This is a genomic window from uncultured Adlercreutzia sp. (genome assembly GCA_910585575.1).
Lineage (GTDB): Bacteria > Actinomycetota > Coriobacteriia > Coriobacteriales > Eggerthellaceae > Adlercreutzia.
This window is the reverse complement of the sequence record CAJUFS010000008.1, coordinates 1-57,671: the sequence shown is the minus strand read 5'-3', so window position 1 is coordinate 57,671 and position 57,671 is coordinate 1. Positions and strand designations below refer to the sequence as shown.

Genomic DNA, 57,671 nt, shown 5'->3' with positions numbered 1-57,671 from the left:
GGCGCCGATGACGGCGTGGCTGCCCTCCACCTCATGGTCGACGGCTTTGCCCAGGTCGTGCAGAAGGCCGGCGCGCTTCACGGGAATGGGGTCGAGCCCCAGCTCGGCAGCCATAACCCCCGCAAGGTAGGCAACCTCGAGGGAGTGGTTGAGCACGTTCTGGCCGAACGAGGTGCGGTAGCGCAGACGGCCCAGGGTGCGCACGAGCTCGGGATGCAGATCGTGGATGCCCGTGTCGAACGAGGCTTGCTCACCCGCTTCCTGGACGCGCTGGTTGACCAGCGCCACGGCCTTCTCGTAAATCTCCTCGATGCGTGCCGGGTGAATACGGCCATCGGCAATGAGGTTCTCCATGGTGACACGGCCGATTTCGCGGCGCACCGGATCGAAGCAGGAGATGGTGACGCACTCGGGGGTGTCGTCGATGATGAGGTTGGTGCCCGTCATCTGCTCGAACGAGCGAATGTTGCGGCCCTCGCGACCGATGATACGGCCTTTAAGATCGTCGGAGGGAATATGAATGGTAGAGACCGTGCTCTCAGCCGAATGGTCAGCGGCCACGCGCTGAATGGCGAGGCTGAGAATCTCGCGAGCCTTTTTATCGGCCTCGGCCTTCGTGCGCGTTTCGGCGTCGCGAATGATGATGGCGGACTCGCGGGTCACTTCGTCGTGAATGGTCTCGAGGAGCTCTTCTTTGGCCTCCTGGGGGCTCATGCCGGCGGCACGCTCGAGTGCCTGGTTGATTTCGATCTGGGCCTCTTCGCGGTGCCGGGCAATAGCGTTCTCGGCCTCGTCAACCTCGCGCTCGCGACGCTCAACCTGACCTTGGAGCGAGGAAAGCTGGTGTTCGCGAGCATCGAGAGACTCGACGCGGCGATCAAGGGACTCTTCGCGTTGGGACAAGGTTTCCTCGCGTTGAGCCACGCGGCTCTCGGCCGAGCGCACTTCGCGCATGCGCTCTTTATTCTCTTCTTCCATTTCCTGCTTGTAGCGCAGGGCCTGGTCTTTCGCCTCTACGGCAGCCTCACGGCGCAGCGTCTCTGCTTGCTTCTTCGCATCCTCGACAAGAGCCTCGGCCTCACGGCTGGCGTTCTTGCCCGATGCGTTGGAGATAACACGAGAGACGATGAAACCGAGGACCACGCCGACGACGACGCCGATAACGACAATCAGCACGGGATCCATCGCGGATTCCTCCTTTCATCGGGGGTTTCATGCCCCAGTTGAAGTCATAAAAAAAGCCCGAGCAAACGGGCGTGAGCATATACCTCTAAGGATGATGAAATATATGTTTATCTATAGTCAATACCCTCAGGGTATAAAGCTCATAAAGCCACGGTTCAAAGTATAGCGCAACTCAACGACCTGAGGTGCGGCAACTCCTGGAAGAGGGCGTGAAAGACGCTTGAAGACCATAGAACCATGGAAGGGAGGGTCTAGCCTTGCTCCTCAGCCCACTGACGCGCGACGGATCCGGCCACATCGGTGGAGTATCCTTGACCCACGAGTTTGCGGAAGGCGGCATCGCGGGCGTTTTTCGCGCGCGGAGGACGACGACGCAGGAGGGCCAGGGCGCGCTCCCGCTCGACTTCGGGGCCTTGGGCGGCATGTTCCTGCCAAGCATCGAGGGTGGTGGGATCGATGCCAAGTTCCTCTATTTCCTGTTCGGCATCGCGCAGGCCCTTGCCTGCCGCGAGGCGCATGCGGATAAGGGCGTCGCCGTAGCGGCGATCATCAACTAGGTAAAGGCGCTGGGCTTTTTCGAGGGCCTCCTCGATGGCCTGGGAGGGATACTCCTCTTTTCGAAGGCGCTCGCGCAGATAAACGCTCGAGCGTTCCCGCACGCTGATGATACGGAGGATTTTCTGGTAGGCCTCTTGGGCGGTAGGGGCTTCTTCCTCAGGATGCTCGGCTTCATCAAGGGACGATGCAGCGGTGGTGCGGCTTTTAGTGCTGCTTGATGGGCGCACCGTGCTGTGGCGCGGGGCGCCGTGCATGCCGGGTTCTGCATCAGGGTGTCGGCGAGCTGGAACTTCTGCCGAGGGGGACGGGGCAGTGGAAGAGAGGCCATCGCCGCGTTCGATGGCAGCGACGGCCTCTCTCAGTTGATTGAGTATGTCGGCCTGGGAGCCCACGGCTACTTCTTCTTACCCGACTTAGGGGCCGGCGAGAAGGAGTCCTCCCCTTCCCCGCGCTCGATGACGGGGATGTCGAAGGCCTCGCGGACTTTCAGCTCGATTTCCTCACGGAGATCGGGGTTCTCCTTGAGGGTTTGCTTGGCTGCTTCGCGCCCCTGGCCCAGGCGCTCTTCCCCGTAGGTGTACCAGGCACCGGACTTCTTTGCGACGCCGGCCTCGACGGCCATGTCGACAATGCAGCCCTCGCGAGAGATTCCCTCACCGTACATGAGGTCGAACTCGGCTTGGCGGAAGGGCGGCGCTACCTTGTTCTTGACCACTTTGGCGCGCACGCGATTGCCGACAACATCGCCGTTTTGCTTGATGGAGTCGATGCGGCGAATGTCGATGCGAACGCTGGAGAAGAACTTGAGGGCGCGGCCGCCGGTGGTGGTTTCGGGATTGCCGAACATAACGCCGATTTTCTCGCGCAGCTGGTTGATGAAGATGCAGGTGGTGTTCGACTTCGACAGCGAGCCGGCCAGCTTGCGGAGGGCCTGGGACATGAGGCGGGCCTGAAGGCCCACGGTAGTGTCTCCCATTTCGCCCTCGATTTCGGCGCGGGGCACCAGGGCGGCCACCGAGTCGACGATGACGCAGTCGATGGCGCCCGAGCGCACGAGCATATCGCAGATTTCCAGAGCCTGCTCGCCGGTGTCGGGTTGGGAAATGAGCACCTCGTCGATGTCGACGCCGATACGCGCGGCATAGACCGGGTCGAGAGCGTGCTCGGCGTCGATGAAGGCGACGATGCCGCCGAGCGCCTGGGCCTCGGCGAGAATTTGCAGCGCCAAGGTGGTTTTACCGCTGGACTCGGGGCCGTAGATCTCGATGATGCGGCCGCGGGGAACCCCCCCAATGCCCAGAGCGGCATCGAGGGGCAGCGCGCCCGTGGGGATGACGCCGATGTTCAGATCGGCACCGCCTTCGCCCAAGGTCATGATGGAGCCCTTGCCGAACTTGCTTTCAATTTGATCGGTGGTGAGCTTGAGCATTTTCTCTTTATCTTCGTTCATGACCTCTCCTTGTCTGGCCCCAATACGAACAAATGGCCTGGTTTCCTATTATACGAACAAACGTATGTGCGTCAAGAAGTTTTTACGTAGGGCCGTCGTCGCTTTCAACGCGGGCGCATCGTGAAGATACGAGGACGTGATAGGTTCGTCTTTATACCGCTGTTGATTCGCGCCAGAGTCGCATCCCGTTCGTATGCTTAGGATGTGGACAACGTGAGGACGCTGCGCAGCCCAGTTTTACGAGCGGGCCTCGAGGGTGTTAAGAGCGGTTTCCATGGTGTCGAGGGCGGCAAGTACGGTTTGCAAGCGCACCGCCTGGCGTCCTCCCTCGAAATGATAGACCCGCGCCTCGGTGCCTGTCTGGGTAGCGCAGCCAAGCCACACGGTGCCTACGGGTTTGCCCGGCTCAGCTCCCGTCGGGCCGGCGATGCCCGTAACAGAAACAGCGAGATTCGTATGAAGCTCGCGCAGCGACCCGCGGGCCATTTGCAGGGCCACGGTCTCGTCCACCGCACCTTGGCGCGAGAGCACCTCGTCGGAAACGCCCAGGAGCTCCTCTTTTACCTCGTTCACGTAGCTGACAATGCCGCCGCGGACTACGGCGGAGCTGCCGGCTACCGAGGTGAGCATGGCGGCAATGAGGCCGCCGGTGAGGCTTTCGGCGGTGGAGATGGTGACGTTGCGGGCTATGGCCAGCTTGATGACGGCGTCGGCGCGCTCGTCGATGGCCATCTGGAGCGCAGCGATCTCGGTGGGCGAATCGGCGGGGTCGTGGGGCTCGGAGGACGCTTGCGCCGCTTCCGAAGAGCCGCGCAGCAGATGGCGGGCTTTCACGAGGTAATCGAGCATCGACATGATGGTGAGCACCAAGGCGATGATCATAACGAACCAAGCCAGAACGAACATGGGGTTCGTGAAGGCGGCGCCGGCGGTGTTGAAGGTGAGCGAGTCTTTCACTAGGAACAGAATGATGGCGAGAATCTGGAAGACCGTCTTCGCCTTCCCGTACCAGCTTGCCGCGATGACCTCGCCCTTGCTGGCCGCGATCATGCGAATGCCCGACACGATAAACTCGCGGGCCAAGATGATGAGCACGGGCCACCCGGGCAGTACCGCAAGTTCAACCAGGGCAATAAGGGCCGCGGCGACCAGGATCTTGTCGGCCAGCGGGTCCATGAACTTGCCGAAATCGGTTACCTCTCCGCGGCTGCGGGCCAGATACCCGTCGATCCAGTCGGTGCAGGAGATGAGGATGAAGATGGCCGCGGCGATAAGCTGCTTCGCCTCGAGCGTAATGCCGGGCAGTCCGACCCATTCGGGCCACGGGCTGACAATGGCCAAAACGAAGACAGGCACCAGGCAGATGCGTATGAGAGTGACGATATTGGCCGGGGTCCAGAGCTTTTCGGGCGCCGTGGGCTCGATAACGGTCATGGTTGTTTACTCGCCTTCCATCTCGTAGAGAAGCGTGTCGACGATGGTTACCGAAACGCGCTCGCCCACCTCTCCCCTTTCGATAAAAGTAACACCGTCAACTTCCGGTGCCTGGCACTGAGCGCGTCCGTAGCGCTGGCCGTCCTCTTCGACGCCTTCCACAAGGACTTCGTAGGTGCGTCCCACGCGTTCCGCGATGCGCGTTGCACAGGCGGCGTCGGCAGTGTCGCGCAGTATCTGCGCTCGTTCAAGCTTTTCGTTCTCGTCGATTTGATCGGGCAAATCGTAAGCTGCCGTGCCCTCTTCGCGCGAATAGGGAAACACGCCGACGTAATCGAAGGGGGCCTCGGCGACGAAGTCGCACAATTCCTCGAACTGCTCTTCGGTCTCGCCGGGGAAACCGGCGATGAGGGTGGTACGCAGGGTGATGCCGGGAACGGCTTTCTGCACGCGCTCGATAAGCTGCTCGAAGGAGGCTCGCGACCCCGTGCGATTCATGGCGCGCAGAATCGGGGTGCTGACGTGCTGGAGAGGAATATCCAGGTAAGAGCAGATATTGGGTCGAGCGGCCATAACGGCGAGAAGCTCGTCGGTTATGCCCTCCGGTTGCAAGTACATGATGCGGAACCAGGTGTCGGGAAACTGTGCGGCCAAGGTGTCGGCGAGCCACGCCAGACTGCGCTTCTCGGGAAAGTCTTGGCCCCACCGCCCCGTATCTTGGGCGATGAGCACCACTTCCCGGACGCCCTCCTCCTCGACGACGCGACGCGCGTCCTGCTCGATGCGCTCAAAGGGAAAGCTGTGGTAGCGTCCACGAATAAAGGGGATCGTGCAATACGAGCAGTACCGGTCGCATCCGTCGGAGATCTTCACGTAGGCGAAGGGGGCGCCGACCAGTTCGCTGGGTCGGGCGGCGGTAGCGGCCGTCGGCTCTGCAGCGGCTTGGGGGCGAACGAAGGCGGCACGGTCAAGGCCGAGAATACCGTCAGCGACAGCGACGATGTCGTCCTCCTTGCTGCAGGGAACGAAAGCCCGTGCTTCTTCCAGCTCGTCGGCCAGGTCATCGCCGTAGCGCGCCGGCATACAGCCAGCGACGACAATAGCGGCGTCGCCGCAGCTCACGCGCGGCAGCGAAGCGGCCTCGAAGATAGCCTCGAGGCTTTCTTCGGTGGCCGACTGAATAAAGGAGCAGGTGTTGATGATGACGATATCGGCCTCGTCGGGAGCGGCGCTGACGCGATAGCCTGCCGCTTCGAGGGCTCGGGCCATGGCGGCGGAGTCAACCTCGTTCTTGGCGCAGCCAAGAGTGACAAAGCTGACCGTGCCGCAGGCGGTGTCGTCGGTGCACAGTGGAGCTGCGTGCCCCTGAGGGGCTGCCGATGCCATAGAGCGCCGAAACCTAGCGGTAGTTGACGTACTGGAGGGGCTGGCCGTAGTCCTGGCCCTTAAGGAAGGCGATGACCTCCTGCAAGGTGTCGCGGGAGGCGGAGCTCACTCGCAGCTTGTCGCCCTCGATGGTGACCTTGCACTTGAGCTTCTGGGCCTTGATGTCCTTGTTGATCTTGCCGGCCGTCTCTTTGTCGATGCCGTCGACAATGGTGGCCACGCGGCGCACCGAGCCGCCGGTGGCGGCAATGGGGTCGCCCCAGGACACGGCGGTCAGATCGATGCCGCGCTTGATGAGCTTCGAGCCGATGACGTCGATGACCTGGCCGGCGACAAAATCGGCCGGCGCGCTGACCGTCATGGTGCGGCCGTTCTTGTCGAGGGTGATCTCGGCGCCGGAGTCCTTCAGGTCGTAGCGCTGGGCCAGCTCCTTGCGAGCCTGCTGGAAAGCGTTGTCTACTTCTTGCATGTCGACGGTGGATACGACGTCAAAGCTGGATTCTTTTGCCATGGATATACCTTTCTTGCAAATAGGGAGCTGATGCGAAATGCGAGGTTATGCGTTGTCGGAGGCAGCGCTGTCCGTGCCGTCGCTATCGGAAGCATCGCCGCTGTCCGAAGAGCTGGTGTCGGTGCTGTCGCCGGAGCCTGCCGTGGAGCTGTCGTCGCCCTCGTCGGACTGCCCGGCCGCATCGCCGCTGGAGTCATCGTCGGCAGCATCGGAGTCTTTGGTCGTGTCGTCCTTCGCGCTGCTGACGCCGTTGTCCTTGCGCCACTGCTCGAGAACGTCTTCGAAGTTGACCGTGTAGGAGTAAACGCCGTTCTCGTTGGGGCTGGTAAGCTTCACCTCTTCGCCGTCGACCGAGATTTTGACGTTGTCGGGGCTCGTCGTCACGAAGCGCAGGGTGTCGGTGACGTCTTCGTCCCCGGTGTCGGGACCCGTGACGGTTTCAGCCATGATGGTCTTGTCGTCCTTGTAGATCTCGATGTAGGCCTCTTTGCCGTCGAGCACTTCCCAGGTGAACTTTGCGCTGGTGGGAGCTACGGGCTCCACCGAGGGGGTGGCGGTGTTGGAAGCATCGCCGCTGCCTGAAGTGGTGCTGGCGGAATTGGCCATGCCGGAAATGGGAATGGTCGGGGTATCCTCGGCCTCGCCCCCGCGGTTGCCGAACGCAAGCACGATGACGAGCACGAGCAGGCCCACGATAATGGCGCCGACAATGATGAGCGGCAGCATGGAGCCGAAGTTGGCCGCAATGCCCGGAGCCTGACGCCCCTGGACCAAGTTGGTGTACTGAGGCTGGGGAGCTGCGCCGCGGGAAGAGCGACCGCCGGTGCTGTCGTAGCTCCGTGAACGGTTGGAGCGGTTGCTCGGCATTTCAAGAGTTTCAGTGCGGCGCCCGGAACGGGAGGAGCCGCTGCGGCTGCCGGAGCGATCATAGCTGCGCTCGGAGCTATGGCTGCGGTCGGGACGGTCGTAGGGGCGGCGTCCCGTCTCGAACTGGTAGGCCTCGTCGCGATAGGCGCGGGTAACCTCGGACGGGTTCAGCCCCACCAGACGGGCGTAGGCACCCACCATGTTGGAGGTGTAGCCGCGCGGGGGCATGCGCGCGAAGTCGCCATCTTCAATGGCTCGCAGAATATCGGGGCGAATGCGCAGTTTGCGCGCTGCGGTAGAGAGGTCAAGCCCTTTGCGCTCGCGAGCGTTTCTGAGCATGTCTCCAAAGGAAGTCTGTCTCGCCACAGTGTGTCTCCTCTATTCGGTCGCAGCTGGTAGGCTGCGAGTTAAAAGTCTTCCATCTCGTCGTGGGTCTCGAAGGCCTTGAGCGTCTCGAGCTCCATCTCATCGACGAGGACTTCGCGGGGGCGGCTGCCGTTGGCCGGGCCCACAATGCCCTTTTCTTCCAATTGATCCATTATACGTCCTGCGCGGGCATATCCGACCTTCAAGCGGCGCTGAAGATTGGATGTCGAGCCCAAACCGCTTGAAACCACCACATCGGCAGCCTCCCAGATGAGCGGATCGTCATCCTCGGAGCCGCCGTCGCCGGCCGGCGAGCTGTCGCCGAGGGTGACCACATTGGTCTTCAGGATCTCATCGTGATACTCGGGCTCGCCCTGGGACTTGAGGTGCGCCACCACAGCGGCAATTTCCTCATCGGAGACGAAAGGACCCTGAACGCGCACGGGCTTGGGGTACTCGGGCATGCCGATGAGCAGATCGCCGTGGCCGATGAGGTTCTCGGCGCCAACGGAGTCGAGGATGACGCGCGAGTCGATGCCCGAGGCAACGGTAAGGCCGATGCGGCAGGTGATATTAGCCTTGATGAGGCCCGTCACCACATTGGTGGAGGGGCGCTGGGTGGCGATGATGAGGTGGATGCCGGCAGCACGGGCCAGCTGGGCGATACGGCTGATGGAGAACTCCACCTCTTTGCCCACGTTCATCATGAGGTCGGCCAGCTCGTCGATGACGATGACAATGTAGGGAATGGGCTCGCCGTAGGGATTCTCTGGCGGCTCCTCCCCTGCCTTCTCGGCGGCCGCGTCGGCCTCTTGGGCCGCCCGGGCCTTCTCGTTGAACGAGATGATGTTGCGCACGCCGCATTTGGAGAACATCTTAAGGCGCCGCTCCATTTCGGCAACGGCCCACGACAGCGCGCTGGAGGCCTCGCGGCATTCGGTGACCACGGGCACGTACAAATGAGGAATGCCCTCGTAAGGGGCGAACTCCACGCGCTTCGGGTCGACCATGATGAAGCGCACCTCGGCGGGGGTGGCGCGCTTGAGAATGGACATGATCATGCCGTTGACCTCGACGGACTTACCAGAGCCCGTGGTGCCGGCAATGAGCACATGGGGCATCTTCGCCAGGTCGTGGACGATGGAATGCCCCTCGACGTCCTCGCCAATGGCCACTTGCAGGGGCCCTTCGCCGGCCGAGGCCAGCACGTCCGACAAGTAGACCATCTGCCGCTTGCGGTTGGGCACCTCGATGCCCACGTAGTTGGTGCCGGGAATGGGAGCGAAGATGCGCACGCCCGGGGCCGCCAGAGCCAGGGCGATATCGTCGGTGAGGTTGGTGACCTTGCTGACGCGCACACCGGAGGGCAAATCGACCTTGAACAGGGTGACCGTAGGGCCTTCGACCCAGCCCACTACCGTGGCCATAACGCCGAAGTCCTCGAGGGTGCCCTGCAGCTCGAGAGCTACCTCGCGCAGCTCTTCTTCAGTAGAACCGCGACGGGCTCCCCCGCCCGTGGAAAGAAGCGACATGGGCGGCAACTCGAAGCCGTCTTTCGAGCGCGGCTTCTCCGGCTCGGACTTAGCGGCCTTCTTTCGCGGGGCGCGCTTCGGGGCAGCCGCGGGTTTCTCCTCAGGCTTCGGCTGATTGCGCTTGCCCAGTTTGCGCGTAAGCGGTGCGGCGGGCTCGGTGGCTGAAATGTCCTCGATCTTCGCCGTAGCATGCGGGTCGGGGGGGACGATGGGCACGAATTGCGCGGGTTCCTCGGCCCCGAGCTTCTGGGTGAGAGCGCCCTCGGAAGCATTGATGCGTCCCGTGCGGGGGCGGCGCGGCTCTTCGAAGGGCAGCCGCGACGTAAGAGCGGCGGGATTGACGGTCGTGGGATCGGTGTTGCCGGCCATGATGCGCGCCGGTGCCGGCGTCTCTTCCGAGGCGCGGCTGCCGCGATGCGCGCGGCCCAGAAGAGCGTCGGCCATGCCGGGCATACCGCCCTCGGGGATGCCCGGGTGATGCGTCGCGCGGAACTTCTCAATGAAGGCAGAAACGGAAAAACCGATGATGATGACGCCGAACAAGGCTAGTCCCAGCATGATGACGCAGGAGATAATCTGGCCGAAGAGCGTAAGGCCCACCCAAGCGAGCGCCGCGCCGACATAGCCGCCGTGGGACACCAGGGCGTTGTGGTCGAACAGGAAGGCCGGTCCCTGGGCGCCTACGGGGGTGAACAGGGCGATGATGGCCAGCAGGGCGATGAGAATGAGCGCCAGGCCAATGGCGATGCGCAGGGACATGCGCTGATGGTCGAGGCGATAGAGGATAGAGGCACCGATGGCCACGAGGAAGAAGGGCAGCAGATAGCAGCCGATGCCGAACACCAGGTGCAGCGCGTCGGAGAGGAACGAGGTGACAATGGCGCCCGAGGGAGCCACGGCGGCAATGAACAGCACGATGCCGAGAATGACAAAGCCCACGCCGATGATGTCGCGGCGCGTGCGATCGTCGAAGACACGGGGCTCTTCCGCCGCCGCGGCCCGACTCCGGGCAGCGGAGCGGCGCGTACCGCTTTTGGGAGTGCCGCCGCTTGCCGCTGCCCGCGTTTTCGTTGCCTTCTGGCTTTGCTGAGAGTGTCGCGCCACGCTTGCCTAGACCTCCAGGATGTTCACGACAACCATGGGGCGCTGCTTGGTGCGCTCCCACAGCAGGGACAGCAGAGCGTCGCGCGCTACCTTGCGCAGCTCCTTGATGCCGCCGCCCTTGGACAGGCAGCGCTTGAGCGCATTGGTGACGGTGGTAGCGGCCTCTTGGGTGAGGTAGTGGTCGTCGCCGCCAGTGATACCGTGCATAGACACCTGCACGTCGGCCTCCAGGGCGCGCTTCTTCATGTCGATGGCCACGGCCACACTGGCAAAGCCCTGGTTGCCGAGGGTGTTACGCTCGTCGAGCACGTCCTGGGACGTGTCGCCCACCGACAGTCCGTCCACGTAGACAATGCCCGAAGGCACGCCCTCACCGCGGGCGACGCCGCGGGCGGACAGCTCCAGGGAGTCGCCGTTCTCCATCACGTAGATGTTGTCGGGATCGACGCCGGTGGCCTCGGCCAGCTTGGCATGGGCGCGCAGGTGGGTGGCCTCGCCATGAACCGGCATGAAGTTCTTCGGCTTCACGATGGACAGCATGATCTTCAGCTCTTCGGCCCCAGCGTGGCCCGACACATGCACGCGGGCGCGGCTCTTGTCGTACACGTCGGCGCCGATTTTCGCCAGCTGGTTGATGACGCGGGTGACGGCCTTCTCGTTGCCGGGAACCGGTGTGGCCGAGATGATGACGGTGTCGCCCTCTTCGATCTCGATGGTCTTGTGCTCGCCGTTGGCGATGCGGGCCAGGGCCGACAGCGGCTCGCCCTGGGAACCGGTGCACATGATGACCACCTGCTCAGGCGGAATGCCCTTGAGGTCGTAGGCGTCGATGAGGTTATCGTCGGAGATGTTGAGGTAGCCCAGGCGACGGGCAATGTCGGTGTTCTGGATCATGGAGCGACCCGTCACCACCACCTTGCGGCCGTTCTTCACCGCGGCGTCGCAGATTTGCTGCATGCGGTGAATGTGGCTGGCGAAGGAGGCGATGATGACGCGGCCCTTGGCCTGGGAGATGATCTGCTCCAGGGTCTTCCCTACCTCGGCCTCCGACGGCGTGAAGTTGGGGTTGGTGGCGTTGGTGGAGTCGCTCATCATAAGATCGACGCCCTGGTCGGAGAAGCGCGCCAAGGCACCGAAATCGGTGGTGACGCCGTCGATGGGCGTCTGGTCGAGCTTGAAGTCGCCGGTGTGCAGCACGTTGCCGGCGGGGCTTTGGATGAACAGGCCCACGGCACCGGGGATGGAGTGGTTCACGGCGAAGAAGTCCACCTTGAAGCAGCCTAGTTTGATGTCGTCGCCGGGCTTGATCTCGATGAGCTTCGCGTTCTTGATGCGGTGCTCGGCGAACTTGCCCTCGATGAGGCCCAGGGTGAGCTTCGTGGCGTAGATGTTCACCGTGCGGTCGAGGTCTTTCAGCAGGTACGGCAAGGTGCCGGTGTGGTCCTCGTGGCCGTGGGTGATGATGATGCCGCGCAGCTTGTCGGCGTTCTCCAGCACGTAGGTGTAGTCGGGCAGGATAAGGTCGATGCCCGGATGGTCGTCGTCGGGGAACATGAGGCCGGCGTCGTCGAGGATCATGTCGCCGTTGCACTCGAAGGCGGTCATGTTCTTGCCGATGGCATCCAAGCCGCCCAGGGGGATGATCTTCAGCTTGGCGTTCGGATCCTTCTGGGCCTTGGAGCCACGGCGCGACTTTTGGCCGGAGGGGCGCTGCCCGTCCTTCGCCTCTGCGGCTTCACCGCGAGAGAGCTGGGGGCGCTTGCGCTCGAGGTTCACGCGCTTGAAAGACGTGTTGTTCTTGCGCTTGTCGGAGCGACGGCCGTTGTTGGTGCGGCCGTTGGCGTTCTTGCCGTTGCTCTGGTTCTGATCGTTGGAGCGATCAGGCTGTTCGTTCTTTTGGTTGGTCATGTAGTACCTTTTCTTTCTAACGTATCTGAAAAACGCCGGCCCGAAGGGGTCGGACCGGCGTTCACGGTGCAAAAGATGCCGGCGCTAGTCCAGCACGCCCACCTCGCGCATGATGCCAGCGAGGCGACGAGACTGCTCGGGGGTGGCGTCGACCAAGGGCAGGCGCACACCGCCCACGGGGAAGCCGATGAGGCTGAGCGCCTCCTTCACCAGGATGGGGTTCGAAGTTTCGAACAGGCCCTTCATAAGCGGCATAAGAGCCTCGTTGGCCGCTTCCGCCTCGTCCCACTCCTCGCGGGCGCACAGGGTGACGATTTCCTTCATGCGCTCGGGAGCCACGTTGCCGATGGTGGAGATGACGCCCGCACCGCCGAGCTTCATGATGTCGAGGGTGGCGGAGTCGTCGCCGGAGTAGACATCGAAGTTGTCGGGCGCGTTGTCGATGATGAACTTCACCTGGTCGAGATCGCCCGAGGCCTCCTTGATGGCCACGATATTGTCGAAATTGTGGGCCAGGCGCAGGGTGGTTTCCGCTTCCATGTTGATGGAGCAGCGTCCGGGAATGTTGTACAGGATGATGGGCAGCTCCACATTGGAGGCGATGGTCTTGAAGTGCTGGTACAGGCCCTCTTGCGGAGGCTTGTTGTAGTAGGGCACCACACACATGAAACCGTCGACGCCGAGCTTCTGGGCATCCTGGGCGAAGTACACCGTGTCGGCGGTGCAGTTGTCGCCCACGTTGGCGATGACGGGCACGCGCCCGTTGACCGCCTTCACCACGGCGCGGAACAGCTCGAGCTTCTGCGGATAGAACACCGTGGGGCTCTCGCCCGTGGTGCCGTTGATGATGAGCGCATCGGAGCCGCCGCGCACGAGACGATCGGCCAGCTGCTGGGCGCGGTCAAGGTCGAGTTCCAGATCCTGGTTGAACGGGGTGACCATGGCCGGAATCATGCGGCCGAAGCGGGGATCGCGTTTGAACTGCATAGATGCCTCTCCTCATCGGATTGACGCAGGGCTGCTGCGTGGGATTGTGCCTAACTAACTTAGGTATTATGCCACTGATGTTCGCAGGAGGAAACATCAGCGGCGCGAGTACGTCAAACCCACAAGCTAACGGCACCGATCTGCAACTCTGCCGCCTCCCCCCCCCTGTTCGGCTGAAGCCGGCTTCGAGTGTCCTTTGCTGATCGATTCGCCTCATCTGTCCGCGGACGGCTCCCGACATTCTTCTCTGATAAGTTTAATCCCGCCTGTCCGCCGACGGGACGCGCAACCCCCTCCGGGCACGCGCCGCTCCGCTGCTCGGCCTGCGGCCTCGTGCGCTGCGCTCCCTCATGCATTTATGGGCGATCTGCGATCGCGTTAAATATGGTGTTCAGACGGTGCCCTGCGGGGGTTCCGCGCCCCGTCGGCTTCTCAAAGGGTTTTGAAACCTGTCTCAGTAGCGGGCGGCTCCCGGCATCCCCGCAGGGCACCGTCTGAACACTAACTTGAAACGCGGCCGAAGGCCGCAATGTGAATGCATGAGGGAGCGGAGCGCCCGAGCGAAGCGAGCCAGCGGAGCGGCGCGTGCCCGGAGGGGATGCCGGGAGCCGCCCGCGGACGAGTGGATATGTCCGAAGTGGCGTGATGGAAAGCGCGCCAAAAGCAAAAGGGCCGCTTATCGCGGCCCCAGAGTGTTAGTCCATGAAGGTTTCGAGGCCGATGATGAGGCCTTCTCGCTCCCCTACGCTGCGAATGCCCAGCAGAACGCCGGGCATGTAGGACGTGCGGTCCCAGGAGTCGTGGCGGATGGTGAGGGTTTGCCCCAGTGAGCCGAAGATGACTTCCTGGCTGGCCACGAAGCCCATGGAGCGCACGGAATGCACGGGCACGCCGTCCACCAGGGCGCCACGAGCACCATCCGCTCCCTCAATTTCGGTCTCGCGGCCGGGCGCTTCGGAGACACGAGGGGCGCGAGCTTCGGCGATCATTTGCGCGGTGCGCACGGCGGTGCCGGAAGGGGCGTCCTTCTTGTTGCAGTGGTGGTACTCGATGACCTCGGCCTCGGGGAAGTACGGGGCGGCGGCCTTCGCAAACTCCATCATAAGCACGGCGCCCGTGGTGAAGTTGGGGGCGAAGAACAGGCAAGCGCCGTTAGTGGCCGTGGCGGCCAGCTCCTCGAGCTTCTCGGTGGCCAGGCCGGTGGTGCCTACGACGCAGTTCACGCCGCGCGGCAGGGCCACGGCCAGGTTGTTAGCCACCACGGAGGGCTGGGTGAAGTCCACCAACACGTCAGGTGTGACGGTGTCCAGGGCCTCTTCCACGGTGGCGAACACTGGGAAGGGGGCCTCCTTGGCATGGGGATCGATGCCGCAGACCACCTGCATGTCATCAGCAGCGGTGACGGCGTCGACGACGGCCGAGCCCATGCGGCCGGCATAGCCAGCGACAGCTACGTTGATCATAGGAGTCTCCTCTCAAAGAAGAGAGGGCGGCTTGGCGGCCGCCCTCGAAGTTCTAGCTGCGAAGAAAGCTAGTTGTTGCTGCTCTCGTGGCGGCGCCGCGGGGTGCGGCCGGAGCGGCCGGGACGGTTGTCCTCGCCGCCTTCGCGACGCTCGCGGGGCTTGCGCTCGCTGCGCTCACCGCGGTCCTCGCGACGGGCCGGAGCGGAACCGGCCGGCGCATCGGGTTTGTCGAGACGATCCAGCGAGATCTTGCCGGTCTTCGGGTCCACCTCGAGCACGACGACCTTGATGACGTCGCCGAGGTTCAGCACATCCTCAACCTTGCCCACACGACCGTTGGCCACGCGGCTGATGTGCAGCAGGCCGTCCTTGCCGGGGGTGAGCTTCACGAAGGCACCGAAGTCCTTGATGCCGACGACTTCGCCCTCGAACTCCTCGCCCACCTCGGGCTCCTTCACGATGCCGAGGATCATGTCCTTGGCAGCCTGCATGGCGGTGCCGGACACGGCGCCCACGTGGATGGTGCCGTCCTCCTGGATGTCGATGGAAGCGCCGGTCTCCTCCTGGATACCGCGGACCACCTTGCCGCCGGAACCGATGACGTCGCGGATCTTGTCCACGGGGATCTTGATGGTCTCGATGCGAGGAGCGGTCTCCTTCATCTCGGCACGCGGTCCGTCGATGGTTTCCAGCATGGCGTCCAGAATGAACTTGCGTCCCTCGTGGGCCTGCTTCAGGGCACGGGCCAGAATGTCGACGGACAGGCCCTTGGCCTTGTTGTCCATCTGCAGGGCCGTGATGCCGTTGGGGGTGCCGCAGACCTTGAAGTCCATATCGCCGAGGAAGTCCTCAATGCCCTGGATGTCGGAGAGGATGACCACGTCGTCGCCCTCTTTGATGAGACCCATGGCCACACCAGAGACCGGGGCGGAAATCGGCACGCCGGCATCCATGAGGGCCAGGCAGCTGCCACAGGTGGAAGCCATGGAGGACGAACCGTTGGACTCGAGCACCTCGGAAACCACGCGGATGGCGTAGGGGAAGGTGTCGGTGTCGGGCAGCACGGGCAGGATGGCGCGCTCGGCCAGAGCACCGTGACCGATCTCGCGGCGCTTCGGGGCGCCCATGCGGCCGGTCTCGCCGGTGCAGTAGGGCGGGAAGTTGTACTGGTGCATGTAGCGCTTGCCCTCTTCGGGCCAGATGGTGTCAAGGCGCTGCCACTCGTTCAGCATCCCTAGGGTGCACACCGAGAGCACCTGGGTCTGGCCGCGCTGGAACAGGCCCGAGCCGTGAACGCGGGGCAGGTAGCCCGGCACGATGTAGAGCGGACGAATCTCCTCGGGGGTGCGGCCGTCGGCGCGCTCGCCCGTCTCGATGATCATCTGGCGCATGGCGCGCTTCTCCAGGGCCTTCAAGGCGGCCTTGATGTCGGAGCCCCAGGCGGCACGCTCTTCCTCGGTGAACTGCGTCTCGATGATGCGGTTCTTCAGGTCCTCGACCTTGCCCATGCGGCTGGCCTTGTCGGCATCGCGCAGGGCGGCGGACATGTCAGCCAGGAAGGGGTCGACCTTCTCGGCAATGGAGGGATCGGCGGCATGGATGGTGTACTCCATGGGCGTGGGGTTCGCCTGGGCGATGAAGGCTGCCTGCTTCTCGCAGAAGGCAGCGATGGCCTCCTGGCCGAAGGTCATGGCGGCCAGCATGTCCTCCTCGGTGATCTCGGCGGCGCCGGCCTCGACCATGGAGATATAGTCGGCGGTGCCGGCGATGGTGAGTTCCAGGTCGGAGGCTTCCATCTCGTCCACCGTGGGGTTCACGATGAACTCGCCGGTCTCGACGTTGCGGCCGATGCGCACACAGGCAGCCGGGCCGTCAAAGGGAGCGCCGCCCACCAGCAGGGCCGCCGACGCGCCGGCCACACAGATGGTGTCGGGCAGGTTCTCGCCGTCGTTCACCAACGGCGTGCACACGATGTGCACTTCGTTCTTGTAGCCGTCGGGGAAGCCCGGGCGCACGGGGCGGTCCACCATGCGGGCCACGAGCGTGCCGTGGTCGGAGGCCTTGCCCTCGCGCTTCAAGTATCCGCCGGGGATGCGGCCCACGGCGTACATCTTCTCAATGTAGTCGACCGTGAGCGGGAAGAAGTCGTAGTCCTTCTCCTGGTTGGAGACGACGGCCGTCACCAGCACGCTGGTGGCGCCGCAGGTAACGAGCACTGCGCCCGTGGCCTGCTTGGCCAGCTCGCCCGTTTCCAGGCGGTACTGCTTGCCGTAGAGCTCGAATTCTTCAACGATTTTAGTCATAGTGCAAAAACTTTCTCTTCACCTTCCTGGCCTCATTGCCCGGAAGCTTCTTCAGTGACGGGCTACTTACCTTTCCCCCGCCCCTGCGAGCGCAGAACGCCCTTGCGCCTGCGACCGCCCTATCAGAAAACGAGGCCCCGAAGGGCCCCGTAGCTGAACGAACTAGATGTTGTCGCGGATGCCGAGCTTCTTGATAAGCTCGCGGTACTCGTCGATGTTGCGGTTCTTGATGTACTTCAGCATACCGCGGCGCTTACCGATGAGCATCATGAGGCCGCGACGAGTGTGGTTGTCCTTCTTGTGCGTCTTCAGGTGCTCGGTGAGGTTGCGGATGCGCTCCGAGAGGATGGCCACCTGAACCTCGGCAGAGCCGGAGTCCTGGTCGTTCTTGCCGAACTCCTTGATGAGTTCCGCAGTGCGCTCCTTGGAGATGCTGTCCTTGTTCGCCATGGTTTCCACCTTTCCTGCAGCGGGGCCGCTGCCTTTGATGCCGCGGCTTGGTGCCGACGGCGCTTACGTTGTTGCGTCCGTTCTGAGTAGGCAAGGAAGTGGTCCATGCGAACTAAAAGCGGACGGGGCTGCAATGCAGCTTGCCTAGTATAGGTCACCTTGCGCCTGCCGTTGTTGACGAATTGGTGAACGCCACGGTTTCTTCAAGGGCTTCCCCCCTTGCCCGCTGCAGTGCCCTGCTTGCCCAGGGTCAACCTGCCTCAGGTTCCAGGATCAGGCGGTTTGGTTCCTTCTTCGCTACAGAAGAGAAAATTTGACCTGGGATTTTGCTCACAATGGATACCAAACTGGCCGATTTTGACAGTCTGCGGGGAACCAAACCAGCCGTTCTTGGAACCTATCATCTGCTTATGGACTAACCTTTTACGGGCTGATTGAGCATCAACTGGGCTACTTAGCTAAAACAAGCCGCTGGTGAACAGGAACTCGAGGCTTTTCAGGGGGCTGCCTATGTGGGCTCGGATGAGGGCCTGTTCCAAATGGAGGACGGCGAAGGTGGCGCTGAGGTTTTCGGGGCCTTCAGCGATGGCGTCGAAAGTGCTGGTGAGGAAGTACTGCGCCCAGCAGAGGGTGGCCGCATCCTCTCTAACGGTTTCGAAGGACGACCGGCAGGTCTCGCAGACGACGCCGCCCTCGATGGCCGAGAACGGGACGGTCATGCCTTCGGAGAAGGCAAGCTCGGTGCCGCAGCCCACGCATACTTCGAGGCTGGGGCGCAGGCCGGAGAAGGCGAGCACCTTCAGAAGCGCCGCCGCGGCCAGGGCGACGCGATGGGGGTTATCGACGCCGTCCATGACGTCGAGGGCCTTTGTGCTGGCGGCGAACAGGCGCGGATTCTCCAGGTCGTGCTGGCTCACGCGGGCCAGCAGCTCCAGGAGGGGCGCCGCAGCCGATGAGGCTTCGATATCCTGGCGAAGCGTGCTGTGGGGCGCCACGATGCGCGCCTCCTTGAGGATGTCGAGATTGCGGCCCCGGGCGCACAGGGCATCGATGACGCAGGAGGGCTCGGTGCGGGCCGCGAAGGAGCTTTTGGGCTTGCGGGCGCCCTTCGCCACCACCCGCTTTTGCGAGCCGTCTTCGGCCAGCAAGGTGAGAATGAGGTCGCTCTCCCCCAGCTTCGTGCGCTTGAGCACCAGGGCGCGAACGGTGTAGGTAGGTTGGGCCACCCTGGGCGCCGCCTAGTAGCGAATGGCGGGGCTGGCGTAGGAGACCTCGTTGTTGTCGTCCCACACGATGCCGCCCTCGATGGTCTGCACCTTGTCGTCGTAGTACGTTTTCTCGCCCAGGCCGAAGGGCAGGGTGACCACCTCGTACTTCTTGGCCGTCACGGTGTAGTTCACTTCCCCGTCGCCGCGGTAGCTGGTGCTCTTCACATCCTGCACCTGGTAGGTGACATTGTCGACGGTGAGTGTGGCGCCGGGCAGAATGGAAGCGGTCAACTCACGCAGCTCGGTGCCGCGGGAATGGGCGATGTAGAGCGTGACATCGGAACCCGAGTCGAGTTTGGTACCTGCCTCGGGATCGGTGGAGACGGCCGTGCCCTCCTCGATGTCCTCGGTGACATACCAGTCCGTGGAAACCTTGTAACCCTCATCCTCCAACAGCTTCGTGGCCTCGTCCTGGCTCTTGCCCTCGACGTTCGGAACGGTGAAGGGCACGGCAACCGTCAGCGTGATGGGGGTATCGGCCTTGGCCTCCTCGCCTGCCTTGGGGCTCACGGAAAGTACGACGCCCTCGTCTTTGTTGGACTTCTTTTCCTTGTACTCGATGGCCGTAAAGCCCTCTGCAGCCAGAGCGTCGACGGCTTCCTGCTGCGCGAGCCCCTTGACTTCGGGGACGATGCGCGGCGTTGCGACGGTGAGCACGACGGTGCTTCCCTCTTCAACGCGGCTGCCACCTGCCGGTTCGCAGCTGATGACTGTACCCGCCGGCTCGTCCGAGGGGACGGTAGTAGCCTCGACGGCGAATACTTTTTGCTCCAGCTCGGCGATGGCCTCGTTTTGGCCCAGGCCGACGACGTCGGGCACGGTGCGACCGCCCCACAGCTCGGCGTAATAGGTGCCTCCGGCGACCGCCACGGCTATGACAACCACCAAGGCACAGATAGCAATGACCAGCGGCTTTTTCGAGCGACTGATGCGCCCGTGGGAAGGCTGAGCGGTGCTGTGCGAAGCGTTGGAAGTGGAAGTGGTCGAACGGCTCTTCGCGGGTGCCGGCGCGTCCGTGGCATCTTCGGTGGCTGTGTCCTGGGCATTTTCCAGCGAAAGGGTGCCCGATGCGGCGGGGGCCGCAGCAGCAACACCGGCGATGTCATCAGCGCTTGTCGTCGAAGCGCCGGCGGGAGCCAGTGTCTGAAGCTCTTCTGTACGACTGCGAGGAGCGAGGGTGAGTGACGCCTCTTCTGCTTCCTGGACCGTGACACCGGGTTCGGCGAGAGCGACCGTGCCGGCCGCAGCCATGAGGGCTGCGGGCTCCTCGGCGACGTGCTGGGCGTTCTCGGCATCCGACGCCTCGTCCTCAGCGGCAAACGCCGTCGCTGCCGGCTCGACGCCTGCTTCTTCGACAGATTCTTCGAAAACTGGTGCAACGGCTAGTTCGTTCTGTGTCGCCTCGGCAGCGGCCAGCGCGGCAGCTTCCTCAGCAGCTTTCTGCGCCGCGCGCTTCTCTGCTTCGGCGGCCTCGCGGGCTTGGCGCTCTTCCTCTTCCGCGGCTTTGCGAGCGGCACGCTCTTCGGCTTCGGCCGCCTTGCGGGCTTGGCGCTCCTCGGCCTCAGCAGCCTTGCGCGCCTGACGCTCCTCGGCTTCGGCCGCCTTCTGCGCAGCCTTTTCGGCTTTCTCGGCCTCTTTGGCGGCGCGGACCTCTTCTTTTTGCTGCTGCTTGACGAACTTCTTCTCCAAGCGCTTCTGCTCGCGGTCGCGCTTGCGCTGCTCTTTGGGATCGAGTCCCAAGGTATAGCTGCGGGCGCGGGGGACGTACTCCTCCTCGATGCGCGGCAGCTCGGCGGTGTCACCAGCGGAGTTGTGCGGAACGGGCGGCACATAGGTGGAATCCACCAGTCGCTCAAAGCCCGACAGGTCGGGCACGGCCACCGGGTCGGGCAGCGGTGCGGCGCCCTCTTCCGGGGTGGCGCGCTTCACTTCGGGGCGTGGAATTTCCGGCACCTTAACAATGGGCGGCACATCGGAGAGCACCTCGCCGCGCCGCTTGGCGTCGGTTGAGGGAGTTTTGATTTCAGGGATATTCATGCGCACGGGGAACACTTCGCCGCAGTTCTCGCAGAACGGGGCGGCGGAGCGGTTCTCAAATGAGCAGTGGGGGCATTTCATCTACGTTCTCCTCATATATGGGCATGTCGAGGGGAATTGTACCTTATAAGCTGCGCTGATTGGTCATTCATAGAGGCCGTATCGACAACAAAACAGGAACAATTGCTCGTTGGCGCACCAACGAAAAGGACCGCGCGCTGATTTCAACGGGCGGTCCGGGCGCTTTCTGCAAATGGGAGCCCCCTAGGCACCCTCGCCATAGCCGAAGCGGCGAATCTGGTTGGCATCGCGGCGCCAGTTTTTCTTCACCTTGACCGACAGATCGAGGAACACCTTCGAGCCCAGGAGAAGCTCCAAATCCTTGCGGGCCTCCGAGCCGATGCGCTTGATGGCTGCTCCGCGCTTGCCGATGATGATGCCCTTCTGGCTGTCACGCTCCACGTAGATGACGGCGAAGATGCGGTAGAGATTCGGCGGCTCGAACTCCATCTCCTCGATGCCCACGCCGATGGCATGGGGCACCTCGTCGAAGAAGTTGCGCAGGACCTTCTCGCGGATGAACTCGGCGACGGTTACTTCCAGCGGCTGGTCGGTTTCCATGTCGCGAGGGAACCACGCGGGGCCCTCGGGCAGCAGGAACTGCACCTCTTCCACGAAGGCGTCGACGTTGCGCCCCGTTTCCGAGGAGAGCGCCACCATAGCGTCCCAAGAGCACAGCTGCTCGGCTGCCGCGCGCTGGGCGCTGATCTGGGCATCGGTGGCCAGATCGGTTTTGGTGAGCACACAGATCTTCGCCGACCCCTTGGCGGCGCGCACCTGCTCGGCCACCCATTCGTCGCCCTTGCCAATGGGCTTGGACGCGTCGATGAGCATGGCCACCACGTCCACATCCTCCAGGGCTTTGATGGCGCTGGTGTTCAGCTCCTCGCCCAAGGCGTCCTTGGGCTTGTGCAGGCCCGGGGTGTCCACCAGGATCATCTGCATCTCGTCAGTGGTGTACACGGCGCGGAAACGATGGCGGGTGGTTTGGGCGGTGTTCGAGGTGATGGCGATCTTCTTGCCCATGATGGCGTTGAGCAGCGTGGACTTGCCGGCATTCGGGCGTCCCACCAAGGTGACGAATCCGCTTTTGAAGTCAGGATTCGTGGGAAATGAGCCCCCCATGGGGTTCTCGGCGAAGTAGGCATCCAAGTCCATGATGATCCTTTCAGGAAAGGGAAACGAGATGGGGAAGGAACACGATGAGGCCGATGATGACCGAGCCTGCGGAGGCCACGAGCACGGCCCCCGCGCCGGCGTCTTTAGCGGCGCGGGCCAAGGGGTGCCAATGGCTGGTGGCAAGGTCGACCACGGACTCGATAGCGGTGTTGATGATTTCTGCCGTAGCCACCACCATGATGCACAGCACCAAGGCAAGCCATTCTGCCTGGTTCAACCTCAGGATGAGCCCGAGCGCCACGGCGGCAAGCCCCAAAGCGCCCTGGATCTTCAAGTTGCGCTGGGACGTGAAGGCGTAGCGAACGCCCTGGGCGGCGCAGCGAAAGGCGCAGGCCAACGGGAAGCGTCCCTCCCCGCAGGAGCGGCTCTGGGCGGCAGTGCGCACGGGGTGGTCGGCGCGAGCGTCATCGGCACGCGCGGCGGCAGAGCTTGCGGGTTCGGCCGGCTCCTCCGGTGTAGTAGTCTCGCGGTGCGCAGAAGACGTCATGAATGCTCGCTAGCGGCGCTCGTCGATGGGGGGCAGATTGCGCTCGGACCACTCGCGCAAAAGCTCGGCCTCGCGAGCCTCCATGATTTCTGCCTCGTCGTCTTCGATGTGGTCGTAGCCGCACAGATGCAGAAGGCCGTGAACCAGCAGCAGGCTGACCTCCTGCTCGAGGGAATTGCCGTATTCCTGGCTTTGGGCCTCGGCCACGTCGGGGGCGATGATGACGTCTCCCAGCTCGTAGAGCGGACAGGCCGGCCCGTCGGCGGCCGTGATGTCGTCGGCGATGTTGTCGCATTCGAAGGAGAGCACGTCGGTGGGCCCTTCGATATTGCGGAAGCGCTCATTGAGCTCGGCGATGGTGGCGTTGTCGACGAAGCTGACCGACACCTCGGTGTTCAGGGGCTTCCCTTCGCGCTCGAGCACGAACTGCGCCAGATCGTGCAGCGGCATTTCGGTGAGGTCCTCTTCGCGGTAGGGGTAGGTGATGAGAATTTCCATGGGCTACTTCGCCTTTCCCGCCGCGCGCTCGTAGGCGGCCACGATGGTGGCGACCAGGGAGTGGCGCACGACGTCTTTACCGTTTAAATCGCAGAACGCGATATCGTCGATGCCCTCGAGGATGCTGCGCACCTGAACCAGGCCGCTGGTGCCGCGGGGCAAGTCAATTTGGGAGATGTCGCCCGTGACGACGATTTTCGAGCCGAAGCCCAGACGCGTGAGGGCCATCTTCATTTGCTCGGGCGTGGTGTTCTGCGCCTCATCCAGGATGATGAACGCGTCGTTGAGCGTACGGCCACGCATGAAGGCTAAGGGCGCGATTTCGATGGTGCCGTTCTCAATGAGGGCGTTGGCGCGCTCCTGGTCGAACATAGAATACAGCGCGTCGTAGAGCGGACGGATGTAGGGATCCACCTTCTCGAAAAGGGTGCCGGGCAGAAATCCGAGGTTTTCCCCCGCCTCCACAATGGGGCGTGACAGGATGATGCGGCCCACTTCCTTGCGCTTGAGAGCCGCCACCGCCATGGCCATGGCCAGGTAAGTTTTACCGGTGCCGGCAGGGCCGATGGCGAAGGTGACGGTGTTTTCGCGGATGGCGTCGACGTAGTGCTTTTGGCCAGCGGTCTTCGGGCGGATAGCCCGGCCGCGATAGGACAGCAGCACGTCCTCGCGCAGAGCCGTGGGCGAGAATTCCGCACGGCGCAAAAGCTCGATGGCTCGCTGCACGTAGGGCACATCGGGGGCACTCCCCTCCTGCACCAGCTTGAACACGTCGGTGAACAGGGCGGTAAGCTGCTGCACTTCGATGTCGTCGCCCTCGAGGATTACCACGTCGCCGCGCACCGTGATGCGTGCGGCGAAGGCGCGCTCGAGCTCCTGCAGGATCTCGTCGGCGGTGCCCACCACCAGCGCCATATCCACCCCGGAAGGAGCGGTGAGCGTGACGCGAGCGTGTTCAGACGCCGACGGCCGCTCAGATGTGTGTTGTTGTTCAGTCATGGGCGCTATTGTACCCCATGTTGTGCGTCCGCTCCAAAACCATACGAAGATGTAAGAGAGGAAAGAGGGAAAACGCTGCGGACAATGGGTGCGCGGGCGAGAACCCCCTACTCCCCCAGCCTCTCCTCGGCCCTCTCGCGGTCAACCAGGTTGATGAGCGCTTGCTGCGAATGCACTTCGCACTTGCGGTAGATGCTCTTGATGTGGCTCTTCACCGTTTCGTCCCCTATCACCAGCTCATCGCGGATGTAGGCGCGGTTGCGGCCCCGGGCCAACAGGAGAAACACGTCGTTTTCGCGGGTGGTCAGGCGATAGCGATGGGCTATCACCTCGCAGGCCTCGTCGAATGAGCGAGCGGAGTCCTCCGCCTGCTCCTGCTCCATGGGCTTGATGAACCCCCAGCCCGTGTTCGCCGATCGGTTGCCGAAGACGAACAGGCTGACCAACAAAATGACGAAGATAACGAAGGCCGACAGCATGGCCTTTCCCAGATCGCCATGGATGAACACGAGGCACAGGTCGGCGCCGATGGAGCCCAAGAGCTGTCCTCCCTGGATGGCCAGCAGTCCCCACCCGGCAATCCAGGCCGCGGGCACATGCTCGCGCGCCACGAGGGCAGCCCAAAGCGCCCACAGCACAATATAAAAGTATTGGTAGCCCATTTGGTGCACCGCCGTGCCCACCACCGACCACGGTTCGTGCATAGGCAGGAACAAAAAGCCGGCGGCCATGAGCGGCAGCGCCACCTGGTAGGTAAGGTGATCGAAGTCCATTTTGAACACTGCCGAGGTAACATAGATGGCCACCGTGCCTAAGGCGATAGCGACGATATTGAGCGCGTCACGGAGGTTGATCCACCCGTCCCCAGCCGGCGCGATGAGCGCTTTCATGGCGCCGAAGGACAGGCCAAAGAAAAACGCCACCACAATCATAAGGACAGGAAGGCGCGCCTCAATGCGCACGTTGCGGTATTTGCGCGGTACCGAGGGCAGTTGACGGCGCTGGTGTAGATAGAACCCCATGCCTACCAGCGGCAAGGCGGTTGCGAGTGCCTGGGCCACGAAACTTGGAACGATCATGCAAAAGCAATAAACCAGTATGGCGACAAGGGTGGCGCTGACGAAGAAGTGGACTACCCGCCACGAGGGCAATTCGGCAAACCGCTCGGCCCACAACATAACGATACCGCCGCTTCCCAGGCCGGTCAGCACCGAACCGGCAAGATAGAACGCCGGCACGGTCTCGGCGGAGGCAATATGGGAGAAGTGCGAAATGCAGAAGGTTCCCACGGCGGTGAGAAAAGCGCACACATAGGGCAGCCACCGCACCTCCGAGAGCGGATTGCGATGACGGGCCAGGAAGAGCAGTGCGCCGATACTCACCACGTTCATAAAGAGCGACACCACCCAAAGAGGCTCGAGATGAGTGCTGGGCGCCAGTGCCAAATCGGGCAGCTTCCAGCTTTCTCCGTAGAACAGCGCGCTCCAGAAGACGCACCAAATCCAGGCCCAGTGGGCTGCAAAGCCGAATACGTCGGGCGAAATCCAAAGCTCCCGTCGCAGTAACTTGTTCATAGAAATCCCTCCCGGGGAGATTATAGCCATCACGGAATTTGACTACCTTGATCAGGGGCGAAATCGTCTCCCCCTGACAGGGGGATATTGCGGTGACGGGAGGGACTTCCCCCTGTGAACGGGTCGAAAAGCTTTGGATGCTCTGCTTGAATGCAAGTCATCCGCCAGGGCGCCGCATGCAAAGTGGCTGCGTTGACGGCAGTCGGACTTAGGGAGTTCGTCTTAAAGGGAGGCGAAGTCCGACGACCTGCCGGGTTGTGAACCGGGCAGAGGATCTCAGAAGGAGGACATCTATGTCTGAAGAGAAGAAGAGCGGTCTTTCCCGTCGCGCATTCTTGGGTATGGGCGCGGTGACCGCTGGCGCGGCCGCCATGGCCGGTCTGGCCGGCTGCGCGCCCCAGGAGCCTGCAGCTTCCGGCTCCGAGAGCCTGGCCACCACCGGCTCCGGTATGCCCATGGCCGAAAACGGCGCTTCCGCGGGCCCCGACACCCAGGGTCTGCACAGCTGGGAGATTGCCCCCGAGGCCATCGCCGAGGATCAGATCAAGGGCACCGAGGATACCGACGTGCTGATAATCGGCGCCGGCCTGGGCGGCTGCTGCGCCACCCTGGCTGCCCTGGAAGAGGGCGCGAAGGTCATCACCATCGACAAGAACCCCGAGACGGTGGTTGCCCGCGGCGTTCACATTGCCGGCTTCCACACCAAGGTGCAGGAGGACCTGGTGAAGCAGGGCCTGCTGGAGGAGCCCGACTACGTGCACGTGGTGCGTCGTTGGATCAACTGGGCCCAGGGCCGCGTGAAGGAGCCGCTGCTGTGGGAGTTCGCCCGCAAGAGCGGCGACTGCTTCAACTGGATCTACGACATCGCCAAGGGCCAGGGCCTCGAGGCGCTGCTGTGGGACGGCTACTATCACGGCCCCGACTACACCGAGTACCCGGTCACCCACATCTTCTACAAGGAGGGCATGCTGGAGGAGACGGTGAACTTCACGTTCTACCAGGGCTCCGGCGTGGGTGATGTGTACGGCAACGCCGTGCTGGTGCCGGCTCTGTACGACGCCATTGCCCAAAACGGCGGCGAGATTCGCTGGGAGACCAAGTCCGAGCGCCTGGTGCGCGATGGCGAGGGCCCGGTGACGGGTGCCATCGTCACCAATGCCGACGGCGACTACATCCAGATCAATGCCAAGTCCGTCATCATCGCCTCCGGCGACTACGCGGCCGACGACGAGATGTTCCAGTACTACGCCCCCATGACCGCCTACGCCATGGACGCCCGCTACTACAACCCGCCCGAGTGCGACACCGGCGACATGCACAAGCAGGCCATCTGGATCGGCGGCGCCATGCAGCGCTCCGAGCCCCACGCGGCCGTTATGCACCTCGACTTCGGCGCTGCTTCCTACGGCTTCCTGCATGTGAACTGGGAAGGCAAGCGCTTCAAGAACGAGGACGTGAACACGCAGTCCAAGTCGGTCACCAAGGCGCTGCAGACGCAGAAGGAAGCCTGGACCATCTACGACTCCCACGGCCTTGAGCAGGTGAAGGAGCAGATGGACAAGGGTCTGGGCGGCGGCCTGCAGTGGGGCCAGCTGACCCAGCCCGTGGGCGGCGAGTACAACCTCGAGGCCCAGAAGATCGTGCTCCAGGGCGAGATCGAGAGCGGTCTGACTCAGACTGCCGACACCCTGGAAGAGCTGGCTGAGAAGATGGGCGTGCCTGCCGAGAACTTCGTGGCCACCGTCGAGCGCTACAACGAGCTGTGCGACCTGGGCAAAGACCTGGACTTCGGCAAGCGTCCCGAGGTGATGGGCAAGATTCTGGAGCCGCCGTTCTACGCTGGCAAGCTCGAGGCCGACCTGCTGACCATGTGCGGCGGTCTGCGCACCGATCTGGACACCCACGTGCTGGACGCCAACGACCAGCCCATCGAGGGCCTGTACGTGTGCGGTTCCGCGGCCGGCGACTTCTTCGGCGCAGGCGACTACCCCACCTACGTGCCCGGCATCGGCCATGGCCGCTGCGTGACCTTCGGCCGCATGGCCGGCATCAACGCCGCGGGTGGCAACGCCGCCGAGAAGATTCCGGATCTGGACCTGTTCGCCTAAATGGCGCTTTGGGAACCGGCTCGTCTTAGCGTGGCGATTCTGGGAGTTCCTGTGTAAGAGAGCCTTGACGTTCGGAGGCGGAAGCGTGGTGATCCTCCCTCCCATCCACGACTCTTTCGCCTGCGCGTCCGCTCAATAGAATGCCCCGTAGCCTTTGGCTGCGGGGCCTTTTCGTAGGTGAAGGGATCCGCGGCCGAGGCGGGACGTCTTGTCTCAGCGAGCGAGGTGCCTTGTTGTTTTGCGTCAGAGGCGCTTACAGCGTAACGGATACGAGGCTGCCGACGAGGCTGGGTTCCGCGAGCTCCACTTCATGGTAGCTTTCGGTGGTGGCTTTGGTGGGGGTTTCGACGAGGGCGAGCTCGGGGATGCCGACGCGTGCGCCGCGGTCGACGGCGGCGAGCTGGTCAGAGAGTTCGCGTAGGCGGGCGGCGCGGGCGGCCTTCACCTCGGGCTGTATCTGATCGGGGCGCTCGGCGGCCGGGGTGCCTTCGCGGCGGGAGTACGGGAACACGTGGATCTTGCTGAAGCCGCAGCGCTCAGCCAACTTCACGGTGTCCTCAAAGTCTTCGTTGGTTTCGCCGGGGAAGCCCACGATGATATCGGTCGTCAGCGCGATTTCCGGTACCATGGCACGCAGGTACTCAACCAGCTGGCGATACTCTTCGGCGTCGTAAGGGCGCGCCATCTCGCGCAGCACCTTGGAACTGCCCGATTGAAGCGGCAGATGCAGGTGGCGGCAGAGGCGCCCCTCGGCATCGGCCAGAAGCCCGATGAAATCCATCGACACGTCCATGGGCTCGATGGACCCGATGCGGAAGCGGCACGGAAGCTCGTCGGGTTCGTGCAGGTCGGCCGTGGCCTCGAGCAAGCGACGGCACAGGTCGGCCAGGTCGCAGCCGTTGTCGTCGTAGGACCCCAGGTTGATGCCCGTTAGGACGATCTCGCGTACGCCGGCTTGGGCCAGCGCCACGGCCTCGGACACCACTTCATCGGCCGATCGACTGGTGGCGTGACCGCGGGCCACGTGCACGATGCAGTAGGTGCACGCATTGTTGCAGCCGTCCTGCACCTTGATGCCGATTCGCGTGCGGCCGTCGGAAGGGACGAAGAACTCCGCTTCCGTGAACCCGTCAAGGCAAGTCGCCGCAGGCTCGCCATCCGCGACATCGGGCGAAGCGGTAGAGATAGTCTCCGCAACCCAATCAGCCAGGTAAAGAGCCGCTTCGGCCTTGGAGACCACCGCGACGCGCTCGCTGAGGCCCGCGTAGGTTTCGCGGTCGATCTCGGTGGCGCAACCGGTGACAACTACCTGGGCGCGTTCGCTGGCGTTCAGCGCGTGGCGCACGGCTTTGCGAGTCTTCTTCTCAGCCTCGCCGGTAACGGTGCAGGTATTCACGACGATCAGATCGGCTTCGGCTTCGCGGGCGGGCACTCCCCCGCGCTCGGTCAGCAAGCGCTCGAAACCATCGGATTCTACTCGATTGACCTTGCAGCCCAGGTTGACCACGCAGAATGAGAATCGCGGAAACGCGGCGGAGGATAGCGGCTCCTTTGCCGCTCTATCGATGCGCTCCCCTGCGCCATTCATAGTTGGCTCCCAGTATCTCGATGAGACAAGTCAGACGGTTGGCTGTCTCCTTCGGCGTCGAACATCGCAGCGAAGGACTGCGCGATGGCCGGGGGCTCGGAGATGCCGGGCTCGCCCGATTCGGGGGCTTCGGCTAGGGCCGATTGTCCATCGCCGTGAAAGCCGCCGTTTCCCATGCCACCCAGCTCATACAGCGCCAGGGCTGGCGCTACGATGCCCGCTGTTTCCGTGCGGAGAATGGAGGGGCCCAGCGTGACCAGGCGCGCCTGAGGGTTGGCGTCCAGCAGCTGCTGCACTTCATCCTCGGAAAGGCCGCCCTCGGGGCCCACGACCACCGCGATGCGCGCGTCCTCGGCCGGCGTGTGTGTATCCGCAAGAGCGCCGTGAATCGCATCGGCCAGCGAGGCCGACTGCGGTGCCTCCTCCCAGCACACCAGCACTGCCGTGGCGCCGGCCAGCATTCGGGCGGCCTCGCGCACGGGAACCGGCTCGCTAACCTCGGGAATGCGCGGCTGGCCCGACTGCATGGCGGCGCTCTTCGCGATGGCCTGCCAGCGCTCGGTTTTCGCAGCGGCCTTCTTACCGTCCAGCTTCACGATAGAGCGGGCGCAGGTCAGGGGCACGAAGCCCGCCACGCCCACTTCGGTGGCGTGGCGGATAACCGTCTCCATCTTGTCGCCCTTCGCCAAGCCCTGCAGCAAGATAACCTGCGGGCCCGTCACACCGCCTTCCTGATGGCGTGCGATGCGCACGAGGGGCAGCGCGTCGGAGAAATCCACGATCTCGCACTCGAAGTAGTCCTGGCTGGCGTCGATGACGGCCACATGCTCCCCTGCCGCCAGCCGCAGCACGCGCGCATGCTTGGCGTCGTCGCGCGAAAGGCGCAGAGGAAACACTGCCTCCGTTTCAGCGGCCAGCACTTGATTATCGAGAAAGAACCGCGGCAGCGACATGGAGAAACCTCTTACTCGAAAATGTCGCGCAGCTTCTGCAGCGGCGAACGCTTTTCCTCGTTCACATCTTCGCCCATGTCGGCGGCCAGGGCCTCCAGCAGCTCGCGCTGGTGCTTGCTCAGCTTCTTGGGAATTTCGACGTCGATGTGGGCGAACAAATCGCCGCGGTTGTCGCTCTTCAGGCGCGGCATGCCGCTGCCCTTCACGCGCACCACCTGGCCGTTTTGGCAGCCCTCCGGAATAGTGACGACAACTTTTTCATCGTCGTAGATGCCATCGATCTCGATGTCGGCGCCCAGGGCCGCCTGCACCATGGGTACCACCAGCTTGCAGTGCAGGTTGTCGCCGTCGCGCTCGAAGAACTCGTCGGGCTGGATGCGCACCGTGACGATAAGGTCGCCCGCGGCCGCTCCCTGCATGCCCGCCTCGCCGTAGCCGGCTACGCGCAGCTGCTGGCCGTCGCGGATGCCCTTGGGGATTTCCACCGACACGCGCTGGCGGTCGGGCACGCGGCCCTGGCCTTCGCACTCGGGGCACGGGTTCTCGATGATGGTGCCGGTGCCGTGGCACTTGGGGCACGTGGTGGCCGACTGCATGTCGCCCAGGAAGGTGTGCTGCACGGTAACCACGCGGCCGCGGCCGTCGCACTCGGGACAGGTGACTTCCTTGCCGTCCTCGCCCAGGCCGGTCCCGTCGCAGTCGGGACATGGCGCCAGACGGTCGTAGACGATCTCCTTCTTCTCACCCGTGGCCGCCTCTTTCAGCGAAATGCGCACGCCGACACCCATGTCGCGGCCTTCTTTGCGCACCGTGCGGCCCGCGCCGCCAGCCGCCGCGCCGCCGAAGAAGGTGGAGAAGATGTCGCCCATGCCGCCGAAGCCGCCGCCGAACAGGTCCTCGAAGTCGATGTTCACGCCGCCATAGGGACCGCCCGCCCCCGCAGCGCCGGGAATGGTGCCGAAGCGGTCGTACTGGGCGCGCTTCTGCGGGTCGCTCAGTACATCGTAGGCCTCGTTCAGCTCTTTGAACTGGTCTTCCGCATCGGGTGCCTTGTTCACATCGGGATGCAGCTCGCGGGCGCGGTGGCGGAACGCCTTCTTGATTTCCGCCTCGGAGGCATCGCGGGAAACACCGAGTACTTCGTAGAGATCCTTCTGGGCCATGGTGATTGCATCGAACCTTTCTCGGGGTATGGGAAACGGGGCTATTCGTCGTGCAGCACGCACTGGGCGGCGCGCACGGCGCGAATGACGTTGGAGTAGTTCATGCGCGTGGGGCCGATGACCGCCACCATGCCCTCGCTGTTGCCGCGGCCATAGGGGCACGCCACTACCGACACGCCGGCCAGGGCCTCGCCGGGGTTCTCGTGGCCGATGCGCACCATGACGGGGCCTTCGCCCTCAATGGTGTCGTCGAAGGTGTGCAGGAGCACGCGGTCGTCCTCGAGCACCTCCATGACGGGCACGAGGGCCTTCGAGTCGCTGAACTCGGGCTGGCGCAGCAGCGAGGAGAGCCCGAGACGATGGGCGCGGGTGGCGTCGCTTTCGCCCAGGCACTCGATGACTTCGTCGATGATGAGCTGCACGAGTGGATCGGACAGCGCCTCCACGGTGCTGAGGTCCAAGTTGCGGCGCACATCGCGGGCCGACTGGCCCACCAGCACGCGGTTGAGCAGGTTCTGGGCGCCGGCCAGCTCGTCGGCCGTTACCTCTTCGGTAAAGGTGACGTTGCGGTTGGCCACCTGCCCGTCCTCGGCCACCACGATGATGATGGCCTGGTAGTTGGAAAGCGACACGAGGGTAAGCTGGCGAATGCGCCCCGAGAACACCGAGGGGGCGGCCACGATGGACAGACAGTTGGTCAGGCGTGCTAAGGCCGCCGACGTGCGCTCCATGAGGGTGTCCAGCTCGGTGGCGCTCGAGCGCAGCTCGTCGACGAGCGACGGATGCGGTAGCTCTTCCTCAGCAAGGCCACTGGACAGTAAGTCGTCCACAAAGGCGCGGTAGCCCGCATCGGTGGGTACGCGGCCCGCCGAGGTGTGGGGCTGCTGGATGAACCCGGCATCTTCCAGGGCCGACAGGTCGTTGCGCACCGTGGCGGGGCTGACCCCCAGCCGATGCCGCTCGGTCAGCGTGCGCGAGCCAACCGGCAGGGCGAATTCCACGTAGTCTTCGATAAGCGCGCGCAGCACACGTTGGCGTCTCTCGGACAGCATCTTGACTCCTTCCCTACCCGGCGGCCTTCGGCGCACCATTTCATTCGCTATTGACGTTATTTTAGCAACCTGGTCAAGAGAGTGCTAACTTGGTTGCAATTTCGACGTAAGCGACACAACGGGGTGGGCGGAAGGCGGAAGACGGAAGGCTGGTAGCATCCCTCCGCCCGTCGGGGCCCGGGGTCTTCTGCCGGGAACCCGCTCTGTCCGTCCCCGGAGGGTCGGGGGCGCTTGCAGAGGACCCGCTCCGCTGACTCGCTTCGCTCGGGCGCTGCGCTCCTTCATGTTTTTATGGGCGACCTTCGGTCGCAGGAATGTGGCGTTCAGAGACCTCTGCAAGCGCCCCCCGACCCTCCGGGGACTACCGAGTTGGTTCTTACGGAGCTAGGTCGAGGAGGCGGCCGTAGAGTTCGTTGCCGCAGAGCCAGCCGGTGTCGGTGGGCTGCCAGCGACCTTCTTGATGGACGGCGAGGCCCCGTTGCTCTAGTTCGGCGAAGACGGCAGGGGCGTCCTCGAGCAGCTCGGTGGCGCGGGCCACGTGCTGGTCGCTGACGCCGCGGGCCATGCGCATGCCGAGCATGAGGTCCTCGGCGGCCATTTGGTGCGCGTTCAAGTCGTCGATGACCTGGCCATCCTGCACCCGCATGCGGCGCTCGGCGTTCTGGGTCATGGTGACAGCGGAACGGCCCAGGCCCAGATAGGGCTTGCTGGTCCAGTAGGCGGTGTTGTGGCGGCTCTCGTAGCCGGGAAGGGCGTAGCTGGCCACTTCGTAGCGGTGAAAGCCGGCCGCCTCCAATACCGCGCGGGCCGCTTCCATGGCCTCGGCCTCCACGTCGTCATCGGGCTCGGGCATGTCGCCGCGGAGCACAGCGCGGTCGAAGGGGGTGTTCGGCTCAATGGTGAGGGGGTACACCGACACGTGCTTCACTCCCAGGGCCACGGCCTCCTCGACGCTGCGGCGGAAGGAGTCGGCGCTTTGCCCGGGGATGCCGCACATCAGGTCCACCGACACGTTGTCGAAGCGCGTCTGCGCCGCCGCAATGGCCCGACGCGCCGCTTCCGCATTATGGGCGCGGCCGAGGATGGCCAGCACCTCGTCATCGAAGGACTGCACTCCCAGCGAAAGCCGGTTCGCGCCCAACGCCCAAATGTCGCGCACCATGGGCTCGGTCAGGCTCTCCGGGTTCGCTTCCATGGTGCACTCCACCTCGGGCTCCAAGTGCATGGACATGCCCAAAGCGTACAGCAAGCTGGACAGCCGCTTCATGCCGATATAGCTCGGCGTGCCGCCCCCCAGATACACCGTCTCGAGCGCCCCCAGCTTCCCCTCGCGCGAAGCCCGGCGAATATCCAGCACGAGCGATTCCACGTACTCATCGATAATCGGCGAATCGCGCTCCACCGCACTGGTAGTGAAATCGCAGTACCCGCACCGCTTCACGCAAAAAGGAATATGCAGGTACAGCGCTGTATAAGGGTCATAAGGCATGGCTAACACTCTTTCTAGGTGAGTAGCGGAGCGACACCGGGTGCTTCGACCGAGCGAGTTCCGCAGCGACGAGAACAGTCCAGTGGACTGTTCTCCAAAGCGAGGACTGTTTGAGCGAATCGGAGTACCCGGTGGCGCGGAAGCGGACAGCTATGCATGGGCCTCTGCTATCTCGAGCAGTTCGTCGAACACTGCGTCGAAGTCCTCCAAGCTGGTGCAGTAGTTGATGCGCCCGCGGGCCGCGGCGGCGCCGGGAAGTCCTGCCAGGTACCACATGGCGTGCTTGCGCATGCGCACGATGTTGCGCCCCTCGCGCTGGGTGAGCAGCCGCGCATGGCGCCGCGCCACGGCGATGCGCTCCTCTACCGTGGGCGCTGCTGGCTCGGGCTGCCCGGCCAGGGCGGCTTGCACCTGTGAAAACAGCCAGGGATTGCCCTCGGCGCCGCGCGCGATCATCACCGCGTCGCAGCCAGTGCGCTCGGCCATGGCCACGGCATCGAAGCCGTGGCGGATGTCGCCGTTGCCCACTACGGGCACCGCCACCGCCTCTTTCACGCGGCCGATGACGCCCCAGTCGGCGCTCCCCCGGTACAGCTGCTCGGCGAAGCGACCGTGCACGGTGACGGCATCAGCCCCGGCATCTTCCATGCGCCGGGCGAATTCCACGGCGGTTTCCTCGCCCTCGGCCCAGCCGCGGCGGAATTTCGCCGTAACGGGATGGGCCACTGTCCCCTTCACCGCGCGCACAATGTCGGCCGCCAGCTCAGGTGTCTTCATAAGCGCCGAGCCGTCGCCCTTCGACACGATTTTGCGCGCCGGGCAGCCCATGTTGATGTCCAGGTACGCTAAGCTTTCGCCTAACGTGTCCTCGATCCAGGCGGCCTGCGAGGCCATGACGTCGGGCTCGTGGCCGAACAGCTGCACGCCCACCTGGGTTTCCCCGTCGGCCAGCGCCAGCAAGTGGCGCGTTTTCTCATTCGCAAAAGAAAGCCCTTTGGCCGATACCATTTCGGTGAAGGCCACGTCGGCGCCTTGTTCCAGGCACAGGGTGCGGAAGGCGATGTCGGACACACCGGCCATGGGCGCCAGCAACACGCGGTATTTCCCGAACAGACCTTCCACGCTAGACTGTCAGCCCCAGCGTAAAGGTGCAGCCTACGGCGAAAATGCCAACGATGGCCACAAGAACCACGGCGACCAAGGCGCCGATAAGGATGGCGTACAGCGGAAATGCGCGTTTCATAAGACTCCTACAGAATGCCGAACAACAGCAGACCGAGCATGGCGAAAATACCCAGGATGACAACGAGCACGGCAACAAGCACAAACGTCTTAGAGGCTCCGGACATGCCGGCGCGCTCCTGCTCCTCGGCTATCTTCTTCTCATCGAACGGATCGTTGATCCAGTCGTAATCTTCGTTCTTCGCCATGGCGCACCTTGCATTTGCGTGTCGAATAACTAAACGTGATGGCTCTAGTTTAATTGATGCTACAATCCAGCCAAGCAAAAACACGAGAAGAGGAGACAGTGTGAAGGTACTGCTTATCAACGGAAGCCCTCGCATGAACGGCAACACGAACCGCGCTTTGGAAGAATGCGCCGCGGCGCTCCAGGCCGAGGGCATCGACACCGAGATTGCCTGGATCACCAACAAGGAGATTCGCGGCTGTATCGCCTGCGGCATCTGCACGCGCACGGGCAATAACCAGTGTATCTTCACGGAGGATTGCTGCAATGACCTGATCCAGAAGGCCGGTGAGGCCGACGGCATCATCATTGGCTCGCCGGTGTACTACGCCGGGGCAGCCGGCTCGCTCATCTCGCTGCTCGACCGCATGTTCTATGCCGGTGGCTCGCTCATGCGCTTCAAGCCGGCGGCCGGCATCGGGGTAGCCCGTCGCGCCGGCGCCATTGAGGCGGCCGATCAAATCAACAAGTACTTCCAGATCAACAATATGCCGGTAATGAGCAGCTCCTACTGGGGCATCGCCTTCGGTCGCCAGCCCGGTGAAACCGCGGCCGACGGCGAGGGTATGCACACCATGCGCATGCTGGGCCGCAACATGGCCTGGATGCTGAAGAGCCTCGAAGCCGCCAAAGCCGCCGGCATCAACCCGCCCGAGGTAGAGCCCAAGGTCATGACCAACTACGTCCGCGAGGATGTCATCCAGGGCTAACGCTTACCGCTGTGCTCGCCAAGCGAGCGAGGGCCGGCACGCACCGTTGCGCTCGCAAAGCGATCAGGACCTAGCGCGCCGCTCTGTCAAGCAGGCGAACGCCCACAGTCACTGCCAAGTTCCAGGATTCGCTGGTTTGGTACCGTGCTTTTTCGCAGTGAGAAATTCTGAACTGGGGTTTTGCAGGCGCTCGGTACCAAAACGTGCAGTTTTGTCGCGCGTGAGGGTACCAAACAGGCGCATCTCGGAACCTGGCAGCGGCGAGGCCCGCCCCTCTCCTACTCGTCCACCTTGAGAATCGCCATGAAGGCCTCTTGCGGCACTTCTACGTTGCCGATGGCCTTCATGCGCTTCTTGCCGGCCTTCTGCTTCTCCAAAAGCTTGCGCTTACGGGTGATGTCGCCGCCGTAGCACTTGGCCAGCACGTCCTTGCGCTTGGCCTTCACCGTTTGGCGGGCCAGCACGCGGCCGCCGATGGCCGCCTGGATGGGCACCTCGAACATCTGGCGCGGGATGATCTCCTTCAACTTGTCGCACAGGATGCGGCCGCGGTCATAGGCCTTGTCGCGGTGCACGATGAACGACAGCGCGTCGATGGGCTTACCGGACAGCAGGATATCGAGCTTCACCAAATCGGAGGGCTTGTAGCCGTCCATCTCGTAGTCAAGACTCGCGTAGCCCTTCGTGTTCGATTTCAGCTTGTCGAAGAAGTCGAGGATGAGCTCGGACAGCGGAATCTCCCAGAGCATTTCCACGGTGGTGGGCGACAGGTAGTTCATGGTGACGAAGTTGCCGCGCCGCCCCACGGCCAGGTCCATGACGGCGCCCACGTAATCGGGCGGCACGAGGATCTTCGCCTTCAAGTAGGGCTCCTCCACGCGCTCGATGGAACCCGGGTCGGGCATTTCCTGGGGCGAGTGGAGCGAGACCATCTCGCCGCCCTTCAGGTACACGTGGTACTCCACCGAAGGGGCCGTGGCCAGCAGGTCGAGCCCGAACTCTCGCTCGAGGCGCTCCTTGATGACCTCCATATGCAGCAGGCCCAGAAAGCCAGTGCGGAAGCCGAAGCCCAGGGCGTGGGACGTCTCGGGCTCCCAGATAAGGGCCGGGTCGTTCAGCGACAGCTTCTCAAGCGCCTCTTTCAGCGGCTCGTACTGGTCGCCATCGATGGGAAACAAGCCGGTGAACACCATGGGCTTTGCCTCGCGGTAGCCGGGCAGCGGGATGTCCGAGCCGTCCTCGGCGGTGGTAATGGTGTCGCCCACCTTCACCAGGCTGACGTCTTTCAAGCCCGTGACCAGGTAGCCTACCTCGCCCACGTACAGGGCCGGCTCGGCAATTTCCTGGGGATGGCGCGCGCCCACTTCCTCGACGAGGGTTTCGGTGCCGGTGGCCATCATGCGGATCTTGTCGCCCTTCTTGATATGGCCATCCACCACGCGGATGAGCGCCACCACACCGCGGTAGGCGTCGAAGTAGCTGTCAAAAATGAGGGCGCGCAAGGGGGCATCGCCATCGCCCTCGGGCGCGGGAATGTTGTAGACCACCGCTTCGAGCAGGTCATGGATGCCCTCGCCGGTTTTGCCGGAGCCGAGCACCGCGTCGTCGGCGGGAATGGCCAGACCGTCCTCGATCTCCCCTTTCACACGCTCCGGTTCGGCGGCGGGCAGGTCGATCTTGTTGATGAAGGGGATGATTTCAAGGTTGGCATTCATGGCCAGCATGGCGTTAGCCACAGTTTGAGCCTCGACGCCCTGGGTGGCGTCCACCACCAGCACCGCGCCATCGCAGGCGGCCAGGCTGCGGGACACCTCGTAGGTGAAGTCCACGTGGCCCGGCGTGTCAATGAGGTTCAGCTGGTAGGTTTCGCCATCGTCGGCGGTGTAGCTCACGCGCACCGCCTGGCTTTTAATGGTGATGCCGCGCTCGCGCTCGATGTCCATGGAGTCGAGCAGCTGGGCTTGCATGTCGCGCTTGGCCACGGTGCCCGTCATTTCCAGGATACGGTCGGAAATGGTGGACTTGCCGTGGTCGATATGGGCGATAATCGAGAAATTGCGAATATGGGAAAGCTCGTGGGTCACAGGTTCCCTCTCATATATGTACGTCTCGCGAAGAATTATCCGCCTTGGGGAAATTTCTTCGACTTCCTGCAGTCAGTCTTTGGTATTCTATCGCATTGTGTATCCAGCGATACGTACGCGCGGTGATTCCACCGCCAAATCTGCAGACGTGGCTGCGCTTTAGATCACGCTCGCTGGCAAGGGCCCTCGGAACAACGTTCCGGCCCGATGACGGACAAATCCCGCCGCTCCTCGTTCGCACGATATGCCTTGGCGGCTCGCCGCTGCGCGTTCGTGTCGTTGGATACCAAAGGGATACCAGCAACGAACGAAGAAAGGCACTATTTCATGGCTAACATCAAGTCCCAGAAGAAGCGCATCATCACCAACGAGAAGGCTCGTATGCGCAATCGCGCCGTTAAGGCCGAGCTGAAGACCGCCATCCGCCACGTGAAGGACGCCGTGGCCGCCGAGGACGGCAAAGCTGCCTACGCCTTCGCCTGCGAGGCCTGCCGCCTCATGGACAAGGCCGTTTCCAAGGGCGTTATCCACAAGAACCAGGCTGCTAACCGCAAGAGCGGCATCATGCACCTGGCCAACACCGTGGTGACCCCGGCTGACATCGAGGCCTACGAGAAGATGACCCCCAAGGCTCCCAAGACCGGCTCCAAGAAGGCTGAGGCCCGTGCCGCCCGCAAGGCCGCCATGGCCCAGGCTTCCGAGGAGAAGGCCAAGCGTCGCGAGAAGCAGCTGAAGGAAGAGAAGAAGGCTGCCGAGCGCAAGGCCAAGGAGGCCGAGGAAGCTGCCAAGGCCGAGGCCGAGGCTGCTGCCGCTGAGGCCGCCGAGGCTGAAGAGGCCCCTGCTGAGGAAGCCGCTGCCGAGTAGGTTGCCCCTTCATACGCTTTGCAAAACGCCGCCTGATCAGGCGGCGTTTTTGTTGGCAACGAGCTGTTGTCTTTCGTGTCGAGTGCCGGGGATACCGTGTCTTCTCACGTAAAATGAGAATGTCGCAAACCAAGGAGATCAACGATCATGGCTATCAGCAAAGAAATTGAGCACGTGCTGGCCATCGCGCCCAGCATTCCCGACACGCCCTTCGGAAAGCCCGTGTTTCTGCTTCCCAACTTGTACCTCGTGCGCGTGCCGCTTCCCTACAACCCCCTCCATGCCATCAACTCGTACTTCTTGCTCGACGACGATGGCACCACCACCATTATCGATGTGGGCTTCAATCATCCCGACAGCGAAAAGGCCCTCGATGACGCCCTGCGCGTCCTGGGCCGCTCGTGGGACCAGGTTCAGATCGTGCTCACCCACAGCCATCCCGACCATACGGGAAACCTCGATCGCATTTGGCGCCCGGGCATGCCGGTGTATGCCAATACGCACTCGTTCCAAGAGGTGAAGAACCTCATGGCCATGGAGGAGAACGTCTACGGTCCCTTGCTTCTGCAGGCCGCCACCTTGGAGCAGCAAAGCGAGATGGTGTTCAAGGACGGAAAGCCGAAGCTGCACGTGTCAGCCGAGTTGCTGCCTTTGGAAACCTATCCGGTGATGACCTATCTGAGCGAGGGCGATACGTTCGAGGCCGGCGGCTATACCTTCGAGGTCATCGAGACGCCCGGCCATGACGCCTGGCACATTTGCCTCTACGAGGCCAAGCACCGCTTCATGATTGTGGGCGACCACGTCCTTGAGCGCATTACCCCTTCGGTGAGCAGCTGGTTTCCTGCCTACAACGCCTTGGAGGAGTTCCTCGACAGCTTGGCGAAGGTGGGAGAATACGAGGCTGACTTGGTGCTGCCCGCCCATGGCAAGCCCTTTACCGGCCTGCGGGAGCGAGTCGACTTCCTTATCGATCATCACCACGCCCGCTTGGAGGAGATCTACGATTTAGTGGCCGCGGGCCATGACGACATCGTGTCCATCTCCCAGCATGCCACCTGGCGCTACCCCGATTGGCAGTCGTGGCCGCTCGATCAGAAGTACTTCTCTATGGGCGAGACGTTGGCGCATCTTATCTACTTGGTGCGCCAGGGGCGCATTCTTCAGGGCATCTGCGGGTACGAATACTATTTCCGCATGCCCTACGATCGAACGAAGCTGGCCCTGGCGCCCCTTCCTAAGGACGCTTAAGGGTTTCCACCACCCAGGCGCGGAAGGTTTCGTCATCGTCGGCGCCGCTTTTGATGGCCTGCTCCGCATCGCGGGCCATGGCCAAGGCGTGCCGTAGCTCGGCGGCCGTGAAGCGCCGAGCCTGGGCGCGGTGGTTCTTCACGCGCCAATCAGGCAGTCCGAGCGTTTTGGCCAACATGCCGCCCTCGCCGCGGGCATTCAGGGACTGGGCGCACATAAGCTCGCGAATGCGCCCGGTGCACAGGGCGATAAGCTGCAAAGGCGACGCAGAGTCCATCATGGACAGCAGGGTAAGGCAGCGCGCCAGGTTTCGGTCGGCGTAGGCATCGGTGAAGTTCCAGGGCTTGACCTCGGAGGTGCGTGCCACCAGAGCGCGAACCTCGCGATCGGTGACGGCGTCGGCGCCCTGGTGGGACAGGGCGATTTTCTGCAATTCGCTGTCGAGATGCACCGTATCCTCGCCGACAAGCTCGACGAGGGCCGCCGCTGCTCCCTCGGTCATGACGATGCCGTGGGAGGTGGCCATGGCGCGCACCTGCTTGGGCAGCTCCCAGCTTTTCGGGGGCGCACAGCTGATAACCGCCTTTGCGCCGAGAGCCGCGACGGCCTTGTAGAGCCGCGTGCTTTTCGCAAGCTTCTCGGCCTCAAGGGCGAGCACCGTCGTGGCGTTGGGGGCTTTTAGGTATTCAACGAGCGGCTCGGAGTCGGCTTTCTTGAGTTTCTCGGCGTTGCGCACGTACACCAGACGATAGGGGCTGGCGAAGGGCACCGTGTTGCAGGCCGAGACGATCTCTTCGCCCGTAGCCACTTCCCCATCGAAGTCGTCGGAGTTGAAGGCGATGTCGCCGAGCTTCTCGAGGCGCGCCCGCAGGCGTTTGATAACCGTCTCGCGCTTGAGGGCGTCCTCGCCCACTACCAGGTAGGCGCCAAGGAATTCCGGGGATGTCTTCGTATCACTCATGGGGCTATTGTACTTGATCGGCCTTGGTTTCGTGCTGGGTGCGCACCATAATCTTCTGGGCGGTGAAGCTAAGCGTTGCGTCACCCTGCTGGTCGGTGCGCAGAACCGTGGTTCCCTGCTCTTGAAGCGCCTCGAGACATTCGGCCGTGGGATGTCCGTAGCGATTGCCTTCTCCAGCGCTGATCAGGGCTATAGTGGGGTTCAGCGCTTCGGCTGCTCCGTGGTCGAGGCTGACGCGCGAGCCATGATGGCCCACTTTGAGCACGTCGATGGTGGGAACAGGGAGGGCTTGCATCATGGCGGCTATCTCCTCCCCTTCGGCATCGCCGCAGAACAAGGCTGTCCAAGTCGGCTTCTCGTCGTTGTTGTCGCGATAGGTGACGTAAAACGACAAGCTGTCGCCGTTGCCGCCCTCATCGGAAAAGCGCTGGGGCCAAAGCGCGGTGAGGGTGAAGCGCCCGCAGGAGACGCTACCGCCGACGGCGAGACCGGTTACCGTAAGGGGCGCTCCGACCGACGACGAGGTCGCCGAGCGCATCAGGGCAACGCAGGAGGCGCACGGACACGTGACGGCGTCGCGCGCTACCAGCAAGCGAGAGACCCCTGTTACGCCGCGCAGGGTGTCGAGAGCCCCGCAATGATCATCGTCGTGGTGGCTGATGGCCACGGCGTCCAAAGCAAAGACGCGGTGACGGCCCAGAGCCTCTTTGAGGAGACGCTCTTGGTTGCCGGTATCGATAAGGAGCGCTTGGCCTTGGCTGCGCACGAGAAACGCATCCCCTTGACCTACATCGAACATAACGATCTCATCCCGTTCGAGAAGGGGTGCCGCGGCTACCAGTACGATAAGCACAGCGCAGGCTGCTCCCCCCAAGCGCACGGTTGCACGCGGTGTGAGCGAAGGCCACCAGGCCCAGAGAAGCACTGCCGCTAGGGCCGAGAGCGCAACCAGCGGTGTTGGATCGGCATCGATGGGAATGCAGCCGAAGGGAATTGCCTTGATCAGGCCAACGGCGCTTGAGAGCGGCTGGCATGCTAGCGAGGCCGCTCCTATGAACAACGACGCGGCAGCCGGAAAGAGGAGCGCTGCCGCGGTGCCGGCGAACCCCGCCACGCAGGCCAGCGTGAACAAGGGAGTGGCCACCACGTTGGCCAACGGGGCCACAAGAGGAAGTTGCGCAAACAGCGCGGCGCTATAAGGCTGGACCAGCAGGGCCGAGGAGGCCGTAAGAGCCAAAGGATCGCGCACAAAAGCGGTAAGCACTCTCCCCTTTCCCGGGATCGCCTGCCGAAACAGGCGCGAGAACAGCAAGATGCCCAGGGTGGAGCCTGCCGAAAGGAAGAAGGAGGCTGACAGGGCCGAAGGAACATCGATGGCGACAAAAACAACGAGGCAGAGTCCAAGACCATTAAGCGCCGACGCCCGTCGTTTTCCCGCAAAGGAGAAGAGCGCCGTGGCCGTCATGAGAGCGGCTCGGATGGCCGACACGGGCAAGCCGGTGAACACCACATAAGCGAGCAGAAAGAGCCCCAGGATCAGGGAGGAAGTCCGTCGGCTGAGGCGGGTCAGCCGAAGGAGCCCCAGCACGAAGGCGGAGACAACTGAGAGATGTGCTCCGGAAACCGCGACGAGATGGGCAAGCCCGGTAAGCTGGTAGGCCTGGTACTCCCCTGCTTCTTCCAAAGGCCGTCGGTAGCCGCACACGAGCGCTTCAAGGAGCGGCGCCTGGTCTCCCCCCGAGCCTTCAAGGACTTCAAGGGCATGGGATCGAAGGGTCAGAAGCGGCAGCGATCCGAGCACCTCCTCTTCTCTGTGCTTGCCGTCTATAGTGCCGACCAATCCCCTTTCCCAGGCAAAAGACTGCGCTTTCGCTGAAAACGTCTCAAGGGCCCCCGATACCTTGAGACGCGAGCCCCGCAAAAGCCCTGCATCCTCGGCAGCGAGACAGACGCGGGCTCGAGCAGTCTTGCCGTCGTCGCTGACCAACTGCCCCGTGGCTTGGGCACCGAAATCCGTGAGACGTGCGTCCTCGGTCAACTCGATGGTCCAAGGACGCGCGGCGCCGATAAGGGTTTCTTGTTGGTGATGAAGCAGGGCCGCGCTTGTCGCTGCTGCCATAAGACCTGACGCAAGCCCAAAAACGACGAGGTGCGCAAGGGCGATTCGTCGATGGGCAACCCCGTGGACAAGGAAGGGAGCGACAGTAAGAGCGCCTGCGGCCGCTGCTCCGAGACACACCCGGATGGAAGCATCTTGAAGCAGCGGATACGCAAGAGCCGCAGCGATCCACAGGCTGAGGCCGACGATGAGCAGCGGCGGAAGAGCGGGACGGGTGGCTTCTTCCTCGGTGTCGGCCTTTACGGGTTTCGTTGCGCCGCTAGAGGCAGATTGCGTCACGAAGCGCCTCGAATTTCTTGTCGCCGATGCCCGAGACGCGCTTAAGGTCCTCGAGGGAAGCAAAGGGCCCGTTGGCCTCGCGATCCGCGACGATCTTTGCCGCCGTTGCCTCACCGATCCCTGAAAGTGTGACCAGCTCCTCGACGCCAGCCTCGTTGATATTGACGAGATTGTTTCCAGTTGAGGCGCTTCCAGATGAGTGGATCTTTCCTATGGAGGCAGCCCCGGCACCATCCGAGGCGCCAGCCCCGTCATGGGAACCGGAAGAGGAGCTTGGAGTCGAGTCGGTGGATGGGATGAGCACCTGCTGGCCGTCCTCGAGGCCCTGAGCAAGATTGACCGAGGCGGTGAGGGCTTTCTTGGTGAGGCCACCAGCTGCTTCCACCGCATCGATGACGCGAGCGCCGGCGTCGAGATAGTACACGCCCGGGTTCTTGACGGCTCCGTCTACGTGGACGCAGAGTCGAGCTGCCTGGGGAAGAATGGCATCGGCGGGAGCTGAGTCCCCGCCATCGGCCGCAGGCATAGCTGCAGCTGAGGATGCGTCTTGCTCTCCGTTGGCAACCGAAGAAGTAGTTTCGCCCGAAGAGGTTGTTTCAACTTCCAATGGGCCCGCGTCGGCTGCCTTCTCGGCCGCTGCCGTCACCTCAAAAACGGGCTCAGAGAACAAGGGGCCCACGGTGAACGCTCCGAGGATGATTATCGCAATAAAGCAGAGGGCGATACCGAGAGCGGCTGGGCGAGAAAGGGTGGAAAGGTGAAGACGCGACAAGAGGCTTTGGGACTGGGTTTGAAAATCCATGGGCTGCTCCTTCGTTTAGGGGAAGCAGCGTCTTAGCAGCGCGGAGTCGTCAAGGTGTCGCTCCTCATTCGCTCAGGAGTCGCAGGAAGGCGTAGGCGCAAAAAATGCCCGCCAAAGACGGCGGGCATAATCGTGGCTCGGGTAAAGCGCAAAGATTCGCGTAAGGCTAGGCCCGGTCGCGCGCTTCGCCAGCGATGCGGCGCGATTTGGGAGGACGGTAGGACGGGCAGGCGTAGTCGTGCACTTCGGCGGCGTCGGCCAGCTCTTGCACCCATTGCTCCAGCGGGAATGGCGCCTCGGCGGCCTCCACATCGGCCAGCTTCGCATGGGTTTCCGGATTGCGCGGCATAAAGAGCGTGCAGCAATCGGGAGCGTCCTGGGACGAGATGTCGAAGGTGCCCAGTTGCTGTGCCTGATCGATGATCTCCAGCTTGTCAGAGCCGATAAGGGGACGCAGGACGGGCAAGTCGACAACGGCGTTGGTGGCCTTGATGTTGTCGAGCGTCTGCGAGGCCACCTGGCCCAGGCTCTCGCCTGTTACCAGAGCGCCTGCGTGCTCGCGACGGGCCAGCTCTTCCGCAACGCGGAACATGAGGCGCCGGTAAAGGATGACGCGCAGGGCCGGCGGTGCCGAGACCGAGATTTCCCGCTGGTAATCGCCGAAAGGCACCACGTAGACGCGCGCAATGCAGCCCGTGCGCTGAAGCACCTGGGCGATGTCGTCCACAAGGAACTCCGATGCGTCACTGGTTTGCGGGCGTCCCGAAAAGTGCACGCCAATGCATACGGCACCGCGGCGCGCCATGCGCCACAGGGCCACCGGCGAGTCGATGCCCGACGAGAGCAGACTCACAACCGTGCCCGAACTGCCCACGGGAAGACCGCCGATGCCGCGCTCGCTGCGGGCATAGACATAGGCGGCGTTCTGCACCACCTCGACGCCAACCGTGATGTCCTGGCCCTTCATCTGCACGCGCTTCTCGGGGAAGGCCTCGCACAAAATGCCGCCGATATCGCGGTTCATCTGCATGGAGTCGATAGGGAAATCAGTGTGGTTTCGGCGAGCCGACACCTTGAAGCTTTCGAAGGGGCCAGCCTCACCGAGTGAGCGCACGGCCGCCTCCCCCATAAGCTCCATATCGCGCTCGACCTTGAACCCGCAGGAAACGCGCGCCACGCCGGGCACGCCCAGAATGGCGTCGGTGCACTGATTGGCCACGGCCAGGCTGGTGCCCTCCTTGAGGAAAACCAGAATACGGCCGGAAATGCGATGAATGGTCACAATCGGGTAATCACGAAGAAGCGCCTCCAAGTTCTTCTGAAGGCGCTTCTCGAATACGCTGCGGTTGCGTCCCTTCAAACCAATCTCGTGATAGTGCACGAGAATAATTCGCTGGAACTCTTCCATTAGTGGTTTTTGGCGTCGATGGACTCGGGATCGTAGGAAACCTCGCCGCGGGCGATTTCGTTGAACGCCATGGACAGCGGCTTCGTATCGGCGGCGCGGGCGATCTCCACGGCCGTTTGCAGTTGGATAGCGCGATCGCGCTGGCCGCGCATCATGTCGTTGATGTCGTGGGCGCGCTTGGAGGCCAGAGCGCACAGCAGGAAGCGGTCGTTATCGGTTTCGTCCAGCAAGACGTCGATCTTCGGTTCGATAATGCTCATAGGTTGGCAGTCCTCTAACTATTCTTCGGCGGTTTCATTCACGTAAGCAACGAGCTGGCGAGTTGCCTCGTCAAGATCGTCATTTACCAGCCGAATATCATACTCCATTTTGTGGGAAAGTTCCACTACGGCTGTGTCCATGCGCTTTTGAACGGCCTCATCGGTTTCGGTGCCGCGGCCGCGCAACCGTCGTTCAAGCTCTTCAAGGGACGGCGGCTCGATGAAAACAAGGTGCGCTTCGGGCATCTTCTCCTTCACCTGAAGGGCGCCTTGCACTTCAATTTCGAGGATGACCTGCTTGCCCGCGGCCATTTCCCGTTCCACGGAAGCGCGCGGCGTGCCGTAGCAGTTATCCGAATATGTGGCCCATTCCAGGAAGCCGCCCTCGTCGGCCAGGGCGAGGAACTCCTCTTTCGACATGAAATAATAGCTAACGCCCTCTTCCTCTCCGGGACGAGGGCGTCGCGTGGTGGCAGAAACGGAAACCCAGGTGTCAGGCACCTCCTCCACCAAACGAGCAATGAGTGTTCCCTTGCCGGTTCCTGAAGGACCGCTGATGACAAAAAGGTTTCCGGTTCTCATGTAATCCTTTGCTTGGTTGAATGCTACTTGGCCAGGCGCTGGAGCAGGGCTTCGCGCTGACGCTCGCCAATACCGCGAATGCGGCGGCTCTCGGCAATTTGCAGCTCTTTCATGATGCGCTCGGCCTTGGCCTTGCCATAGCCCGGCAGCGTCTCAATGAGCGTCGAGATTTTCATGCGGCCGACAACGGGGTCGTCGCGCATGTCGAGCACCTGGGCGACGGTCAGTTTGCCGGCTTTCAGCTCTTCACGGACTTGAGCGCGCTTGATGCGAGCTGCCTTCGCCTTTTCCAAGGCTTCAGCACGGGCCTCAGGGCTGAGTTCGGGGATAGCCATGGTTTGTTCTCCTTCCGGTTTGGGCTGCGGAAAATAGTACCATGCATTGATGACGAAAAACACGTCATTTGCGTTGAATAGAGAAAACTTATAGGAATTTGCTCGTGTGCAATATTCCGAAAAAACCTAGGATGCGCTGGCAAGTTCTTCAACGATGGCATCGAAAGCAGCTTCGGGGTCGGGTGCCTCAGTGATGGGGCGACCTATGACAATATGAGACGCGCCATTTTCGAAGGCTTGGATCGGCGTGGCAACGCGGCTCTGGTCGCCCAGCGCCGCGCCGGCAGGACGCACGCCGGGCGTGACGATAAAGGCATCGGGGCCCAGCAGCTCGCGAAGCTTGGCGGCCTCTTGGGGCGAGGCGACGACGCCCGCGATGCCGGCGTCCTTTGCCTGACCGGCCAAGGCCAGAACCTGCTCGGGCAGCGGGCGCTCCACACCGGTTTCCGCCAGGGCTTCGGGGCTCATGGACGTGAGCACGGTGATGCCCAGAGTTGCGGGCACTTCCCCGCCCCACTCGGCCGCGCCGGCCTCGGCGCCGCGCTGAGCCGCTTCCATCATGGCGCGGCCGCCCACGGTGTGCATGGTGATCATGTCCGCGCCGCTGGCCGCCGCCGAGCGGGCGGCACCCTCCACCTGGTGCGGGATGTCGTGGAACTTCAGATCCAGGAACACCTTGAAGCCGCGGCGCTTGAACATCTTCACGATGGCGGGGCCCTCCGCATAGTAAAGCGTCATGCCGATTTTCAGCCAAGTGGCCTTGCCGGCCAGCTTGTCGGCCAAAGCGATGGCTTCCCAGGCGTCGCAGTCGAGGGCGACGATGACGCGGTCTTTAGCGGGAATGGAATCGAACGCGGTTAGCACTGCAGTCCTCCGATCAGCTCGTTGATGTCGGCCACGCCCTGGGCCTCGCAGTAATCAATCATGCCGTTGATGACGTCGACGGTGGCGGTGGGGTTCACGAAGTTGGCGGTTCCCACGGCCACGGCGGTGGCGCCGGCGAGCATGAACTCAATGGCGTCCTCGCCAGTGGCGATGCCTCCCATGCCGAGGATCGGCACCTTTACGGCGCCGGCGCACTGCCACACCATGCGCAGGGCCACGGGCTTCACGGCCGGGCCCGAGAAGCCGCCCACCACGCGGGCCAGCTTCGGCTTGCGCGTGCGCGCATCCACGGCCATGCCCAACAGCGTATTGATAAGCGAGATGGCGTCGGCGCCGGCCGCCTCGGCAGCGCGAGCGATCTCTGCGACATCGGTGACGTTGGGAGTGAGCTTCACAATGAGCGGGCGCTTTGTGGCGGCGCGGCACATCCCGACTACCTTTTCCACACTGGGAACATGGCAGCCCATGGTCATGCCGCCGGCATCCACGTTAGGGCACGAGATGTTCACCTCGTAGGCGTCCACCGGTGCCTCTTCCAGCGCTTCGATGACCTGCACGTACTCGTCAAAGCTGTGGCCCGACACATTCACAATGGTGGTGGCACCGATGCTTTGCAGCCAGGGCAGCTCGTCGTCCTTCAGGTGCTGCACGCCGGGGTTCTGAAGGCCGATGGAGTTCAGCATGCCCGAGGCCGTCTCGGCGATGCGGGGGCTTGCGTTGCCCTCCCAGCCGTTGAGGGAGACGCCCTTCGTGGTGACGGCGCCGAGAGAGGCCACATCGACGAAGTCGTGGTACTCCTTGCCGGCGCCGAAGGTGCCCGAGGCCACGGTGACGGGGTTTTTCATGGCCAGGCCGCCCAAGTTGACGGCCAGGTTTACGTTGGTTGCTTTCGGGAAGATGCTCATGGGTGCCTCCTACCAGACCACAGACGTCGAGGGGAACACGGGGCCGTCTACGCAGGCGCGCTTCTTGCCGTCCACGGTGTCGACCACGCAGGACAGGCAGGCGCCCACGCCGCAGGCCATGCGACGCTCGAGGGACACCTCGCAGAAGACACCGGCCTCTTCTGCCATGGAGGCTACCAGGCGCATAAGGGGCTCGGGGCCGCAGCAGGCCACATAGTCGAAGTAGTTGCCCGACTCGGCCGCCTCGGTAAGCGCCGCCTCCACGAGCGGCGTGCAGAATCCGGCGTGACCGTAAGTGCCGTCGTCAGTGGAGCAGGCAGGAGCGCAGCCCAGGACGCCCTCGTAGCGCTCGCGGGCCACCAGGGCATCGACCGTGGAGGCGCCGAGCACCGCGTGCACCTCCATGCCGCGCTCGGTCAGCTCTTCAATAAGTGGATAGAGCGGCGCGCTTCCCACGCCACCGGCCACCACAAGCGCCCGCTTGGCACCCTCGGGCACCTGCCAACCGCGGCCGATGGCTCCGATGAGCTCCACTGAATCGCCCACCGCCAGCTGCGTCATGCGGTCGGTGCCGAAGCCAAGCACCTGGTACATCATGTCCACGGTGCCCTCGTTCAGGTTGCGGGCATAGATGCCGAGGGGACGACGGAGAATGTGGTCGTCCATGCCGGGAATGCGCACATGGACGAACTGCCCAGGCCGCGCGGCGGCCGCAATTTGCGGGGCCTTGACCGTCATGAGCCAGATGTTGCACCCCATTTCCTCGTTCACCAGAATGGGTGCGGTCTCGTTGTAGAGGGTCATAGGCTCTCCCGTCGACTCAAAGGCGTTCAATCGTTGCCGCTCATTCTACCCTACTCCCCCATATCCTGCAGCGAGCATACGGCGAGGGCGCCGCCGCGCGCTGCCTCCATGCCGGCGATCATGGCTTGAGCCGCTGCCAAGGTGGTGGCGTAGGTGATGCCGTGGCGCACGGCGGCTCGGCGCAGCTCGTAGCCGTCGTCGCGGGTGGCCGAACCTAGGGGCGTGTTCACCATGAGCGTAATCTCTCCCGAGGCGATGCGGTCGGCCACCGAGCTCTTCCCCTCGTGGATCTTGCCCGTCACCTCGCAGGGAATGCCCGAGGCCGCTAGCACCGCGGCCGTGCCCTCGGTGGCCAGGAGGCTAAAGCCCAGGCGCGCCAGCTCGCGGGCGATGAAGGACACGGCGCGCTTGTCCTGGTCGTTCACGGAGATGAAAGCCGTGCCGCCCGAGGGCTGGGCGTAGTCGATGGCCATCTGGGTCTTCATGTAGGCGGCCGGGAAGCTGCCAGCGCAGCCCATGACCTCGCCGGTGGAGCGCATTTCGGGCCCCAGCAGCGCGTCGGCACCCGGGAAGCGCCCGAAGGGCATGACCGCCTCTTTCACGAAGAAGCGTCCCGGACGGGCGAAGTGCTCGGGGAGCGTGAAGTCGGCCAGGCGCTCCCCGGCCATCAGGCGGGCGGCGATCTTCGCCAGGGGCACGCCCGTAGCCTTCGAGATGAAGGGCACCGTGCGGCTGGCCCGCGGATTCGCCTCGATGACATAGATGACCCCGTCCTTGATGGCGAACTGAATGTTCACCAGGCCGCAAACGCCCAGGGCCAAGGCGATGCGGCGGGCGATGGCGGCCATCTCGTTCTGCACCGTTTCGGAAAGCGAGAACGGCGGCAGGCAGCAGGCCGAGTCGCCGGAGTGAATGCCGGCCATCTCGATGTGCTCGAGGATGCCGCCCAGGTAGACCTCTTCGCCGTCGCACAGGGCATCGAGGTCGCACTCCACGGCGCCCTCGAGGAATTTGTCCAGGTAGACCGGGTGGTCGGGCGACACCGTGGCCGCCTCGGCCACGTAGCGGGCCAAGCCGGCCTCGTCGTAGACGATGCCCATGCCGCGGCCGCCGAGCACGTAGCTGGGGCGCACGAGCAAGGGATAGCCGATCTGCGCGGCGGCAGCCCGAGCCTCATCGATGCCGGAGGCCATGGCCGAGGGAGGGTAAGCCACGCCCAGCTCGTCGAGGAGCGCGGCGAAGCGGTCGCGGTCCTCGGCCAGGTCGATGGCATCGGGGCTCGTACCCAGAATAGGAACGCCGGCCGCTTCCAAGGCGCGCGCCAGCTTGAGCGGCGTCTGACCGCCCAGGGTGACCACCACCCCGTCGGGATCGGTGGCTTCCACCACGTCCATGACGTCCTCGAAGGTCAACGGCTCGAAGAAGAGCATGTCCGAAGTGTCGTAGTCAGTGGACACCGTCTCGGGATTGCAGTTCACCATAATGGTCTCATAGCCGGCCTCGGCCAGCGCGTAACTGGCATGGACGCAGCAGTAGTCGAACTCGATGCCCTGACCGATGCGGTTCGGGCCGGCGCCCAGAATGAGCGCACGGGGGCGGCTCTTGGGCGCTACCTCAGTTTCGTCGGCATCGTAGGTCTTATAGTGGTAGGCCGTCTTCGTGGGGAACTCCGCCGCGCAGGTGTCCACGGTCTTGAACGCCGGACGCACACCCAGAATCTTGCGACAGGCGCGCACTGTGGCCTCGTTGGAGCCCGTCAAGTGGGCAATCTGGGCGTCGGAGAAACCGTAGCGCTTGGCCAGTAGGAAGGCGTCGGCGTCCAAGTCCTCCAGCTTCAGCGTGCCCAGGGCCTGCTCGATGGCCACCATGTCGGCCATGCGCGCGGTGAAGAAATAGTCGATGCCCGTGGCGGAGGTCAGGGCTTCGGCGGTCATGCCGCGGCGCAGGGCCTCGGCGGCCAGGAAGATGCGATCGGCCGTGGGGCGCGCCAGAGCGGCCGTGAGCTCATCGTCGGAAAGGGCGGTTTCCTCCCCCGCCCCATCGGCGCCGAGGCCGGCGCGGCCGGTTTCCAGGGAGCGCAGGGCCTTCCCCAGCGCCTCCTCGAAGGTGCGGCCCACGGCCATGACCTCGCCCACCGCCTTCATGCGCGTGGTCAAGGTGTCGTCGGCTCCCTGGAACTTCTCGAAGGCGAAGCGCGGAGCCTTCACCACGCAGTAGTCGATGGAGGGCTCGAAGCAGGCCGGCGTGGTGCCCGTCATGTCGTTCATAATCTCGTCAAGGGTGTAGCCCACGGCCAGGCGCGCCGCGGCCTTGGCGATGGGAAAGCCCGTGGCCTTGCTGGCCAGGGCCGACGAGCGCGACACGCGGGGGTTCATCTCGATGATGACCATACGGCCTGTTTCTGGATGCACGGCGAACTGCACGTTGGAACCGCCCGTGGCCACGCCCACGCGCTCAAGCACCGCCAGTGAGGCGGCGCGCATGCGCTGGTACTCCACGTCGGTCAACGTTTGGGCCGGTGCCACGGTGATGGAGTCTCCCGTGTGGACGCCCATGGGGTCCAGGTTCTCGATGGAGCACACGATGATGCCGTTGCCCGCCGCATCGCGCATCACCTCCATCTCGTATTCCTTCCAGCCCTCGATGGATTCCTCCACCAGCACCTCGCCGGCCGGTGAGAGCTCGAGGCCCTGGGAGACAATGCGGGTCAGCTCCTCCTCGTTGCGGGCAATGCCGCCGCCAGCACCGCCCATGGTGAACGACGGACGCAGCACCACGGGGTAACCGAGGTCGGCCGCGATGCCCCGGGCGTCTTCCACGGAGTAGGCATAGCCGGCGCGCGACACCTCGATGCCGAGATCGGCCATGCACTCGTTGAAGAGCTTGCGGTCCTCGCCGCGCTCGATGACGTCCACGTCGCAACCGATGAGCTCCACCCCGTAGCGGTCGAGCACACCGGCTTTCGCCAGGGCGATGGCGGTATTGAGGCCCGTCTGACCGCCCAGGGTGGGCAAGCAGGCGTCCGGACGCTCCTTCGCAATGACTTTCTCAACGAACTCCGGGGTGATAGGCTCCACGTAGGTGGCGTCGGCTAGATCGGGGTCGGTCATGATGGTGGCGGGGTTGGAGTTCACCAAGATGACGCGGTAGCCCTCCTCGCGCAGCACCTTGCAGGCTTGGGCGCCGGAGTAGTCGAACTCGCAGGCCTGGCCGATGACGATGGGGCCCGACCCGATAACCAGGATGCTCTTGATGTCCTCGCGCTTCGGCATTTACGCCACCTCTTTCTTCGTCTCGTCGGTCTCGCCGAACTTCCATCCGGCCAAACGGTCGGCGGCAATATCGATGTCCAGGTAATCTTCGGCGCCGGTCATGAGGCGGCCGAAGGCGGTGAACAGGTAGTGGGCGTCGGTGGGGCCGGGCGAGGCCTCGGGATGGTACTGGACGCTGAAAGCGGGAATATCCAGGAAAGCAAAGCCCTCGGCCGTGCCGTCGTCCAGGTTCACGTGGGTCAGCTGGATGCGACCGAAGCGCTCGTTGGCCACCACGGGGGCCGCGCCGCGCTCGGCCCAGCAGCGCAGGTCTTCCTCATGGGCTTCGAAGCCGCCCGAGAGCTCCGGCATCAGCGCGCCCAGACTTTGGAAGCGCGGGCAGAAGCCGTGGTTCTGGGCCGTCACCTCAACGCGACCGGTCAGCAGGTTCTGCACGGGGTGATTGCCGCCATGGTGGCCGAACTTCAGCTTCTCGATATCGGCGCCGGCGGCCTTTGCCATCATCTGATGCCCCAGGCAGATGCCGAAAACGGGCACCTTGCCCAGAAGCTTCTCCACCTGCTGGTAGGTTTCGGCCACGGCATCCGGGTCGCCCGGGCCGTTGGACATGAACACGCCATCGGGATCCAGGGCGAGCACCTCTTCGGCGGGCGTGTTCCAGGGCATCACGGTGACGTCGCAGCCGGAGCGCACCAAGTTCTCAAGGATGGAGCGCTTGGCGCCGCAGTCGTAGGCCACCACGCGGAAGCGGGTTTCAGGGGCCGGAATGGCAGCGAAGCTGTGCGATCCGGGAAGATCGGCGGCGGTGTAGGAGCCCGCTTCTTCCCGCGAGACCGCGGCGGCAAGGTTTACGCCCACCAGCGAGGGGCTCTGGCGCACCTTGGCGACAAGGTCGTCCACGTTGTCGGTTTCCGTGGAGATGACGGCTTTTTGGGCGCCATGATCGCGGATGTGGCGCACCAGAGCGCGGGTGTCGATGCCCTCGATGGCCACCACGCCCTCGCGACGCAGGAAGCTGCCGAGGTCCTCCTGGCTGCGCCAGCTGGAGGGCGTCGGGCACAGGTCGCGTACGACCAGGCCGCGCAGAGCCGGATGCTCGGCCTGAACATCGTCGAGGTGGACGCCGTAGTTTCCCACCTGGGGATAGGTGAGCGCCACAATTTGCCCTGCGTAGGAGGGATCGGTGATAATTTCTAGATACCCTTCCAAAGAGGTGTTGAAGCAGATTTCCCCGAAGGCCTCCCCCATCGCCCCGCAGGCCGTGCCATGGAAGACCGTGCCGTCTTCCAGCACCAAAAGGGCCGGCTGCGCCGCGGGCTTCGAAGTTTTTTCTAGGAGAAAATCAGCTACCTTGCTCATGAGCCATCCTTTCCGGTGGCGCTGCACAAGGCCTATAAAAAATCTCCCACCCTAGGGCAGGAGATCATCGATGCAATATTCCCTCTGTAGCGCACCTTGTCGGTCTCTCCGTACCGTTCTTTAAAGGTCGATTTTGATCATAGAGGGGTGCATGAGGTATGCATGTGCACAAAACATAAACGGGGTAAATGTATCCCTGAGTGGTTAAGTAAGGTTTAAAGGGAAACGCGCGATCCCCGTTACCGCGGCGGCAAGCTGGTAACGCGGCTCTTATCGCGGCTCGTTTCCTCGATCTACCGAGCCAACCGGTAACTTACCAAGGAGGGCTTGCCGGTCCAGGGATCCGGCTCGATAAGCGCCTCCAGGCCGAAAACCTCTTTCATCATGGGCGGCGTCATCACTTGTTCGGCGGTGCCAGCCGCCCGGATGGAACCGTCTTTCATGGCAATCATCCAATCGGAGAAACGCGCGGCCAGGTTCAGCTCGTGAATAACCAGGGCGATGGTCTTGCCCTGGTCGCGGTTGAGCGATTGCAGCAGCTCCAGCACCTCTAGCTGATGGGCCATGTCCAAATAGGTGGTGGGCTCATCGAGCAGGATGAGATCGGTATCTTGGGCCAGAGCCATGGCAATCCAGGCGCGTTGTCGCTGGCCGCCGGACAATGCATCAATGGCGCGGTCGGCGAAGGCGGTCAAGTGCGTTATCTCCAGGGCCCAGGCGATAATCTCGCGGTCTTTGTTCGTCAAACGGCCGAACCCCTTCTGGTGGGGGTAACGGCCGTAGCTCACCAGCTCCTTCACGGTAAGACCACCAGGGGCCGAGGGAGATTGCGGAAGAAGCGCCATCTGACGGGCAATTTGCGCCGTAGGCAGTGAGGCTATGGCGGTGCCGTTCAGATACACGGCACCGCTTCGCGTGGGCATGGTGCGCGAAAGCGCCTTGAGCAGCGTGGACTTGCCGCATCCATTCGGTCCAATAATAGAGGTAACCTTGCCCTCGGGAAGGGCCACGTCCATGGGCTCGATGATAATGCGATCCTCGTAGCCCACCGAGATGCCCTCGCCGCGCAGGGCGGCGTCGTTGAACCACGCGCAGGTGCGGTCGCAGCCCTCGCAAATAAGGGTGCCTTCGCCCTGCGCCGCAGCATCGTTCGCGGTCTTCGCGGGGCTGTCCCGATGCACGAGGCCGTTGGCTTGTGCGATGGTCTTTTCACTCATGGCCTTCTCCTTCTTCTTAGGATTTCGCCAACAAGTACAGGAAGTACGGCGCGCCGATGACTGCTGCCACAATGCCCACGGGGATCTCGTTGGGCGCCAGCAGTGTGCGCGACACAATGTCAGCCGCAAGCATGAGCACCGCCCCCACGAGCACCGTAGCGGGTATAAGCACGTGAAAGTTGGGGCCTACAAGGCGTCGCGCCAGATGCGGGCACACAAGACCCACGAAAGTGAGGCCGCCGCCCACCGCGCAGCACAGCCCCGAGCAGCCCACGGCCACAGCAAGAAGCCCCTCGGAGGCCCGGCGTACATTCACGCCAAGTCCCGTGGCCGCTTGGGACCCCAGGGCAAGTACATTGAGCGTGCGGGCGCAGTACAGGGCCACCATCACGAGGGCGGCAAGCCCCACGGCCAACATGATCACGTTGGGCCAGGAAGCGCCCCAAATATTGCCGGCGATCCAGTTCTGCACGAAGGCATAGTCCCCATCGGAGAGCTGCAGCATCAAAAGCGAGGTGACGCTGGAAAGCCCGGTGGCCAGGGCCACGCCGATGAGCAGCAGCCGCTTGGGGCTGGAAACGCCGCGCACGACCGACAGGCGCCAGCCGGCGAAGGCCACGGCCAGCGACCCGAGGAACGCGAGCACCGGCAGGGCAATTTCAGAGGCCACAGCATTTGCTGGCACAAATACGATAAACGCCGCCACCAAAAGGCCCGCACCGGCATTGATGCCCAGCACGCCCGGATCGGCCATATCGTTGCGCGACACGCCCTGCAAGATGCAGCCGGCTACGGAAAGGCCGACGCCCACCAGCAGGGCGGTAAGCACCCGGGGCAGGCGCAGCTCTACGAGCGTGTAGGTGAGGCTCTGGCTGGCCGTGCCCGCCATAATCTGCCCCAGCTCCTCCAGCGAGATACTGCGGTAGCCGGCGTTGATGTCGGCCCACAGCAGACCTGCGGCCAGCAGTACCAGCACGGTGAAGACGACGGCCGTCCGCGTTCTCTTCCCAATCTTAGTCAAGGGCCGCCGCCTCCCTTCGCGCGCACCAGATGAAGAAGGGCACGCCCACGATGGCGAAGATAAAGCCGATAGGCACCTCGGTGGGCGCCATGACCGTACGGGCGATCACATCGGCCAGCAGCATGAACAGCGCCCCGCCCACCATGGAGGCGGGAATGACCGCGCGGTAGTCAGCGCCCACGAAGCGGCGCACCACGTGCGGTACCATGAGGCCCACGAAGGCTACTGGACCAGCTAAAGCCACGGCGGCGCCGGCTAGCACCATCACTACTAACAGGCATAGCGTGCGCGTCTTCCCCACCGCCACGCCGAGCCCCTGGGCTGCGTCGTCGCCGAGGGACAGCACGGCCACGCGGCGCGAAAGCACGCAGGACAGCGCCAGGGCCACGACGATGAACGGCGCCGTCATGCCTAAGGTGCTCGCCCGCACGCCGGCCACGCCGCCCGCGGTCCAGAACGTGAGGCTGTAGCCGATGCTGAAGAAAATGGCCACGGCCTGAGCCAACGCTGTCAGGAAGAGGCCCACGGCGCAGCCCGCCAGTACAAGGCGCACCGGGTCCACATTGCGCCGCCGGAAGCTGACGGCTCCGTAGACCACGGCCATGGCGAAAGCCGCTCCGGCAAAAGAGCAGAGTACCACGCCAGAGAAGTTCATGCCCGGCAGCAGCGCCAGGCAGAGCGCCAGGGCGAAGGCAGCCCCGGCGTTGATGCCCAGAAGGCCCGAGTCGGCCAGGGGGTTGCGCGTCACGCCCTGCATGATGGCGCCGGCCACGGCAAAGGCCGCGCCTACCAGGATGCAGGCCACGGTGCGTGGGCCGCGCAGCTCCACCACGGCCACCTGATCCTGGTTCGCCATATCGGGACTTACGAGGGCCTGCACCACCTGGTCGGGTGTAATCCAGGTACTGCCAAAGAAAAGGGAGAGCCCGGCGGCCAGAAAAACCGCCACGGCTCCCCCGATGAGGAACAGTGATATGCGCACCCGAGACAAGGAGCGTCCTTAGGCGGCGTCGTTCTCGTGGGCGCGGAAGAAGTCCACGAAGATGTCCAGCTGGTTGGTCAGCGTGATGGGGTCGCGGTGCATGAAGGCCACCTGCTCGTAGGGCAGCACGCGGTCGGCCTTCAC

The 57,671-nt window shown here is 63.5% G+C and carries 47 protein-coding genes (1 of these 47 running past the window's edge); 4 read left to right on the top strand and 43 right to left on the bottom strand.

What is annotated here, in order from left to right; all coding sequences use genetic code 11:
• From rny to QZ307_RS01750, 20 genes are all read right to left on the bottom strand, one after another.
• Window positions 1–1,185 carry the 5' portion of a ribonuclease Y gene (rny, locus tag QZ307_RS01845; protein WP_295994953.1) on the bottom strand. The gene continues 402 nt to the left of window position 1, outside the view, so the window shows 1,185 of its 1,587 coding nt (coding positions 1–1,185); the start codon lies at window positions 1,183–1,185; the stop codon falls past the left edge of the window.
• 251 nt (window positions 1,186–1,436) lie between these two features.
• Window positions 1,437–1,997: a RecX family transcriptional regulator gene (locus QZ307_RS01840; RefSeq protein WP_295994950.1), complete on the bottom strand. Its 561-nt coding sequence runs from the start codon at window positions 1,995–1,997 to the stop codon at window positions 1,437–1,439.
• Window positions 1,998–2,137: 140 nt separating this feature from the next.
• A complete protein-coding gene (gene recA, locus QZ307_RS01835) occupies window positions 2,138–3,193 on the bottom strand; it encodes a recombinase RecA (RefSeq protein WP_295994947.1) in 1,056 nt (351 codons plus the stop codon).
• Window positions 3,194–3,430: 237 nt separating this feature from the next.
• Window positions 3,431–4,627 carry a CDP-diacylglycerol--glycerol-3-phosphate 3-phosphatidyltransferase gene (pgsA, locus tag QZ307_RS01830; RefSeq protein WP_295994945.1) on the bottom strand — a complete coding sequence of 399 codons (1,197 nt, stop codon included), beginning with the start codon at window positions 4,625–4,627 and terminating at the stop codon, window positions 3,431–3,433.
• A gap of 6 nt (window positions 4,628–4,633) precedes the next feature.
• Window positions 4,634–6,013, bottom strand: coding sequence for a 30S ribosomal protein S12 methylthiotransferase RimO (gene rimO / locus QZ307_RS01825; protein ID WP_295994942.1), 1,380 nt, complete (start codon window positions 6,011–6,013; stop codon window positions 4,634–4,636).
• 13 nt (window positions 6,014–6,026) lie between these two features.
• Entirely contained in the window at window positions 6,027–6,524 is a 498-nt protein-coding gene (locus QZ307_RS01820) for a YajQ family cyclic di-GMP-binding protein (RefSeq protein ID WP_275207826.1), read from the bottom strand.
• Window positions 6,525–6,569: 45 nt separating this feature from the next.
• Window positions 6,570–7,757 carry a helix-turn-helix transcriptional regulator gene (locus QZ307_RS01815; RefSeq protein ID WP_295994938.1) on the bottom strand — a complete coding sequence of 396 codons (1,188 nt, stop codon included), beginning with the start codon at window positions 7,755–7,757 and terminating at the stop codon, window positions 6,570–6,572.
• Between the two features lie 41 nt (window positions 7,758–7,798).
• Window positions 7,799–10,393: a DNA translocase FtsK gene (locus tag QZ307_RS01810; protein WP_295994935.1), complete on the bottom strand. Its 2,595-nt coding sequence runs from the start codon at window positions 10,391–10,393 to the stop codon at window positions 7,799–7,801.
• Window positions 10,394–10,399: 6 nt separating this feature from the next.
• A complete protein-coding gene (locus QZ307_RS01805; RefSeq protein WP_295994932.1) occupies window positions 10,400–12,301 on the bottom strand; it encodes a ribonuclease J in 1,902 nt (633 codons plus the stop codon).
• Between the two features lie 84 nt (window positions 12,302–12,385).
• Entirely contained in the window at window positions 12,386–13,288 is a 903-nt protein-coding gene (gene dapA, locus QZ307_RS01800) for a 4-hydroxy-tetrahydrodipicolinate synthase (RefSeq protein ID WP_295994928.1), read from the bottom strand.
• 695 nt (window positions 13,289–13,983) lie between these two features.
• Window positions 13,984–14,751: a 4-hydroxy-tetrahydrodipicolinate reductase gene (gene dapB / locus QZ307_RS01795; protein ID WP_295994923.1), complete on the bottom strand. Its 768-nt coding sequence runs from the start codon at window positions 14,749–14,751 to the stop codon at window positions 13,984–13,986.
• A gap of 68 nt (window positions 14,752–14,819) precedes the next feature.
• Window positions 14,820–17,054, bottom strand: a complete 2,235-nt coding sequence (locus QZ307_RS01790) for a polyribonucleotide nucleotidyltransferase (protein ID WP_295994919.1) — start codon at window positions 17,052–17,054, stop codon at window positions 14,820–14,822.
• Between the two features lie 162 nt (window positions 17,055–17,216).
• On the bottom strand, window positions 17,217–17,504 hold the full coding sequence (gene rpsO / locus QZ307_RS01785) for a 30S ribosomal protein S15 (RefSeq protein ID WP_275207833.1): 288 nt from the start codon (window positions 17,502–17,504) through the stop codon (window positions 17,217–17,219).
• Between the two features lie 458 nt (window positions 17,505–17,962).
• Entirely contained in the window at window positions 17,963–18,730 is a 768-nt protein-coding gene (gene recO, locus QZ307_RS01780) for a DNA repair protein RecO (RefSeq protein WP_295994910.1), read from the bottom strand.
• 12 nt (window positions 18,731–18,742) lie between these two features.
• Window positions 18,743–20,890: a PASTA domain-containing protein gene (locus tag QZ307_RS01775; RefSeq protein WP_295994908.1), complete on the bottom strand. Its 2,148-nt coding sequence runs from the start codon at window positions 20,888–20,890 to the stop codon at window positions 18,743–18,745.
• A 183-nt stretch (window positions 20,891–21,073) separates the two neighbouring features.
• Window positions 21,074–21,994 carry a GTPase Era gene (gene era, locus QZ307_RS01770; RefSeq protein WP_295994973.1) on the bottom strand — a complete coding sequence of 307 codons (921 nt, stop codon included), beginning with the start codon at window positions 21,992–21,994 and terminating at the stop codon, window positions 21,074–21,076.
• 43 nt (window positions 21,995–22,037) lie between these two features.
• Window positions 22,038–22,535, bottom strand: coding sequence for a diacylglycerol kinase family protein (locus QZ307_RS01765; RefSeq protein WP_295994904.1), 498 nt, complete (start codon window positions 22,533–22,535; stop codon window positions 22,038–22,040).
• 9 nt (window positions 22,536–22,544) lie between these two features.
• Entirely contained in the window at window positions 22,545–23,033 is a 489-nt protein-coding gene (gene ybeY / locus QZ307_RS01760) for an rRNA maturation RNase YbeY (protein ID WP_295994901.1), read from the bottom strand.
• A 3-nt stretch (window positions 23,034–23,036) separates the two neighbouring features.
• The gene (locus QZ307_RS01755; protein WP_295994898.1) at window positions 23,037–24,032 is read right to left on the bottom strand and encodes a PhoH family protein; all 996 of its coding nucleotides are present in this window, start codon (window positions 24,030–24,032) and stop codon (window positions 23,037–23,039) included.
• Window positions 24,033–24,139: 107 nt separating this feature from the next.
• Entirely contained in the window at window positions 24,140–25,606 is a 1,467-nt protein-coding gene (locus QZ307_RS01750) for a LuxR C-terminal-related transcriptional regulator (protein ID WP_295994896.1), read from the bottom strand.
• Window positions 25,607–25,899: 293 nt separating this feature from the next.
• Between QZ307_RS01750 and QZ307_RS01745 the strand changes: the two genes are divergently transcribed.
• Entirely contained in the window at window positions 25,900–27,714 is a 1,815-nt protein-coding gene (locus QZ307_RS01745; RefSeq protein WP_295994893.1) for an FAD-binding protein, read from the top strand.
• 253 nt (window positions 27,715–27,967) lie between these two features.
• Here QZ307_RS01745 and QZ307_RS01740 read toward each other — a convergent pair whose 3' ends face one another.
• The 7 genes from QZ307_RS01740 to QZ307_RS01710 form a co-directional block, all read right to left on the bottom strand.
• The gene (locus QZ307_RS01740) at window positions 27,968–29,302 is read right to left on the bottom strand and encodes a MiaB/RimO family radical SAM methylthiotransferase (protein ID WP_295994890.1); all 1,335 of its coding nucleotides are present in this window, start codon (window positions 29,300–29,302) and stop codon (window positions 27,968–27,970) included.
• Window positions 29,299–30,255 (bottom strand): 16S rRNA (uracil(1498)-N(3))-methyltransferase, encoded by a 957-nt coding sequence (locus QZ307_RS01735; RefSeq protein WP_295994887.1) that lies wholly within the window; start codon window positions 30,253–30,255, stop codon window positions 29,299–29,301. The genes QZ307_RS01740 and QZ307_RS01735 overlap by 4 nt, the downstream gene beginning before the upstream one ends.
• A gap of 11 nt (window positions 30,256–30,266) precedes the next feature.
• Window positions 30,267–31,418, bottom strand: a complete 1,152-nt coding sequence (gene dnaJ / locus QZ307_RS01730; protein ID WP_295994884.1) for a molecular chaperone DnaJ — start codon at window positions 31,416–31,418, stop codon at window positions 30,267–30,269.
• A gap of 41 nt (window positions 31,419–31,459) precedes the next feature.
• On the bottom strand, window positions 31,460–32,470 hold the full coding sequence (gene hrcA / locus QZ307_RS01725; protein ID WP_295994881.1) for a heat-inducible transcriptional repressor HrcA: 1,011 nt from the start codon (window positions 32,468–32,470) through the stop codon (window positions 31,460–31,462).
• Between the two features lie 376 nt (window positions 32,471–32,846).
• Window positions 32,847–33,959: a radical SAM family heme chaperone HemW gene (gene hemW / locus QZ307_RS01720; protein WP_295994877.1), complete on the bottom strand. Its 1,113-nt coding sequence runs from the start codon at window positions 33,957–33,959 to the stop codon at window positions 32,847–32,849.
• 150 nt (window positions 33,960–34,109) lie between these two features.
• Window positions 34,110–35,081 carry a tRNA dihydrouridine synthase DusB gene (dusB, locus tag QZ307_RS01715; RefSeq protein WP_295994874.1) on the bottom strand — a complete coding sequence of 324 codons (972 nt, stop codon included), beginning with the start codon at window positions 35,079–35,081 and terminating at the stop codon, window positions 34,110–34,112.
• A 128-nt stretch (window positions 35,082–35,209) separates the two neighbouring features.
• Entirely contained in the window at window positions 35,210–35,389 is a 180-nt protein-coding gene (locus tag QZ307_RS01710) for a hypothetical protein (protein WP_295994872.1), read from the bottom strand.
• 100 nt (window positions 35,390–35,489) lie between these two features.
• Between QZ307_RS01710 and QZ307_RS01705 the strand changes: the two genes are divergently transcribed.
• Window positions 35,490–36,137: a flavodoxin family protein gene (locus QZ307_RS01705; protein ID WP_295994870.1), complete on the top strand. Its 648-nt coding sequence runs from the start codon at window positions 35,490–35,492 to the stop codon at window positions 36,135–36,137.
• A gap of 278 nt (window positions 36,138–36,415) precedes the next feature.
• On the opposite strand, the gene lepA is transcribed toward QZ307_RS01705, so the two are convergent.
• Window positions 36,416–38,221: a translation elongation factor 4 gene (lepA, locus tag QZ307_RS01700; protein WP_295994867.1), complete on the bottom strand. Its 1,806-nt coding sequence runs from the start codon at window positions 38,219–38,221 to the stop codon at window positions 36,416–36,418.
• A 327-nt stretch (window positions 38,222–38,548) separates the two neighbouring features.
• Between lepA and rpsT the strand changes: the two genes are divergently transcribed.
• Window positions 38,549–39,085 carry a 30S ribosomal protein S20 gene (gene rpsT, locus QZ307_RS01695; protein WP_295994865.1) on the top strand — a complete coding sequence of 179 codons (537 nt, stop codon included), beginning with the start codon at window positions 38,549–38,551 and terminating at the stop codon, window positions 39,083–39,085.
• Window positions 39,086–39,232: 147 nt separating this feature from the next.
• Window positions 39,233–40,336, top strand: coding sequence for an MBL fold metallo-hydrolase (locus QZ307_RS01690; protein ID WP_295994862.1), 1,104 nt, complete (start codon window positions 39,233–39,235; stop codon window positions 40,334–40,336).
• Here the strand turns inward: QZ307_RS01690 and holA are convergent.
• The 15 genes from holA to QZ307_RS01615 all read right to left on the bottom strand — a co-directional run bounded on the left by holA (window position 40,323) and on the right by QZ307_RS01615 (window position 57,527).
• Window positions 40,323–41,297, bottom strand: a complete 975-nt coding sequence (gene holA / locus QZ307_RS01685) for a DNA polymerase III subunit delta (protein ID WP_295994859.1) — start codon at window positions 41,295–41,297, stop codon at window positions 40,323–40,325. The two genes, QZ307_RS01690 and holA, sit on opposite strands and share 14 nt — an antisense overlap.
• A 4-nt stretch (window positions 41,298–41,301) precedes the next feature.
• On the bottom strand, window positions 41,302–43,695 hold the full coding sequence (locus QZ307_RS01680) for a DNA internalization-related competence protein ComEC/Rec2 (protein WP_295994856.1): 2,394 nt from the start codon (window positions 43,693–43,695) through the stop codon (window positions 41,302–41,304).
• Window positions 43,676–44,221 carry a ComEA family DNA-binding protein gene (locus tag QZ307_RS01675; protein ID WP_295994853.1) on the bottom strand — a complete coding sequence of 182 codons (546 nt, stop codon included), beginning with the start codon at window positions 44,219–44,221 and terminating at the stop codon, window positions 43,676–43,678. Before QZ307_RS01675 ends, QZ307_RS01680 begins: the two co-directional genes overlap by 20 nt.
• A gap of 442 nt (window positions 44,222–44,663) precedes the next feature.
• Window positions 44,664–45,905: a tRNA uracil 4-sulfurtransferase ThiI gene (gene thiI, locus QZ307_RS01670; RefSeq protein ID WP_295994850.1), complete on the bottom strand. Its 1,242-nt coding sequence runs from the start codon at window positions 45,903–45,905 to the stop codon at window positions 44,664–44,666.
• The gene (locus tag QZ307_RS01665; RefSeq protein ID WP_295994845.1) at window positions 45,905–46,165 is read right to left on the bottom strand and encodes a DNA-directed RNA polymerase subunit omega; all 261 of its coding nucleotides are present in this window, start codon (window positions 46,163–46,165) and stop codon (window positions 45,905–45,907) included. The genes thiI and QZ307_RS01665 overlap by 1 nt, the downstream gene beginning before the upstream one ends.
• Window positions 46,166–46,183: 18 nt before the next feature.
• Window positions 46,184–46,747 carry a guanylate kinase gene (gene gmk, locus QZ307_RS01660; protein WP_295994843.1) on the bottom strand — a complete coding sequence of 188 codons (564 nt, stop codon included), beginning with the start codon at window positions 46,745–46,747 and terminating at the stop codon, window positions 46,184–46,186.
• Window positions 46,748–46,770: 23 nt separating this feature from the next.
• The gene (gene mihF / locus QZ307_RS01655; protein WP_295994840.1) at window positions 46,771–47,082 is read right to left on the bottom strand and encodes an integration host factor, actinobacterial type; all 312 of its coding nucleotides are present in this window, start codon (window positions 47,080–47,082) and stop codon (window positions 46,771–46,773) included.
• Between the two features lie 126 nt (window positions 47,083–47,208).
• The gene (gene pyrF / locus QZ307_RS01650; protein WP_295994839.1) at window positions 47,209–47,946 is read right to left on the bottom strand and encodes an orotidine-5'-phosphate decarboxylase; all 738 of its coding nucleotides are present in this window, start codon (window positions 47,944–47,946) and stop codon (window positions 47,209–47,211) included.
• Window positions 47,940–48,872, bottom strand: a complete 933-nt coding sequence (locus tag QZ307_RS01645) for a dihydroorotate dehydrogenase (RefSeq protein WP_295994835.1) — start codon at window positions 48,870–48,872, stop codon at window positions 47,940–47,942. Before QZ307_RS01645 ends, pyrF begins: the two co-directional genes overlap by 7 nt.
• A 9-nt stretch (window positions 48,873–48,881) precedes the next feature.
• On the bottom strand, window positions 48,882–49,676 hold the full coding sequence (locus tag QZ307_RS01640; RefSeq protein WP_295994832.1) for a dihydroorotate dehydrogenase electron transfer subunit: 795 nt from the start codon (window positions 49,674–49,676) through the stop codon (window positions 48,882–48,884).
• 50 nt (window positions 49,677–49,726) lie between these two features.
• Window positions 49,727–52,948, bottom strand: coding sequence for a carbamoyl-phosphate synthase large subunit (carB, locus tag QZ307_RS01635; protein ID WP_295994829.1), 3,222 nt, complete (start codon window positions 52,946–52,948; stop codon window positions 49,727–49,729).
• Window positions 52,949–54,307, bottom strand: coding sequence for a glutamine-hydrolyzing carbamoyl-phosphate synthase small subunit (carA, locus tag QZ307_RS01630; RefSeq protein WP_295994827.1), 1,359 nt, complete (start codon window positions 54,305–54,307; stop codon window positions 52,949–52,951). It lies immediately after the preceding gene.
• A gap of 293 nt (window positions 54,308–54,600) precedes the next feature.
• A complete protein-coding gene (locus QZ307_RS01625) occupies window positions 54,601–55,524 on the bottom strand; it encodes an ABC transporter ATP-binding protein (protein WP_295994824.1) in 924 nt (307 codons plus the stop codon).
• A 16-nt stretch (window positions 55,525–55,540) separates the two neighbouring features.
• Window positions 55,541–56,545, bottom strand: coding sequence for an iron ABC transporter permease (locus QZ307_RS01620; RefSeq protein WP_295994818.1), 1,005 nt, complete (start codon window positions 56,543–56,545; stop codon window positions 55,541–55,543).
• Window positions 56,538–57,527, bottom strand: a complete 990-nt coding sequence (locus QZ307_RS01615; RefSeq protein ID WP_295994969.1) for an iron ABC transporter permease — start codon at window positions 57,525–57,527, stop codon at window positions 56,538–56,540. The genes QZ307_RS01620 and QZ307_RS01615 overlap by 8 nt, the downstream gene beginning before the upstream one ends.
• Window positions 57,528–57,671: the final 144 nt, after the last annotated feature.

Bases quoted from the DNA above. Each gene is read 5' to 3' on its own strand.
- recA (WP_295994947.1), bottom strand. From the start codon at position 3,193: ATGAACGAAGATAAAGAGAAAATGCTCAAGCTCACCACCGATCAAATT.
- QZ307_RS01775 (WP_295994908.1), bottom strand. From the start codon at position 20,890: ATGAAATGCCCCCACTGCTCATTTGAGAACCGCTCCGCCGCCCCGTTC.
- era (WP_295994973.1), bottom strand. From the start codon at position 21,994: ATGGGGGGCTCATTTCCCACGAATCCTGACTTCAAAAGCGGATTCGTC.
- QZ307_RS01745 (WP_295994893.1), top strand. From the start codon at position 25,900: ATGTCTGAAGAGAAGAAGAGCGGTCTTTCCCGTCGCGCATTCTTGGGT.
- QZ307_RS01675 (WP_295994853.1), bottom strand. From the start codon at position 44,221: ATGCCTGCGGCCGATGGCGGGGACTCAGCTCCCGCCGATGCCATTCTT.
- mihF (WP_295994840.1), bottom strand. From the start codon at position 47,082: ATGGCTATCCCCGAACTCAGCCCTGAGGCCCGTGCTGAAGCCTTGGAA.
- rimO (WP_295994942.1), bottom strand. From the start codon at position 6,013: ATGGCATCGGCAGCCCCTCAGGGGCACGCAGCTCCACTGTGCACCGAC.
- QZ307_RS01750 (WP_295994896.1), bottom strand. From the start codon at position 25,606: ATGAACAAGTTACTGCGACGGGAGCTTTGGATTTCGCCCGACGTATTC.
- thiI (WP_295994850.1), bottom strand. From the start codon at position 45,905: ATGGAAGAGTTCCAGCGAATTATTCTCGTGCACTATCACGAGATTGGT.
- gmk (WP_295994843.1), bottom strand. From the start codon at position 46,747: ATGAGAACCGGAAACCTTTTTGTCATCAGCGGTCCTTCAGGAACCGGC.
- QZ307_RS01665 (WP_295994845.1), bottom strand. From the start codon at position 46,165: ATGAGCATTATCGAACCGAAGATCGACGTCTTGCTGGACGAAACCGAT.
- QZ307_RS01805 (WP_295994932.1), bottom strand. From the start codon at position 12,301: ATGACCAACCAAAAGAACGAACAGCCTGATCGCTCCAACGATCAGAAC.
- QZ307_RS01735 (WP_295994887.1), bottom strand. From the start codon at position 30,255: ATGTCGCTGCCGCGGTTCTTTCTCGATAATCAAGTGCTGGCCGCTGAA.
- rpsT (WP_295994865.1), top strand. From the start codon at position 38,549: ATGGCTAACATCAAGTCCCAGAAGAAGCGCATCATCACCAACGAGAAG.
- holA (WP_295994859.1), bottom strand. From the start codon at position 41,297: ATGAGTGATACGAAGACATCCCCGGAATTCCTTGGCGCCTACCTGGTA.
- QZ307_RS01840 (WP_295994950.1), bottom strand. From the start codon at position 1,997: ATGCACGGCGCCCCGCGCCACAGCACGGTGCGCCCATCAAGCAGCACT.
- dapB (WP_295994923.1), bottom strand. From the start codon at position 14,751: ATGATCAACGTAGCTGTCGCTGGCTATGCCGGCCGCATGGGCTCGGCC.
- carA (WP_295994827.1), bottom strand. From the start codon at position 54,307: ATGAGCAAGGTAGCTGATTTTCTCCTAGAAAAAACTTCGAAGCCCGCG.
- QZ307_RS01790 (WP_295994919.1), bottom strand. From the start codon at position 17,054: ATGACTAAAATCGTTGAAGAATTCGAGCTCTACGGCAAGCAGTACCGC.
- rpsO (WP_275207833.1), bottom strand. From the start codon at position 17,504: ATGGCGAACAAGGACAGCATCTCCAAGGAGCGCACTGCGGAACTCATC.
- dnaJ (WP_295994884.1), bottom strand. From the start codon at position 31,418: ATGGCCCAGAAGGATCTCTACGAAGTACTCGGTGTTTCCCGCGATGCC.
- hemW (WP_295994877.1), bottom strand. From the start codon at position 33,959: ATGCCTTATGACCCTTATACAGCGCTGTACCTGCATATTCCTTTTTGC.
- dapA (WP_295994928.1), bottom strand. From the start codon at position 13,288: ATGCAGTTCAAACGCGATCCCCGCTTCGGCCGCATGATTCCGGCCATG.
- QZ307_RS01690 (WP_295994862.1), top strand. From the start codon at position 39,233: ATGGCTATCAGCAAAGAAATTGAGCACGTGCTGGCCATCGCGCCCAGC.
- pgsA (WP_295994945.1), bottom strand. From the start codon at position 4,627: ATGACCGTTATCGAGCCCACGGCGCCCGAAAAGCTCTGGACCCCGGCC.
- carB (WP_295994829.1), bottom strand. From the start codon at position 52,948: ATGCCGAAGCGCGAGGACATCAAGAGCATCCTGGTTATCGGGTCGGGC.
- QZ307_RS01765 (WP_295994904.1), bottom strand. From the start codon at position 22,535: ATGACGTCTTCTGCGCACCGCGAGACTACTACACCGGAGGAGCCGGCC.
- QZ307_RS01640 (WP_295994832.1), bottom strand. From the start codon at position 49,676: ATGACCCTCTACAACGAGACCGCACCCATTCTGGTGAACGAGGAAATG.
- QZ307_RS01625 (WP_295994824.1), bottom strand. From the start codon at position 55,524: ATGAGTGAAAAGACCATCGCACAAGCCAACGGCCTCGTGCATCGGGAC.
- hrcA (WP_295994881.1), bottom strand. From the start codon at position 32,470: ATGCTGTCCGAGAGACGCCAACGTGTGCTGCGCGCGCTTATCGAAGAC.
- QZ307_RS01710 (WP_295994872.1), bottom strand. From the start codon at position 35,389: ATGGCGAAGAACGAAGATTACGACTGGATCAACGATCCGTTCGATGAG.
- QZ307_RS01740 (WP_295994890.1), bottom strand. From the start codon at position 29,302: ATGAATGGCGCAGGGGAGCGCATCGATAGAGCGGCAAAGGAGCCGCTA.
- ybeY (WP_295994901.1), bottom strand. From the start codon at position 23,033: ATGGAAATTCTCATCACCTACCCCTACCGCGAAGAGGACCTCACCGAA.
- QZ307_RS01755 (WP_295994898.1), bottom strand. From the start codon at position 24,032: ATGACTGAACAACAACACACATCTGAGCGGCCGTCGGCGTCTGAACAC.
- QZ307_RS01645 (WP_295994835.1), bottom strand. From the start codon at position 48,872: ATGAGCATCTTCCCGAAAGCAACCAACGTAAACCTGGCCGTCAACTTG.
- QZ307_RS01820 (WP_275207826.1), bottom strand. From the start codon at position 6,524: ATGGCAAAAGAATCCAGCTTTGACGTCGTATCCACCGTCGACATGCAA.